49 protein-coding genes and 1 pseudogene (1 of these 50 cut by a window edge) are annotated in these 57,434 nt (G+C 61.6%); 17 read left to right on the forward strand and 33 right to left on the reverse strand.

The window, feature by feature from the left end; translation table 11 throughout:
• Together GSM73_RS27125 and GSM73_RS08905 are read right to left on the reverse strand one after the other, a co-directional pair.
• A partial coding sequence (locus GSM73_RS27125) for a proton-conducting transporter membrane subunit (RefSeq protein WP_306110011.1) occupies nt 1–1,329 on the reverse strand: 1,329 nt, incomplete at its 3' end.
• A 181-nt stretch (nt 1,330–1,510) separates the two neighbouring features.
• Entirely contained in the window at nt 1,511–2,536 is a 1,026-nt protein-coding gene (locus GSM73_RS08905) for a DMT family transporter (RefSeq protein ID WP_047225722.1), read from the reverse strand.
• On the opposite strand from GSM73_RS08905, the gene GSM73_RS08910 reads away from it, so the two are divergent.
• The gene (locus tag GSM73_RS08910; protein WP_047225723.1) at nt 2,531–3,094 is read left to right on the forward strand and encodes a helix-turn-helix domain-containing protein; all 564 of its coding nucleotides are present in this window, start codon (nt 2,531–2,533) and stop codon (nt 3,092–3,094) included. The two genes, GSM73_RS08905 and GSM73_RS08910, sit on opposite strands and share 6 nt — an antisense overlap.
• 15 nt (nt 3,095–3,109) lie before the next feature.
• On the forward strand, nt 3,110–4,549 hold the full coding sequence (locus tag GSM73_RS08915) for an FAD/NAD(P)-binding protein (RefSeq protein ID WP_160892224.1): 1,440 nt from the start codon (nt 3,110–3,112) through the stop codon (nt 4,547–4,549).
• Between the two features lie 157 nt (nt 4,550–4,706).
• Here the strand turns inward: GSM73_RS08915 and GSM73_RS08920 are convergent, their stop codons facing one another.
• From GSM73_RS08920 to GSM73_RS08930, 3 genes are all read right to left on the reverse strand, one after another.
• On the reverse strand, nt 4,707–5,819 hold the full coding sequence (locus GSM73_RS08920; protein WP_160892226.1) for a Gfo/Idh/MocA family protein: 1,113 nt from the start codon (nt 5,817–5,819) through the stop codon (nt 4,707–4,709).
• Between the two features lie 216 nt (nt 5,820–6,035).
• Nucleotides 6,036–6,803: an SDR family oxidoreductase gene (locus tag GSM73_RS08925; protein WP_047225726.1), complete on the reverse strand. Its 768-nt coding sequence runs from the start codon at nt 6,801–6,803 to the stop codon at nt 6,036–6,038.
• Nucleotides 6,804–6,827: 24 nt separating this feature from the next.
• The gene (locus tag GSM73_RS08930) at nt 6,828–7,895 is read right to left on the reverse strand and encodes a phosphotransferase family protein (protein WP_047225727.1); all 1,068 of its coding nucleotides are present in this window, start codon (nt 7,893–7,895) and stop codon (nt 6,828–6,830) included.
• Between the two features lie 180 nt (nt 7,896–8,075).
• Between GSM73_RS08930 and GSM73_RS08935 the strand changes: the two genes are divergently transcribed.
• Nucleotides 8,076–8,471 (forward strand): DUF4280 domain-containing protein, encoded by a 396-nt coding sequence (locus GSM73_RS08935; protein ID WP_047225728.1) that lies wholly within the window; start codon nt 8,076–8,078, stop codon nt 8,469–8,471.
• A gap of 144 nt (nt 8,472–8,615) precedes the next feature.
• Here GSM73_RS08935 and GSM73_RS08940 read toward each other — a convergent pair whose 3' ends face one another.
• From GSM73_RS08940 to tssB, 10 genes are all read right to left on the reverse strand, one after another.
• Nucleotides 8,616–9,158, reverse strand: coding sequence for a toxin-antitoxin system YwqK family antitoxin (locus GSM73_RS08940; RefSeq protein ID WP_047225729.1), 543 nt, complete (start codon nt 9,156–9,158; stop codon nt 8,616–8,618).
• Nucleotides 9,159–9,171: 13 nt separating this feature from the next.
• Nucleotides 9,172–11,181, reverse strand: a complete 2,010-nt coding sequence (tssI, locus tag GSM73_RS08945) for a type VI secretion system tip protein VgrG (RefSeq protein WP_160892228.1) — start codon at nt 11,179–11,181, stop codon at nt 9,172–9,174.
• Nucleotides 11,182–11,199: 18 nt separating this feature from the next.
• A complete protein-coding gene (locus GSM73_RS08950; protein ID WP_047225731.1) occupies nt 11,200–11,643 on the reverse strand; it encodes a hypothetical protein in 444 nt (147 codons plus the stop codon).
• 55 nt (nt 11,644–11,698) lie between these two features.
• On the reverse strand, nt 11,699–14,242 hold the full coding sequence (tssH, locus tag GSM73_RS08955) for a type VI secretion system ATPase TssH (RefSeq protein ID WP_160892230.1): 2,544 nt from the start codon (nt 14,240–14,242) through the stop codon (nt 11,699–11,701).
• A 1-nt stretch (nt 14,243) separates the two neighbouring features.
• A complete protein-coding gene (gene tssG / locus GSM73_RS08960; protein WP_160892232.1) occupies nt 14,244–15,269 on the reverse strand; it encodes a type VI secretion system baseplate subunit TssG in 1,026 nt (341 codons plus the stop codon).
• Nucleotides 15,233–17,023: a type VI secretion system baseplate subunit TssF gene (tssF, locus tag GSM73_RS08965; protein WP_160892234.1), complete on the reverse strand. Its 1,791-nt coding sequence runs from the start codon at nt 17,021–17,023 to the stop codon at nt 15,233–15,235. Before tssF ends, tssG begins: the two co-directional genes overlap by 37 nt.
• Nucleotides 17,007–17,450 carry a type VI secretion system baseplate subunit TssE gene (gene tssE, locus GSM73_RS08970; RefSeq protein ID WP_047225735.1) on the reverse strand — a complete coding sequence of 148 codons (444 nt, stop codon included), beginning with the start codon at nt 17,448–17,450 and terminating at the stop codon, nt 17,007–17,009. The genes tssF and tssE overlap by 17 nt, the downstream gene beginning before the upstream one ends.
• Before the next feature lie 13 nt (nt 17,451–17,463).
• Nucleotides 17,464–17,961, reverse strand: a complete 498-nt coding sequence (locus GSM73_RS08975; protein ID WP_047225736.1) for an Hcp family type VI secretion system effector — start codon at nt 17,959–17,961, stop codon at nt 17,464–17,466.
• Between the two features lie 204 nt (nt 17,962–18,165).
• Entirely contained in the window at nt 18,166–19,647 is a 1,482-nt protein-coding gene (gene tssC, locus GSM73_RS08980; protein ID WP_047225737.1) for a type VI secretion system contractile sheath large subunit, read from the reverse strand.
• Between the two features lie 30 nt (nt 19,648–19,677).
• Nucleotides 19,678–20,235 (reverse strand): type VI secretion system contractile sheath small subunit, encoded by a 558-nt coding sequence (gene tssB, locus GSM73_RS08985; RefSeq protein WP_047225738.1) that lies wholly within the window; start codon nt 20,233–20,235, stop codon nt 19,678–19,680.
• 223 nt (nt 20,236–20,458) lie between these two features.
• Here tssB and GSM73_RS08990 point away from each other — a divergent pair, with 223 nt between their 5' ends.
• The 5 genes from GSM73_RS08990 to tssA are packed head-to-tail and all read left to right on the forward strand — an operon-like array spanning nt 20,459 to nt 27,987.
• On the forward strand, nt 20,459–20,920 hold the full coding sequence (locus tag GSM73_RS08990; protein ID WP_160892236.1) for a type VI secretion protein: 462 nt from the start codon (nt 20,459–20,461) through the stop codon (nt 20,918–20,920).
• 52 nt (nt 20,921–20,972) lie between these two features.
• The gene (tssK, locus tag GSM73_RS08995; RefSeq protein ID WP_139049925.1) at nt 20,973–22,304 is read left to right on the forward strand and encodes a type VI secretion system baseplate subunit TssK; all 1,332 of its coding nucleotides are present in this window, start codon (nt 20,973–20,975) and stop codon (nt 22,302–22,304) included.
• A gap of 18 nt (nt 22,305–22,322) precedes the next feature.
• Nucleotides 22,323–23,084: a DotU family type IV/VI secretion system protein gene (locus tag GSM73_RS09000; protein WP_160892238.1), complete on the forward strand. Its 762-nt coding sequence runs from the start codon at nt 22,323–22,325 to the stop codon at nt 23,082–23,084.
• Entirely contained in the window at nt 23,081–26,902 is a 3,822-nt protein-coding gene (locus tag GSM73_RS09005) for a type VI secretion protein IcmF/TssM N-terminal domain-containing protein (protein ID WP_160892240.1), read from the forward strand. Before GSM73_RS09000 ends, GSM73_RS09005 begins: the two co-directional genes overlap by 4 nt.
• Entirely contained in the window at nt 26,899–27,987 is a 1,089-nt protein-coding gene (gene tssA / locus GSM73_RS09010; protein WP_160892242.1) for a type VI secretion system protein TssA, read from the forward strand. Before GSM73_RS09005 ends, tssA begins: the two co-directional genes overlap by 4 nt.
• Here the strand turns inward: tssA and GSM73_RS09015 are convergent.
• A complete protein-coding gene (locus GSM73_RS09015; protein ID WP_160892244.1) occupies nt 27,984–28,937 on the reverse strand; it encodes a 2-hydroxyacid dehydrogenase in 954 nt (317 codons plus the stop codon). The two genes, tssA and GSM73_RS09015, sit on opposite strands and share 4 nt — an antisense overlap.
• Before the next feature lie 402 nt (nt 28,938–29,339).
• Here GSM73_RS09015 and GSM73_RS09020 point away from each other — a divergent pair, with 402 nt between their 5' ends.
• Nucleotides 29,340–30,620: a serine/threonine transporter gene (locus GSM73_RS09020; protein ID WP_160892246.1), complete on the forward strand. Its 1,281-nt coding sequence runs from the start codon at nt 29,340–29,342 to the stop codon at nt 30,618–30,620.
• A 256-nt stretch (nt 30,621–30,876) separates the two neighbouring features.
• Here GSM73_RS09020 and acnB read toward each other — a convergent pair whose 3' ends face one another.
• Nucleotides 30,877–33,477 carry a bifunctional aconitate hydratase 2/2-methylisocitrate dehydratase gene (gene acnB, locus GSM73_RS09025; RefSeq protein ID WP_047225746.1) on the reverse strand — a complete coding sequence of 867 codons (2,601 nt, stop codon included), beginning with the start codon at nt 33,475–33,477 and terminating at the stop codon, nt 30,877–30,879.
• Nucleotides 33,478–33,885: 408 nt separating this feature from the next.
• Between acnB and GSM73_RS09030 the strand changes: the two genes are divergently transcribed.
• Nucleotides 33,886–34,356, forward strand: a complete 471-nt coding sequence (locus GSM73_RS09030) for a DUF1289 domain-containing protein (protein ID WP_047225747.1) — start codon at nt 33,886–33,888, stop codon at nt 34,354–34,356.
• Between the two features lie 27 nt (nt 34,357–34,383).
• Here the strand turns inward: GSM73_RS09030 and GSM73_RS09035 are convergent, their stop codons facing one another.
• The gene (locus tag GSM73_RS09035) at nt 34,384–35,247 is read right to left on the reverse strand and encodes a universal stress protein (protein ID WP_047225748.1); all 864 of its coding nucleotides are present in this window, start codon (nt 35,245–35,247) and stop codon (nt 34,384–34,386) included.
• Nucleotides 35,248–35,406: 159 nt separating this feature from the next.
• Here GSM73_RS09035 and GSM73_RS09040 point away from each other — a divergent pair, with 159 nt between their 5' ends.
• Nucleotides 35,407–36,012: a tRNA-(ms[2]io[6]A)-hydroxylase gene (locus tag GSM73_RS09040; protein ID WP_076384407.1), complete on the forward strand. Its 606-nt coding sequence runs from the start codon at nt 35,407–35,409 to the stop codon at nt 36,010–36,012.
• Between the two features lie 135 nt (nt 36,013–36,147).
• Here the strand turns inward: GSM73_RS09040 and GSM73_RS09045 are convergent, their stop codons facing one another.
• From GSM73_RS09045 to GSM73_RS09060, 4 genes are all read right to left on the reverse strand, one after another.
• Complete coding sequence (locus tag GSM73_RS09045; RefSeq protein WP_160892248.1) at nt 36,148–36,636, reverse strand: GFA family protein; 489 nt, start codon at nt 36,634–36,636, stop codon at nt 36,148–36,150.
• 191 nt (nt 36,637–36,827) lie between these two features.
• Nucleotides 36,828–37,445, reverse strand: a complete 618-nt coding sequence (locus GSM73_RS09050; protein WP_160892250.1) for a DNA-3-methyladenine glycosylase — start codon at nt 37,443–37,445, stop codon at nt 36,828–36,830.
• Between the two features lie 23 nt (nt 37,446–37,468).
• Nucleotides 37,469–38,551, reverse strand: a complete 1,083-nt coding sequence (locus tag GSM73_RS09055; RefSeq protein ID WP_047225752.1) for a bifunctional transcriptional activator/DNA repair enzyme AdaA — start codon at nt 38,549–38,551, stop codon at nt 37,469–37,471.
• Between the two features lie 66 nt (nt 38,552–38,617).
• A complete protein-coding gene (locus GSM73_RS09060) occupies nt 38,618–40,072 on the reverse strand; it encodes a TrkH family potassium uptake protein (protein WP_076384415.1) in 1,455 nt (484 codons plus the stop codon).
• Nucleotides 40,073–40,275: 203 nt separating this feature from the next.
• On the opposite strand from GSM73_RS09060, the gene GSM73_RS09065 reads away from it, so the two are divergent.
• Entirely contained in the window at nt 40,276–40,863 is a 588-nt protein-coding gene (locus GSM73_RS09065) for a LysE family translocator (protein WP_047225755.1), read from the forward strand.
• A 28-nt stretch (nt 40,864–40,891) separates the two neighbouring features.
• Here GSM73_RS09065 and GSM73_RS09070 read toward each other — a convergent pair whose 3' ends face one another.
• Entirely contained in the window at nt 40,892–41,716 is an 825-nt protein-coding gene (locus tag GSM73_RS09070) for an AraC family transcriptional regulator (protein WP_107322353.1), read from the reverse strand.
• Between the two features lie 137 nt (nt 41,717–41,853).
• Here GSM73_RS09070 and GSM73_RS09075 point away from each other — a divergent pair.
• Nucleotides 41,854–42,474 (forward strand): annotated as a pseudogene (locus GSM73_RS09075) (GAF domain-containing protein); the annotation flags it as partial.
• Between the two features lie 94 nt (nt 42,475–42,568).
• Here the strand turns inward: GSM73_RS09075 and fabI are convergent.
• The 8 genes from fabI to gloB all read right to left on the reverse strand — a co-directional run bounded on the left by fabI (nt 42,569) and on the right by gloB (nt 53,235).
• Nucleotides 42,569–43,363 carry an enoyl-ACP reductase FabI gene (fabI, locus tag GSM73_RS09080; RefSeq protein ID WP_003202751.1) on the reverse strand — a complete coding sequence of 265 codons (795 nt, stop codon included), beginning with the start codon at nt 43,361–43,363 and terminating at the stop codon, nt 42,569–42,571.
• Nucleotides 43,364–43,382: 19 nt separating this feature from the next.
• Nucleotides 43,383–44,993: an ABC transporter ATP-binding protein gene (locus tag GSM73_RS09085; protein ID WP_076384417.1), complete on the reverse strand. Its 1,611-nt coding sequence runs from the start codon at nt 44,991–44,993 to the stop codon at nt 43,383–43,385.
• 1 nt (nt 44,994) lies between these two features.
• A complete protein-coding gene (locus GSM73_RS09090; RefSeq protein ID WP_047225759.1) occupies nt 44,995–46,014 on the reverse strand; it encodes an ABC transporter permease in 1,020 nt (339 codons plus the stop codon).
• 1 nt (nt 46,015) lies between these two features.
• Nucleotides 46,016–47,089, reverse strand: coding sequence for a microcin C ABC transporter permease YejB (locus GSM73_RS09095; RefSeq protein ID WP_047225760.1), 1,074 nt, complete (start codon nt 47,087–47,089; stop codon nt 46,016–46,018).
• Between the two features lie 3 nt (nt 47,090–47,092).
• Complete coding sequence (locus tag GSM73_RS09100) at nt 47,093–48,946, reverse strand: extracellular solute-binding protein (protein ID WP_047225761.1); 1,854 nt, start codon at nt 48,944–48,946, stop codon at nt 47,093–47,095.
• Nucleotides 48,943–50,775: an extracellular solute-binding protein gene (locus GSM73_RS09105; RefSeq protein ID WP_218575655.1), complete on the reverse strand. Its 1,833-nt coding sequence runs from the start codon at nt 50,773–50,775 to the stop codon at nt 48,943–48,945. The genes GSM73_RS09100 and GSM73_RS09105 overlap by 4 nt, the downstream gene beginning before the upstream one ends.
• Nucleotides 50,776–50,937: 162 nt before the next feature.
• On the reverse strand, nt 50,938–52,368 hold the full coding sequence (locus GSM73_RS09110) for a lytic transglycosylase domain-containing protein (protein ID WP_160892252.1): 1,431 nt from the start codon (nt 52,366–52,368) through the stop codon (nt 50,938–50,940).
• Nucleotides 52,369–52,467: 99 nt separating this feature from the next.
• Nucleotides 52,468–53,235, reverse strand: coding sequence for a hydroxyacylglutathione hydrolase (gene gloB, locus GSM73_RS09115; RefSeq protein ID WP_160892254.1), 768 nt, complete (start codon nt 53,233–53,235; stop codon nt 52,468–52,470).
• Between the two features lie 65 nt (nt 53,236–53,300).
• Here gloB and GSM73_RS09120 point away from each other — a divergent pair, with 65 nt between their 5' ends.
• The 4 genes from GSM73_RS09120 to GSM73_RS09135 all read left to right on the forward strand — a co-directional run bounded on the left by GSM73_RS09120 (nt 53,301) and on the right by GSM73_RS09135 (nt 56,409).
• The gene (locus GSM73_RS09120) at nt 53,301–54,059 is read left to right on the forward strand and encodes a class I SAM-dependent methyltransferase (protein ID WP_047225765.1); all 759 of its coding nucleotides are present in this window, start codon (nt 53,301–53,303) and stop codon (nt 54,057–54,059) included.
• A gap of 89 nt (nt 54,060–54,148) precedes the next feature.
• Nucleotides 54,149–54,601 (forward strand): ribonuclease HI, encoded by a 453-nt coding sequence (gene rnhA, locus GSM73_RS09125; RefSeq protein ID WP_047225766.1) that lies wholly within the window; start codon nt 54,149–54,151, stop codon nt 54,599–54,601.
• A gap of 159 nt (nt 54,602–54,760) precedes the next feature.
• The gene (dnaQ, locus tag GSM73_RS09130) at nt 54,761–55,522 is read left to right on the forward strand and encodes a DNA polymerase III subunit epsilon (protein WP_047225767.1); all 762 of its coding nucleotides are present in this window, start codon (nt 54,761–54,763) and stop codon (nt 55,520–55,522) included.
• A 272-nt stretch (nt 55,523–55,794) separates the two neighbouring features.
• Nucleotides 55,795–56,409 carry a GNAT family N-acetyltransferase gene (locus GSM73_RS09135; RefSeq protein ID WP_047225768.1) on the forward strand — a complete coding sequence of 205 codons (615 nt, stop codon included), beginning with the start codon at nt 55,795–55,797 and terminating at the stop codon, nt 56,407–56,409.
• Here GSM73_RS09135 and GSM73_RS09140 read toward each other — a convergent pair.
• Nucleotides 56,375–57,268 (reverse strand): LysR substrate-binding domain-containing protein, encoded by an 894-nt coding sequence (locus tag GSM73_RS09140; protein WP_047225769.1) that lies wholly within the window; start codon nt 57,266–57,268, stop codon nt 56,375–56,377. The two genes, GSM73_RS09135 and GSM73_RS09140, sit on opposite strands and share 35 nt — an antisense overlap.
• A gap of 86 nt (nt 57,269–57,354) precedes the next feature.
• Nucleotides 57,355–57,434: the 3' end of a hypothetical protein gene (locus GSM73_RS09145; protein WP_047225770.1), read on the reverse strand. 184 nt of this gene lie beyond the right edge of the window; 80 of the gene's 264 nt are visible here — the last part of the coding sequence; the start codon falls outside the window, past its right edge; its stop codon occupies nt 57,355–57,357.

The following is a 57,434-nucleotide window of genomic DNA, read 5'->3' on the forward strand; positions in this document are numbered from 1 at the left end:
GGGCAGGTCGGTGGCCGGGGGGCCGAAGAACACGTCCACGGTAAAGCGCAGGGAGTAGGCGACGCTGAAGGTCCCGGCAATGGTGGCAATGATGGGTAGCGCCAGCTCTACCCAGGCCGTGGCGGAGATGAATACGGTTTCGGCGAAAAACATTTCCTTGGACAGGAACCCGTTGAGCAGCGGCACTCCGGCCATCGCCGCGCTGGCGACCATGGCCAGGGTGGCGGTGAACGGTATCAGCCGCACCAGGCCGCTGAGCCTTCGAATATCGCGGGTGCCGCTTTCGTGGTCGATGATCCCGGCGGCCATGAACAGCGAGGCTTTGAAGGTGGCGTGGTTAAGAATATGAAACACCGCCGCCACCGCCGCCAGCGGACTGTTGAGGCCCAGCAGCAGGGTGATCAACCCCAGATGGCTGATGGTGGAGTAGGCCAGCAGGCCCTTGAGATCGTTCTGAAACATCGCGCAGTAGGCGCCCAGCAACAACGTACAGGCCCCGGCGCCGCCGACGATGTAGAACCATTGTTCACTGCCCGACAGCGACGGCCACAACCGCGCCAGCAGGAATACGCCGGCCTTGACCATGGTGGCCGAATGCAGATACGCCGATACCGGAGTGGGCGCGGCCATGGCATGGGGAAGCCAGAAGTGGAAAGGGAACTGCGCGCTTTTGCTCAACGCGCCGATCAGGATCAACGGCAGCAGGATGGGGTAGAGAGCGTGGTCACGGATCAGGTTGCCGGCAGCCAGGACCTTGTCCAGGTCATAGCTGCCCACCACATGGCCGAGGATCATCACGCCGGCCAACAGGCACAGCCCGCCGGCCCCGGTCACCATCAAGGCCATGTAGGCACCGCGTCGGGCATCGGCGCGGTGATGCCAATAGCCGATCAGCAGGAATGAGAACAGGCTGGTCAGTTCCCAGAAAAACACCATCTGGATCAGGTTGCCGGAAATCACCAGGCCAAGCATGGCGCCCATGAAGGCGAGGAAAAACGCAAAGAAACGCGGTACCGGATCGTCCGGCGACATGTAGTAGCGGGCATACAGCGACACCAGTGTGCCGATGCCCAGCACCAGCATCGCGAACAGCCAGGCGAAACCGTCCAGGCGCAGCACGACATTCAGGCCCAGGCTCGGTAGCCAGAAATACTCCTCACGAATCACACCGCCGTCGGCGATCTGCGGGTACAGCAAAGCCACCTGAACGGTGCCGACCAAGGCCACGAGGCCTGCCAGCAAGGATTCGGCGTTACGGGCGTTATGCGGCAGCAGCGCCGCGACACAGCTGCCGATGAAGGGCAAAAGCAATAGAACTATCAGTGACATAGGCTTCTATTCGGCGGGAGTTTGTCAGGGATCATACGTGGTGAGCGTCCGATCACCAACCGCCAGCCTGTCGCAGAATCCTACAAGGCCGGTGGAGTTTTCCTATTTTGCGTGGGGTAGGAGCCGCCGAAGACGGCGATCTTCCTAGAGGCAAAACTTCTCGAAAGGTTTTTCGATTGCCTCAGCGTTCGCGCTCGAGCACCTCATCCGCCTCGTTGACAATTTTGCCGCGGGTTTTCAGTTCACTGACGATCACCGCCGCCACGATCAACACCGCACCTACCAGCGCAATCGCCGGCAACCGCTCGCCGGCCAGGCGCCCGGCAATACCGGCCCACACCGGCTCGCCGGCATAGATCAGCGTGGCGCGGGTGGGCGAGACGCTTTTCTGCGCCCAGTTCATCGCCACCTGGATCGCCGCGCTGGCCGCCCCCAGGCCCACGGCGCTGATCAGCAATAGCCAGGAAAAGTCCGGAATTCTTTCCTGGGTGGGCACGACCATCAAAAATGCCAGCACCGCCGTGCTTGCCAGTTGCACCACGGTTACCCGGCGCACATCGACCTGGCCGGCGTAGGCACTGATCAGGATGATTTCGGCGGCAATGGCGATGGCGCTGATCAGCGTGGCGATTTCACCGGGGCTGAAATTCAACGATGCCCCGGCCGGGCCCGACACCAGCATCAACCCGGTGAAGGCCAGCATGATGCCCAGGCTCGGCATCAAGCCTGGCCGACGGCCCAGCACCAGCCACTGCAACAGCGGCACGAACGGCACGTAAAGTGCGGTGATGAACGCCGATTGGCTGCTGGGAATGGTCTGCAGGCCGACGGTCTGCAAGCCATAGCCGAGCATGATCGCCACGCCGATGAAGCTCCCAGCCTTGAGTTCGAACAGGGTCAGGTCCCGCAGATGCCGCCACGAAAACAGCGCGACAAAGGCAGCAGCGGCGGCAAACCGCAGGCCCACGAAAAACATCGGCCCGCTGACCGTCATGGCGTGTTGCACCAGCAAGAAAGTCCCGCCCCAGATCATGGTGATCAGCACCAGCACGCATTCGGCCTTGCTGAACCTTGAGAAACGGGAGGAAGCTTGAGGGGAGTTCACCGATGCCATGACCTTGCGCGCCACTTGAGGCGGACGCACAATGCGCCCGAAGAAGGTGGGCAGTATAATGCGCAACCCCAGCAGATGAGCAATATAGTGCACAAAGAAAACGGCCAGCGGGCATCCGTCCTGCAACACGTCAGCCAGAACGTCCGCCGCCTGCGGCACGCCGCGCAGCTCAGTCAGACAACCCTGGCCGAACTGTCAGGGGTCAGCCGGCGCATGTTGGTGGCCATCGAGGCCGGCGAAAAGAACGTCAGCCTGACCACCCTTGACCGTGTCGCCGAAGCCCTCGACGTGGCCTTTAGCGACTTGATTCAGGCCCCCGATGCCCGCGACCCGAGTCGCATCAACGAACTGGCCTGGGCCGGTACCATCCCCGGCAGCAAAGCCGTGCTGCTGGCCAAGGCCACCGCCAGTCGCGAAGTCGAACTTTGGGAATGGCGCCTGGAGCCCGGTGAGCATTACCCATCCGAACCTGATGCCGATGGCTGGAGCGAGCAGCTCTATGTGTTCGAAGGCTGCCTGACCCTGACGCTGGGCAGCGCAGAGCACCAGATAGGCGCCGGTGAGTTTTTCATGTTTGCCAGCAACCAGCCCCATGCCTATCGCAATGAGGGTCCGGTGGCGACAAGATTCGTACGCAACGTGGTGATTTGATTCCTGGAGAGCGACATGCATACAGCGCTGGATCGACCTGGCAGCAGCATCACCCGCGAGGCCGATGTCCTGATCATCGGCGGTGGTCTGAGCGGAGCCATGCTGGCGGCGCAGCTACTGCGCCTGCCTGGCCGGCGCAACGTGCTGATCGTCGAGCCGCGCAGCGAGTTGGGCCGGGGCGAGGCCTACAGCGCCGTGGAGCTGGGCCACACCTTGAACGGCAACGCCGCGCGGATGAGCGTCGATCCAGACAACGCCGATGACTTGACTCAATGGCTCGCCGAATTCATCGAAGCCGGTGGTTGGCCCGAGTCGGATCAACAGCATGTGCCGGTCAGCGAGCTGTTCCCGCCCCGGGGAATCTTTGGTTTATATGTGCAGCAGCGCCTGGCGGAAGCCCGGGCGCTGGGGGCCCGTAATGGCTCTGTGGCGGAGCATGTGCGCGGGGAGGCCGTGGATCTGCAGGTCGCCGGTGATGCCGTGCTGCTTACGCTTGACGATGGCCAGACGTTGCGCGGACGTTTCGCGGTGCTCGCCACCGGCATGTTCCCGGCGGCGCGGACCCCGCAGACCGAATCCAGCGGCTTGAATGCCGCCGCGCTGGACCCTTGGGATGTAGCGGCGATGCGTCGGCTCGATCCGCAATCCATGGTGTTGATCATTGGCTCAGGGCTGACGATGGTGGATGCCGTGGTGTCCCTCGAGCAGGCCGGGCATCGCGGACCTATCGAAGTGTTTTCCCGCCATGGCCTGCTGCCCCATGTGCGTCGACAACCGCCTGAGTGGGTGGACTTTCTCGCCGCCGATCACAGCCTCCGCTCGCCACGCCAATTAATGCGCGCTCTGCGTGAGCAATGCCGTCAGGCCCAGGCCGAAGGCATCGACTGGCAGGCCCCTCTGGACACGGTGCGTGCGCACATCGGGCGCTTGTGGAGCCAGGCCAGCGATGTGCAGCGCCGGCAATTCGTGCGGCATGTACGACCCTGGTGGGAGAGCCATCATCATCGTTCGCCGCCTTTGAGCGCTGAGCTGGTGGCGCGGTTGCACGAGGAAGGGCGGTTGCGGATCCAGGCAGCGTCGTTCAAGGGGCTGGCGCCGTCTGCCGAGGGAGCGGTGAACATCCGCATTCGCCGAAGGGGCGAGGCAAACCTGACGGTGGTGCAGGGCGCTGCGCTGATCAACTCCAGTGGCATTGAATACGATTGGCGCCGGGTTGCACGACCGTTGCCCCAACAACTGCTGGCTCGCGGATTGGTCCAGCCCGGCCCGCTGGCCCTGGGCATCGCCGCCCGTCCCGATGGCGCGGTGCTGGATGCCCAGGGCGAGCCTGCCAGTCGTCTGTTCGCCATGGGGCCACCGTTGCGCGGGATGTGGTGGGAAAGCACCGCCGTGACCGATGTGGCGAGCCAGGCCAAGGCGCTGGCGGCACGGTTGGTTCAGTTGCAATCAACCTGAACATTGTCCCCCGTGGCGAGGGGATTTATCCCCGCTGGGGTGCGAAGCGCCCCTAAAGCTGACGCCTCGGTGTATCAGGCAGATTTTTTGGGGCCGCTGCGCGACCCAGCGGGGATAAATCCCCTCGCCACAAAGGGCGGCACAAATCGGCAGTGTGTCAGCCAGTCACGGTCACCCAGCGCTGTTCCCTCGCCGCCAGGCGAATCGCCGCCGCCAGCCGCTCCACTTCCCAGGCTTCTGCAAAATCGGTCCCGTCGCCGCCTTGGCCGGCGAGGGCCATGATCAGTTCCTGGACTTCCAGGGTCTTCAATTCGTTGTACCCCAACTGATGCCCGGCCGCTGGGCTGAACGCGGCATAGCCCGGCAGATCCGGGCCGGCCAGCAGACATTGGAAGCCCCCTTGGCCGACGCGGCACAGGCGCAGTTCATTCAGCCGTTCCTGATCGAACGCCAAGGTGCCGAGCGTGCCGCTGATCTCAAAACTCAGGTGATTCTTGTAGCCGTGCTTGAGCCAACTGCTGCTGACCGTGCCTCGGGCGCCGCTGGTGAAGCGCAGCAGGGCGTGGACCTGGTCATCCACGGCGATGGTGCGCTGCTCAGTGTTGCCGGCACTGGCGGGGCGTTGGCTGTGTACGGTCTGGCTGTCGGCACACACGGCCTCGACATCGCCCAATAAATGACGGGCCATGGCCAGCAAGTGACTGCCCAGGTCCGCCAATGCGCCGCCAGCGTGGGCGGCTTCGCAGCGCCATGACCACGGTGAGGTCGGATCGGCCATGAAGTCTTCGCTGAACTCCCCCTGGAAACTGATGATCTGCCCCAGTTCCCCGCGCCGGATCATGTCACGCGCCCGTTGAATGACTGGATTGTGCTGGTAGTTGTAGCCGACCCGCGTGACCACGCCGGCCGCCTTGGCTGCCCGTTGCATCTGGTCGGCCTGTTCCAGCGACACGGCCAGGGGCTTTTCACAATAAACCGGCTTGCCCGCTGCCAGCGCAGCCATGGCCATCGGGAAGTGCAAATGGTTGGGCGTGGTGATGGCGATCAGGCCGACCTTCGGGTCGTCGATCAGTTGTTGCCAGTCGCTGTGGGCCGTCTCGAACCCCCAGCTCTGGGCGCACTGCCGGGCACGCTGGGGATCGGCATCGGCCAGCGCCGCCAGTGTCAGGTTCAGGGGGAGGTCGAACACCGCTTTGGCATTGTGAAACGCCAAGGCATGGGCACGGCCCATGAAGCCAGTGCCAATCAGACCGATGCCGAGTTCGCGCATGAGAAAGAGCCCTTTGAGTTTTTATTTTCAGAAGGGCTCTTTATGGAATAAATATTCGCACATTGCAAATGTTGGAATAAATATTCTTTTGTTGGCGCTCACTGCACCAACCCCCTGTGGGAGCGAGCCTGCTCGCGATAGCGGTGGAACAGTGACATCAATGCTGGCTGATCCAACGTCATCGCGAGCAGGCTCGCTCCCACAGGGGAAACATCATCAGGAGAGGAACCCCCCATCCACATTCAGCGCCACACCCGTGGTATAGCTGGACGCATCACTGGCCAGGTACAGCACCGCGCCGGCCATTTCGCTTGGATCGGCCACGCGCTTGAGCGGGATCTGCGCCAGGGCGGTTTTCAGGATCGCGTCGTTCTTGACCAGCGCCGAGGCGAACTTGGTGTCGGTCAGGCCCGGCAGCAAGGCATTGCAGCGGATGCCGAATTGCGCGCATTCCTTGGCGAACACCTTGGTCATGTTGATGACCGCGGCCTTGGTCACCGAGTAGATGCCCTGGAAGATCCCCGGCGAGATGCCATTGATCGACGCCACGTTGATGATGCTGCCGCCACCGTTTTCGCGCATCAGCTTGCCGGCTTCGACCGACATGAAGAAATAGCCGCGAATGTTCACGTCGACGGTTTTCTGGAATGCCCCCAGGTCAGTGTCCAGCACGTTGCAGAACTGCGGGTTGGTGGCGGCGTTGTTCACCAGGATGTCCAGGCGCCCGAACTGCTCGCGGATACCGGCAAATACCTGGCTGATCTGTTCCATTTCACCGATGTGGCAGGCGATGGCGGTCGCTTTGCCGCCAGCGGCGATGATGGCATCGGCCACGTGCTGGCAACCCTCGAGTTTGCGGCTCGAGACAATCACATGGGCGCCTTGCTGGGCCAGCAGTTTGGCGATGGCCTCACCGATGCCGCGGCTGGCGCCGGAAACGAAAGCGATTTTACCGTCGAGGTCGAACAACTGAGTCTTGGACATGCTGTTTCCTTGTTATAGATGCGCTCAGAGCGTGGATTTGCTGATGACCTGCAGGCTCATCTGCTCCAGCAGTTTGTTCATCTGAACGAACTGCGCGAAGCGTTTGTCCTGGGTCTGGCCATGGAAGAAGCGGTAGTAGATCTGTTGGACGATGCCGGCCAGACGGAACAGGCCGTAGGTGTAATAGAAGTCGAAATTGTCGATGCGGATCCCGGAGCGTTCGGCGTAGTAATCGACGAACTCGCGACGGGTCAGCATGCCCGGTGCATGGCTGGGCTGGCGGCGCATCAGTTGTACCGGGGCCGGATCGCCGGCTTCGATCCAGTAGGCGAGGCTGTTGCCCAGGTCCATCAGCGGGTCGCCAATGGTGGTCAGTTCCCAGTCCAGCACGCCGATGATCTGCATCGGGTTTTCTGGGTCGAGGATCACGTTGTCGAAGCGGTAGTCGTTGTGCACGATGCTGGAGGTGGGGTGGTCGGCAGGCATCTTCTCGTTGAGCCAAGCCTTGACCACCTCCCATTTCGGCGCGTCCGGGGTCAGGGCTTTTTCGTAACGGTCGCTCCAGCCACGGATCTGCCGGGCCACGTAGCCTTCGGGCTTGCCCAGGTCGGCCAGGCCGCAGGCCTTGTAGTCAACCTGATGCAGTTCGACGAGGCGGTCGATGAAGCTCTTGCACAGGACTTCGGTACGGGCAGCGTCAAAACCCAGTTCCGGCGGCAGGTCGGAGCGCAGGATGATGCCCTTGACCCGCTCCATCACGTAGAACTCGGCGCCCATCACCGACTCGTCGGTGCAGTGCACGTAAGCCTTCGGGCAATAGGGGAAACCTTCGCGCAACTGATTGAGGATGCGGAACTCACGGCCCATGTCGTGGGCGGACTTGGCTTTATGGCCGAACGGCGGACGTCGCAGGACGAATTCCTGTTCAGGGTATTCCAGCAGGTAAGTCAGGTTCGAAGCACCACCGGGAAACTGGCTGATCTGCGGCGTACCGGACAGGCCTGGAATGTGGGCCTTGAGGTACGGGTCGATCAGACTGGCATCGAGTTCTTCACCGTCGCGGACACGGGTGGACTGATCAGTAAACGCCATGCTTATCCCTTCTGCTTATTTTGGAGGCCATCGATCATTGGCTAATCTAATGGCAGGTGAGAGGCGTCACAAGCTCGCCAAGGTCTTATAGGTTAGCGTGTTGCAGGATAATCAGCGGGCCTGATGCCGGGTGGATGAGCTATGGTTTCAGCGTCTGTCGCTTTTCAGGGAGCCATCGCGATGGGATGCCCGCAAGTCTGTGGCACTGCAACCTTGCAGTGCAGTTTCGGCGCCGCCCCGGCGGTGCTCAATGTGCTGCCGGTCAATCGGCTGCTGACCGGCGGGATGCCAGCGGCGAATATCATGGATCACATCCCCCTGGTGAACATCACCACCTTCGGCATGTGTCAAAGCCTGGCTAACCCGACCGTCGCCGCTGCGACTGCCGCGGCATTGGGCGTGCTGACACCCATGCCGTGCATTCCTGCCACCGCTACGCCCTGGATCCCCGGCGGCCCGCCGACCTTGCTGCTGGGCAACATGCCGGCCATCGATGCCAACAGCACCCTGATGTGTACCTGGGCCGGGGTGATCAAGATCGTCGTGCCGGGGCAGGTGCAGATGCTCATTCCTTGATTGGTTCGGACCTACAGGTAGGGATGATTTCCTGTGGGAGCGAGCCTGCTCGCGATAGCGGTGGGTCAGTTGGTGGAGATGTTGGCTGTACCACCGTCATCGCGAGCAGGCTCGCTCCCACATGGGTAAGGGGAAAGATAATAATTATGCTTGCGCCGGATCACTCCAGCGCCTGAACCACCAGCGCACCCTGGAAATCGGCTTGCCCTCGGCGTCCAGTGGTCGGCCGTCTTCGGCATAAGCGTGTGCCGGTTCCAGCAGTTGGCCGTTGAGGTAGCGGGCCTCGACGGCGGGGTTGCCATTGGGGTGCATGCGTCGATAACGACCGTCACGCACACCGTCACGATAGAACTCGGACTCGGCCAGTTGCCCATCGGGGAAATAGTTGTTCGCTTCACCGTGCAGCAACCCCCGCCGATAAGTGGCCTGGCGCTGCAGCCCGCCTTCGGCGGCGTAGAAGCTTGCCACGCCCTGCAGTTTGCCTTTGACGAAGGGCAACACCGCCGAGACTTTACCGTTGGGGTGATACAGCGTGCTGGTGCCTTGCAGCTCACCTTGCTGATAGTTGAGTTTCGCTTGCCGGCGCTGGGCCTCCTCAATCTGCAGCGGGCCGTCGAGGTGGCCGTCGACCAGTTGCCCGCTCAGGTGACTGTCGCCACGCTCCACGTCGAGTTTTTTCGAGGTCATTGGCACGCTCCCGTCAGTTGACCTTCACCAAGCCGCCCTTGATGGTCAGCATGCCGCCGCCGTCCACGGTCTGTTCGGCGGCGGCCTTGTTCACCAGGCTGATGCCGGCGTCGTTGGTCAGGGTGGTGCCGGCCTTGTTTTCCAATGACGTACCGGCCTGGTTGCTCAGGGCGGTTCCAGCCTTTTGGCTGATGGACGTGCTGGCCTGCGCCGCCAGGTCGGCACCGCTCTTGATCGCGAAACTGCCGCCGCTTTGCAGGGTCAGGGTGCCACTGACCTTGATGGTCAGGTTGCCGTCCACCGTCAGTTCATAGTTACCGGTGACCTTGTGCGCGTAGTTGCCCCCGGTGCTGTGGTTCTGGTCCGAACCCACGGTCACGGTGCGAGTGTCCTTCACATCGAGGCTGTCGCTGCCGGTCTGGATGGTCACGCTGCGTTTGCCCTTTTCCAGGGTGACGGTTTCGTCGCCTTCCTTGACCGTGCGGGTGCGCGCGTTCTGCACCGTGAGGGTTTCATCGTGACCGACCGTGGCGGTGGTGTCGTTGAGCACGTTGATGTTGAAGTCTTTCTGGGCCTGGAGAAACACCTCCTCGGCGTCCTTCTTGTCCTCGAAGCGCAATTCGTTGAAACCGCCGCCGCCCTTGGACGAGTTGGTCTTGATCCCGGACTGGGTCTGGTTGGCCGGCAGCGCGTAGGGCAGGGCGTTGTCGCCGTTGTAGACACAACCGGTCACCAGCGGCCGGTCGGGGTCGCCGTCGATGAAGGTGACGATGACCTCCTGGCCGATGCGCGGCACGAACTGCATGCCAAACCCCTTGCCGCTCCAGGGCAAAACCACCCGAACCCAGCAGGATGAACTCTCGTCGTTCTTGCCGGTGCGGTCCCAGGGGAACTGCAACTTGATCCGCCCGTATTCGTCGGTCCAGATTTCTTCACCGGCCTTGCCCACCACCAGTGCCGTCTGGGTGTGCATGCGTGGTTTTTGCGTGGTGCGGGGCGGTCGATAAGTCGTGGCCTTGGGAATCGCCTCGAAGCGGTTTCGGTAGCTATCGTGGCTGGCTTCGTGGCTGACCGAGGTCACCACCCAATCGATATTCAGCGTCGGGTCTTCATGGCCGGCGAGGGTGAACCAATACCCCGGCACCAGCCAACGGCAGTCGCTTTCGCCGACAAACCGCTTCTCCTGACTGCGCAGGCCATCCACCCGTTGTTTGGTCAACGCATCGCCCTGGCCCTTGGCGTCATAGCCGCCCGGATGCTCGTATATCGAACTCGGCCCGGCGACGGCTTCGGCCTGGCTGTAGAGCGAAGTCTTTGGCGTGGTGAATTGGTAGTCGGTTGCCTGGTAGACCCCGGCCACCGCTTGCAGGCACACCTGGCCTGAGCGGATGCCATGCAGTTCCCGATCACCTATTTTCTGCCCGAGATAATTCACCGTCGGGCCATTGGGGATCGGCAAGAACGCATCATTGTTGTCAGCCAGCACCAGCGTGTGCGTGCCTTGCTCGTGGCTGAAAAACCAGAAAATCCCATCTTCTTCCATCAAGCGCGAAACAAAGGCCAGATCGGTTTCGCCGTATTGCACGCAGTATTCGCGTGGTGTGTAGCTGCCGGTGAGTTTGAGCTGGAAATCGGTGAAACCATGGGCCTTGAAAATCGTGGTGACGATGTCCGAGGTGGCGAGGTTCTGAAACACCCGATTGTTGCTCGCCAGGGTCAGCCACCAAAGCCACGGGCGCAATAAAAGTTGATAGCGTTCGGCGGTGGCGTCGGCGGGGAGCTGGCGGATCTCCGCGACCAGAAAATCCAGCGGGCGCAACAAGGCGTCCTTGTGCAGCGTCATGGTGACATGGCTGGCGACAGCGCTGGTGAGGGTCAGCGAAGGGCCGTCGTTGATGCCGTTGAGGATGTGCGAGCCCAACGCATTGAGGCTCTCTTCGCCGGACAGCGATTCCGGATACAGCGCCGACAGCGTGGCCGCGGTGAGGGAGAGGGTGGTGTTGCTGTCGGTGGAGCGGGGCATTGATTGTCCTCAGCGCCTTTAAATATCGTCAGGAAATCCTTCGACCGGGCCTGCCCATAAACACGACTCAACCGGGAAAGGAACATTGTCCAGTTGATTGGTATTGACCCCAATGCGTTGAGCGCAAATTTTGTCAGGCTCGCCAACTTTTTTAATCTTGATGAATCCGCTATTTACGTAATCATCCACTTTCTTCATCTGTTTTGGTTTTATCCATGCGAGGTTGAAATACAAAACATAGACTTCTGACAGTTTGCTAATGCCGAGTTTCTCTTTTTTCTCTCGTATTTCAGACGGCGGTATGGTCGTTAAATAGAAACCTTCTTCATGCTGCTTTTTGAACCAGGCCCACTTTTGAGGTTGATTCATCGTGCATTTCCACTCCCGGACGGCAGGGGTGCCGATTTGATTATCAGTGATGGATTTGGCCGCTGACTGGGTGGTGTAGTGATAGAACTTCATAAGGGCTCCGGTCCAACTCAGAAAGTCTTAACAGGCGATGAACCACGACGGTTTGTCACTCCAACACCCACTCCGCCAACTTCCCCGTCACCTGGGTCATCAACACATTCTCCACATCCCTTGCTCCTGCCGCGCTGCACTTGGCCAACACGGCCTTGACGATCCCTGCGTCGAACTCGAACTGCTTGCCGGTCGCGGCCTTATACCGCCCACGCAGTTTCTCCAGCTTGGCCAGGACAATGGCTTCCAGCGTCGCCTCATCCAGCGGCCGATACGCCACCACCGTCATGCGCGCCAGGAATGCGGGGCGAAATGCTTGCAGCAAGACTTTATGCAAGGCTTCGTTGAAGGCGTCGCCGCCCAGTTGCGCGGCTGGCGTGTCCAGGAGCAGTTCGGCGCCGACGTTGCTGGTGGCGAGCATCACCGTGTTCTTGAAGTCCACCACCAGGCCGGTGCCGTCTTCCATCAGGCCTTTGTCGAAGACGTTGTAGAAGGCCTCGAGCACATCCGGGTGGGCCTTTTCGATTTCATCCAGCAACACCACCGAGTAGGGTTTGCGCCGCACCGCTTCGGTGAGCACACCGCCGCTGCCGTAGCCGACATAGCCGGGCGGGGCGCCCTTGAGCTGGCTGACGGTGTGGGCTTCCTGGTATTCCGAAAGGTTGATGCTGATCAGGTTACGTTCGCCGCCATAAAGGGCATCGGCCAGGGCGTAGGCGGTTTCGGTCTTGCCCACGCCGGTGGGGCCCACCAGCAGGAATACGCCGACCGGTTTCTGTGGATCGGTCAGGCCGGCGCGGTAGGCTTGCAGGCGCTGGGCGATGGTGTTCAACGCGGTGTCCTGGCCCATCACCCGCAGGCCCATGCGCTGACCGAGGGTGCGCACGGCGTGGGCTTCGTCGGCGAGCATCTTGCCTACCGGGATGCCGGTCCAGCCGGCGATCACGGCGGCGACGGTCTTGCTGTCCACCTGTTCGGGTACCAGCGGATCGTCCTGGCGAATGGCATCCAGGCCGGCCTCCAGACGCAGCAGTTCGGCAGCCAGGTGGTCGATGCGGTTATCGATCTCGGTGTCGGGCTTTTCACCGTCGGCGCGCTCGCTCAAGGCCAGCAGCTCGCGGCGGGTGTCGAGCAGTTCGCGCACCGCTTCGCGCTCTTCACCCCAGCGGGTCTCCAGCTCGCGGATGGCCTGCACGTTGCCGCTCGACTCGGTTTCCAGCAGGGTGATGCGCTCGCGGTGATCCAGTCCGGTGGCCTGTTCACGGCGCAAGCGTTCGACTTCGTCCTTGAGGCTGTTCTGGCGATGGCGCAGGCTTTCCAGAGGCGGTGGCACATCGTGTTGGCCGAGGGCGACCCGCGCGCAGGCGGTGTCGAGCACGCTGATGGCTTTGTCCGGCAACTGTCGCCCGGAAATGTAGCGGTGGGACAGTTTCACCGCCTCCTGAATGGCCGCATCCAGCACGTGTACGCCGTGATGTTGTTCCAGTTTGGTCGCTACGCCACGGAGCATTTCCACGGCGGTGAGTTCGTCCGGTTCTTCGACCTGCACCAGTTGGAAGCGGCGGGCCAGGGCCGGGTCTTTCTCGAAGTATTTTTTGTATTCCAGCCAGGTGGTGGCGGCCAGGGTGCGCAGTTCACCCCGGGCCAGGGCCGGTTTGAGCAGGTTGGCCGCGTCGCTGCCACCTTCAGCGCCGCCGGCACCGATCAGGGTATGGGCTTCGTCGATAAACAGGATGATCGGTTTTTCAGCGCTGCGTACAGCGTCAATCACGCCTTTGAGACGCTGTTCGAACTCGCCCTTGACGCCCGCGCCGGCCTGCAACAGGCCCAGATCCAGCACGCGCAATGTGACCTCCTGCAACGACGGTGGCACGTCGCCTGCGGCGATGCGCAGGGCCAGTCCCTCCACCACCGCGGTCTTGCCGACGCCCGGCGCGCCCACCAGGATCGGGTTGTTCTGCCGACGTCTGAGCAGGATATCGATGCACTGACGAATCTCACCGTCGCGTCCGACGATGGGATCGATGCGTCCGTCCCGAGCGTCGGCGGTCAGGTCCTGGGTGTATTGGTCGAGCACCGGGTCCTGTTTCGGTGGTGCCTCACCGGGTTTTACCGGGCGCACGCCGCCGACATGTTCCCGCGAGCTTTCGGTCCATTCCAACAGATGGGCGCGCAAGGCCTCCCGGGGAATGCGCAGCAGCGACGAGGCACTGTTGAGCAACAGGCTGCGACGCTCATCACGGTCCAGCAGTGCCAGCAACAACAAGCCGGAACGAATGCTGTCCAGGCCCAGCACGCTGGCTTGCACCACGGCGTCCTCCAGCAGGCCGATGGTTTGCGTCGACAGGGCCGGCGTGCGGGTACTGCCGGATTTGAACAGCTCCAGGGCCTTGTTGATTTCTGCCGCCACCGCGTCGCGCTCCAGGCCAAAGCGCGGCAACAGACAGGCGAAGTCACCGCCTTCGATGTCCAGCAGTTCCAGCAGCAGGTGCTCGATTTCCACATAGTGATGGCTGCGTTGCAGGCAGCGTTGCGCGGCGCGTTCCAGGGCGCGACGGTTGTCCGGGTTGAGGCGTCCGATCAGGCTGGCCAGTTCCATTTCAGGCGATCTCCGGCTGACGAAGGCGAGTTTCGATCCGTTGTACGGCAAGGTTCGGCTGGCGTTGCAGGCCACCGTTCCAGCTCAATCGTGGCGGCGCCTGGCGAACCAGTTGCAGTGGCCCGGCGCCACGGATCAGCAGCACCAGGGTGCAATCCAGATCGGGACCGAAGTACAAGGCGTAAAGGCTGGCGAGTAACGGATGGGTCTCGCCGGTGGGCAGCAATGCATTGGCCTGAACCGCGGTCAGCGGGCCGAGGGTCAGGCGCACGCCGGCATGTTCGTCCCAGACCCGAGTGCCGGCGACCGCGCTGTGGCCCAAGCGCAAGTTGCGCCCGCCGGGCTGCAAGCGGCTGCGGCTGGCGGGAGGAATTTCGCGCCAGCCACCTTTGTAGGCGGTCAGTTCCACCGGCAGCCCGAACTGTTCGCGCACGATGGCTGCAAACCCGGCCAAGGAGCGCCGGCCATCGGCGTACAGTGCGGTACACGCCAGCACGCCCGCATCGGGTGCGGCCTGGCGTTCTTGCAACGCCTTGGGCAGCAGGCCGGTCAATGCACGCAATTGCGCCTGCACGGCAGACGCCGCCGGTGCGGTAAAACCCAGGGCGATGCGGTGTTTGCGCATCACTTTGTAGAGCAGGCTGAGCAGACGATGCTGGAACAGGTCGAGAAACTCCGCCGGCGCATGATCGCGCGCCCGTGCCCGTTGTTGCAGCCATTCCTGATAGGCGTAGGGCAAGGGGCCGTCGGGGCCGCCGAGGCCAAAGATCGGCGTGGTCAGGATGGGTGCCGTGCCGGGCTCTTGCTTCAGGCTTTCGACTTCACTGGCGGCGAACAGCGGTGTCAGCGGTCCCCGCAGGCGCAGGGCTTCGGCGTGGGGCGCGGTGCCGCTGCCCAGGGTTTCGGCCTGGGGCTGTTCGCGCTCCAGCACCAGCAATGCCTGAAGCCATTCGAAACGATGCGGGTCGCGCCGCAAACGTTCGCTCAGGTTCAGAGCGTCATGGGTTTGCCGGCTTGGGGTTGCCATGTTTTCACCTCCCTGTCCGATTGAACCAGCACGGTGCGCACGAAACGATTGGCGGTGGCATAGAGGGAAAAGAACTGCGCCAGCACCCCGGAGAACAGCACGGCACTGCTGCCGACGAAGTGTTGCGGGTCCAGTTGCAGGCTTACTTGCAACCCGTTGCGCCACCCGCGCCAGGCGTCTTCGCCGACATGGGCGATGACCCGGTCACAGGCCAGTTCCAGCACCCCGGCGATCTGTCGCCGGGCGCTGGCCTCGTCCCGCAGATTGTGCAATTCGAGAATTTCCCGCAGCGCGTCGAGAGCCTGGGGACCTTCCACCAGCGACAGGTGGTTGAGGGTCAATTGCGACACCAGTCTCCAGCGCGATTCGCCATCCAGGCGTGGCAGGCTCTGCGGGCTGGGCGGGTTGCGCAGGCGAGCCCAGGCCACCGGCCCGGGACGCTCAAAACCCAGCGCGGTGCCGGACGGCAGGCTCTGGGCCAGATGGCGGTTGGTGCACAGCAACTCGGCGGTGAGGCTGTAGTCCCGCGTGTCAGCCAGCGGGTCGAACTGAGTGTCCACCAGGCTGACCATCAAATCGGTGCCCAGGCGATTGGGGCTCATGCCGCTGACTCGCCGCGCATGCCAGTAATAGGCCTGGTCGTTGCCGTGCTGGCTGCCGTAATAGGCCGGCACTTTGCGCACCCCCTGGCTCGACGTCGCGCGCATGCCGCGGATGCTGTGGATCTCGACGCTGTTCTCTCGATGACTGTCGGCCACCAGGCGGTATTCGCTGCGGGTGCCGTCCGGGCGTAGCGGCTCGGACGTCCTGGGGAACAGGTTGATCACTGGCGCGCAGCCCAGGGCGATGTCGCTGGCCTGGAGCGGAAGGCGGCTGACGGGGGCACGGTCGAACACGATGTACAGGTACAACGCTTGGCTGTCGCTGGACGCTCCGGCCAGTGGCAGGTCGAAAAAGCCGAATTTGTCGGGGAAGGCAAAGTACTCCGCCAGCAGGCGCATGCCGGGATGCACCCCGTCCTCGTCCGGCAGCAAGGCTTGATCACTGGCGAAACCGACGATCTCAGGCAGGCCGGTCAGGGGTTCCGGCACGCTGCCCGGTGGGCCGGCCAGGACCTTCACGGCATGGGCGCCGAGCAGGTCATACAGCCAGGCGTTGATCATTGGTGAGGCTGCCAGGTGCACCCGCAGAGAATCGATCCCCAGCGTCGACCATTGGCTTTCCCCCAGGCAACGCAGGTTCAGGCGCAAGGCGGAACGCGCCTGCACCACCCCCGTCAGCGCCTGAGCCTCATCGCTGCCCAGCAGCAACGCTTCACTGACTTCGACCGGCCACAGGCGCACGGCGGCCGTGGTGCGAAAATGAATGCTCTGCCCCTTGTCGGTGGTGACGAACAAGGGCGTGTCCCGGGGCAGGGGGTAGCCTTCATTGAGGTTGCCTTTGCTCGGGTCGGGCTCGAACTGCACGATGGCGCAGGACGGCAGAGGACGCAGGGCCAGAGGGTAAAGCTGTTCGAGCAAGGCATCGCTGAACTCGGCGTAGTCGTCGTCCAGTCTTCGCTGCAAGCGGGCGGCCAGCAGTGCGAAGCCCTCCAGCAGTCGCTCGACATGCGGGTCCGGGCATTCGCCGGGAGACAGCTCCAGACGCCTGGCGACCTTGGGGTAACGTTCGGCGAACAGGCTTCCGGCATGCCGCAGCCAGGTCAGTTCACGCTGGTAATAATCGAGCAGTTGCGGGTCAATCGAGTCGCTCATGTCGTACCTCAAGGCCGTCGCCGGCGGGCTCGATGACAAATGCCACGGGCCATGAGTGCTGGTCGCCGCGCAACTCGCCCAATAGCCGTATGTTCAGTTGCTGGGGATGACCCGGCACAGGGTTGACCTGGACCTCGCCCAATCGCAGGCGCGGCTCGAAGTGGTTGATGGCCTGACGGATCTCGCGGGTCAGTTGGCGACGGTCATCGCTGCGCTGCTGTTGTAGCGCCGTCCAGTCAGCGATGCCGTAATCCAGAATGCTCGGCGGCTCGGTCAGCGCCTTCGGGCCGCGTCGGGTGTTGAACAGGCGCAGCAGTTCGGCATGAACCGAGTCCTGCAGCGCCTGCCGGTCGAACGCCCGCTCAGGGTCTTGCGCCGGGCTGGCCAGGCGTTCGAACAGGGGAGGGCGAAGCCCGAAGCCAGCCATGGGCGCGGCTTCCTTACTTGGTCATCTTGTTGGCCGCCAGGTCCCACGTCGTGCCCGCCGTGCCTTCCTTGGTGCCATCGTCTTTCTGCGCGGTGAGTTCCCATTTGATCTTGGTGAAGTTCAGCGACAGGGTTTCCACCGGTTTGCCGCCTGTACCGCCACTGACGCTGACGTTGGACAGCACGACGTTGGTCAGGGTGTAGACGATGAACGGCATGATCTGACCGCTGCCTTCGGCAGCGTTGCGACCGATGGTGATGATGGCTTCGGGGATCGGTTTACCGGCGCAGCAATATTCGTTGAGGGTGGGGGTAGAACTGTCGACGAATTTGGTCAGGGTGAATTCGCCGATGTGGGGCCTGCCGGACGTACGTTCCGAGTTGCTGACGTCATTGGTGACTTGCATCGCCACGTTGTGGCTGTAGGACATGACTTCGATTTTGTCCGTGAAACCCTCAAGCAGGCTGTCGCCCTTGATGTCGCCGCCGAGGTCGAGAATGATCGCATCCATTGTGTGGAACTCCTGAATAAGACGAGATGGGGGGGCCAATACCGTTAAAAACGAACGCCGAACCTGTGGCGAGGGGATTTATCCCCGCTGGGGCGCGAAGCGGCCCTAAATCTGACCACCCTAAGTGGACCGCTTAGGGGGCTGCTGCGCAGCCCAGCGGGGATAAATCCCCTCGCACAAGCTCCTCGCCAGAGGTTTCGGCCGTCAGGCCGCTACCGGCGGCGGCAGGGTCGCCACCAGGCGGATCGAAGCAGTCAGCTCCTCCAACTGGAAGTGCGGCCGCAGGAACACCGTGGCCTTGTAGGCCCCTGGCTTGCCCGCCACCTCCGTGACGTCCACCCGCGCTTCGCGCAACGGGTACTGCGCCTTGATCTCTTGCGGCGCGTTGTCGTTGATCAGCACGTAATCGGCGATCCAGTTATTGAGGTAGGTCTGCACGTTGTCGCGGGTCATGAAGCTGCCGACTTTGTCGCGCATGATGACCTTCAGGTAATGGGCGAAACGCGAGGCGGCGAGCACATACGGCAACATCGCCGAGATTCGCGCGTTGGCGTTGGCCTCGTTGGTGTTGTAGAGCTTGGCCTTGTTGGTGGTCTGGCCGCCGAAGAACACTGCCACGTCACTGTTTTTCTTGTGGCACAGGGAAATGAAGCCCAGGTCGTTGAGTTCTTTTTCGCGCCGGTCGGTGATCGCCACTTCGGTCGGGCATTTGAGTGACAGGTCCCCGGAGCTGGTGCGGAAGGTATGGGCCGGCAGGCCTGCTACCGCGCCACCGCCTTCGGCCCCGCGAATCGCTGCGCACCAGCCATATTTGGCGAAGGCTTCGGTGATGCGTTGCGACAGTGCCCAGGCGGCGTTGCCCCACAGGTATTTGCTGTGGTCGGTGCCGTTGACGTCCTCGACGTAGTTGATGCCTTCCACCGGCAGTGTGTCCGGGCCGTAGGGCAGGCGCAGCAGAAAGTGCGGCAGCACCAGGGACACGTAGCGCGAGTCTTCGCTTTCGCGGAACGAGCGCCACTTGATCAACTCCTGGCTTTCGAAAATCTTCGACAGGTCTCGGGGTACGGCCAGCTCGGTGAAGCTGGTCATGTCGAACAATCGGGGGCTGGCGGCGGCAATGAACGGCGCGTGCGCGGCGGCGGCGACGTTCGACAGCTTTTCCAGCAGGCCGATGTCCTGGGGGTGGCGACCAAACGTGTAGTCGCCCACCAGCAGGCTGAACGGATGCCCGCCGAAGGTGCCGTATTCTTCCTCGTAGATCTTCTTGAACAGCGCGCTCTGGTCAAACTCGACGGCTTTTTCCAGATCGTTCTGCAGTTCTTTCTGGGTCACGTTGAGCAAGCGCAGTTTAAGCCGCGTGCTGGTTTCAGTGTTTTGCACCAGCAGATGCAGGCCGCGCCAGGAGGCTTCGAGTTTTTGCAGTTCCGGGTGGTGCAGCACTTCATTGAGCTGGGCGCTGATCAACTGATCGATCTGGCTGATGCGGTCGTTGATCATGGCCACGGTGTCCTTGTCGATGGCCATGCCTTCGTCGAGGACCTGGGTGGCGAATTCGGCCAGCATGTCGCGGGCGTAGTCCTGCTGGCTGTCGTCGTGGGCCATGCGGCCTTCGGCGATGATCTTGTCCAGCAGGGACAGGGTCTGGGTCGTGCTCTCGCTGGTTTGAGCGCTGGATGAAGCAGGCATGGCTTTATCTCCCTTGAGTGATGAGCGCGATCAGGCCTGTGGTTCGGCCGGGGCTGGGTCATCGTTGGCGGCTTCGGTCGGCAGGTCTTGCGCATCCTGAGGGCGGGCTGACTTGATCTCTTGCAGGCCTTCGGTGTTGGCGATCACGTCGCGCAGCAGCTTGTCCAGGTCGTCGTTGCCATCAAGCTTGGTCAGCAGGTCCCGCAGCCGCTGGCGGGCTTCGAACAGTCGGCGCAGGGGCGTGACCTGCTCCACAACCTTGACCGGGTCGAAGTCGTCGATGTGACGGAAGTTGAGTTCGATGTTGAGCTTGCTGTCGTCACCGCTGAGGGTGTTATTCACCTGGAGCGTGGCGCGAGGGGAGATGGAGGCCAGTACCTCGTTGAAATTGTCGCGATCGATTTCGGTGAAGCGCCGCTCGTTGAGCTTGGGCAGCGGGTCCAGTGGTTTGCCCGAGAGGTCGGCCAGAATGCCGACCACCAGTGGCAATTCTTTCTTTTCGATGGCATTGCCGATTTCCACGTCATAGGTGATCTGGACGCGGGGAGGACGGACTCTGTCGAGCTTGTGCTGGGTACTTTCTGCCATGGCGGCCGACTCCGATGCATGTAGGGAGCAATGCATCGGGGGGCCCGCTCATCGCATTCCCTTGCTGATCCGCAGGTTGCAAATGGAGGGCAGTAGACCTGTCATTCCCTTGACGAACCTGGTGCATTCGACTGTGTGGGTCGAACTACCCAAGACGCTAGAACAGGTCTATAAAAATGCAAGCAAAAACAATTTTTGACCGCTGAGAAAAGGAAGATTCATTTTGCGTGTTCTTTTTTCCGGATTTTTTTTGAGCGTCGCGCTCACCGGTTGTTCGCTGTTTGCTCCCAGTGTCGACCTCGACAGTTTGACCCTGGACGTCGCGCCCCGAGCCAATGACGACACACCCATCGCAGTGGATTTTGTCGCCGTGAACGACCCGGATCTGCTCAAGCAGCTTTCGGGAATCAGCGCACGCCAGTGGTTTGCCGAGCGCGAACAGTTCCAGCGCGACTATCGTCAACTCATGTCGGTGTGGGGGCTGGAGCTGGTGCCGGGGCAATTCATCGACCGCCAACCCTTCCCTCTGGAGGGCAGGCGCGCCGCTGGACTTTTGGTCTTCGCCAGCTATAACACTCCCGGAGCCCACCGGCTTCGGCTGGACGATCAGCGTAAGGCCTGGCTGAAGTTCGAAAGTCGTGAGATGACCCTGGTGAACGATGGCCAACTTGCCAGTCAGCCTTGAGTGACCGCGGGCCGCCCAGGGGCGGCGTCATTGGGATGTCGAAGGGAGTCGTATGAGTCTGTTACCTGACGCGGTTTGCTGGCACGAGGGCATGCAGTTGCTGCCCCAGCACTTCCAATTGCAAGGCCTGCGCGCCGAAGCCCTGGCCGCGCATTTTGCCGGCGCCTGCAACCCCTGGTTCTGGGGTGTCAGCCAGCTTGAGGTCGACCCTTCGGCTCTCAGTGCCGGCCAGGTCCGGCTGTTGCAGCTGCAGGGCACCTTGCCGGACGGGTTGCCGGTCAACGTGCAGGCCGGGGTCGGGCCGACCCTGGAGCTGGACATCACCGAAGCGGTGAACAAGACCGACGACGCGACGGTGACCGTGTACCTGGCCATCAGTCCGCTCTGGCGCGCCGGGCAATTACTGCCGCTCAAGGGCCGGCTGCAATCGGTAGTGGGTGACGCCTTGCCGGACCTCACCAGCGGCGAGTTCCCCGAGTCCATCACGGTGTGGCGGCCGAACCCTCGGCTGTGCACACAACTGAGCAAGGCCGACTCGATCTGCCTGCCGCTGTTGCGCATCCGCAAGGAGGGCGGCGGTTTCCTGCGGGTGGCCTACACACCGCCGACGCCGATCCTGTTGCCGGAATCAATTCTTGGTCGGCGAGTGGCCGGGCTGTGTGCCAGGGCTCGGGAGAAATGCCTGTTCCTGGCCGGGCGCCTGCGTCAGGCCCAAGCGGCCGGTAACCAGGACGATGCCATGGAGATTCGCCGTCAATTGACTGCGTTGTGGGCGCGTTTGCCGGAAGTCGAAGGCGCGCTGAACACTCGGGTGGCGACACCCCAGGCCTTGCATGGTCTGCTGTTGGGGCTGGCCGGCAGCTGGGCGGCGCTCGATCCGCTGGCCGGTGTCCCGGCCTTTGCGCCATTGGATTTTCTTGAGTTGCAACGCGGCTATGAGCCGCTGCTGGACTGGCTGGAAAACACCCTGGAGCTGGTCCGCGCCGGTTATCGCAGCCTGGCCTTCGAGCGCGATGACCAGGTGTTCTCGATCCAGTTGCCCGACGACCAGCCGAACCAGCGCCTGGTGATCGGCCTGCGTATGCCCAACGGCGCCAGTGAGCAAGCCGCGGCCGAGTGGTTGCGCGGGGCGATCATCGCGTCGGCGCCGCACATCCCGTTGTTGAGTCGCCAACGCATGAGCGGTCTGCCCCATCAGGCCATGAGCCGCAACGAACAGGTGGCCTACAGCGTGGGTGACGACACCCGGTTGTTCGTGGTGGCCGCCAGCGGGCAATGGTTCGATGGGCAATTGCCGTTGCACATCGTAGCGCCGGCCTCGCATCAGGCCAGCAGTCCGTGGCAAGTGGTGTTGTTTGTGGCGCAAGCCGGTGAAAGCGCCTGATCGTAAAAGGGGAGTCGTATGCCTGACGGAAGTGGCGGGGCGGTTCGGAGTCTGCATGAGGCACCGCTGAGCAGTGCGTTTCGTCAGGCTTGGCTGAAGTGGTCCCAGGACTGGCAGGACCTGCCCAAGGACAGCGACCCCGCGGTATTGGTCAGCCGGGTGGTGGAGTTTTCCGGTCGAAGCGCCCAGCGGTTGTGGCGGGTGGCCTTTGCCACCGTGGGCGATGCGGCCACCGAGCAGGTCAAGGCATTGGTCTACGCCTTCGTGGCGCTGGTGGACGAGACCTTGCTGTTCACCCCATGGCCGGGACAACTGGCCTGGCAGCAGCATCCCCTCGAGTCGCGCATGTACTCCAGCCGTCAGGCCGGCGAACGGTTGCCGGCTGCCATCAAGAAACTGCTCGATGAGCAGATGCCCGGCACCCGGGACCTGGCCAACGTGTACCTGCAGTGTCTGATTCTCGGTTTTCAGGGCCGATTGCGGGGCGAGCCCGGTCAGGTCCAGCACGAAAAATGGCGGGTGGCGCTGTTCACGTTCGCCTGGCAGCACGAGCCCGATTATGTCGATGTCAGCCAGCGCCTGGCGATGTCTGCGGCGGCCACACCGATACGTGTCCCGGCTCAACAGTCGTTGCCGGACGGTTTGCGCCTGGGCCTGGTGATCCTGGCGATGGTGTTGCTGCTGACCGGGTTGGGGCAGGTGTTCTGGCGTGACATCCAATCAGAGCTTGAACCGGTGCTGCAACTGAACGAGTCGGTGGTTCAGGAGCAGGACTCATGAGCCTCTTGAGCATCGTCGCCCTGGTGTTGCTCGCCATTGTCGCGGTGCTGCTGATTGCGGCGGCGATCTGGTGGCTGCGCACCCAGGGCGGCGCGGCTATCCGCAGCTTCTATGGCGCGGTGCGCCACATGGAGCAGGAGCAAGGCACTCGGGACCGCTATCAGATGCCCTGGTTGTTGATGCTGGGCAACGAGGCCGATGGCGCGCAGTTGTGCGCCCAGTGGCGTTTGCAGCCGACAGACAAGGCGGCGTGGTTCGGCCGCTGGTGGTCGGATGCCGAAGGCGCGGTGCTGGTGGTGCCCCAGGCGCTGTTTTTGCCCGATGAGGGCATGAACATGCAGCGGGGCAACTGGTGGCGCCTGTTGGGATTGATTCTGCGCCTGCGCAGCAGACGGCCGCTGGATGCGGTGATCTGGACTGTGCCGTTCGGCAAGCTCGATGACATCGAGCAGACGACCGAGCTGAGTCTCAAGGTCCGGCGCTGTTTCATCGACCTCTTGCAACGGTTCGGTCTGAGCTTGCCGGTGTACGTGGTGATCACCGGGATGGAAGAACTGCCGGGGTTCCAGGAACTGGTCAGCGCCTTGCCCGCCCAGGCGCGGGAATCGACGCTGGGCTGGTCGTCGCCATATTCGCCCGAGGCGGCGTGGCAATCGCAATGGAGCGATCAGGCGCTGGATCAGGTCAACGCCGCATTGTCCCAGTCGATCATCGAAATCGGCGCGCTGTCGGGGCAGTTGAGCAGCGATCTGTATGGGTTGCCGGAGCGTTTCGAAGGGTTGCGGCGCGCCATGCAGCTGCTGCTGGAACCGGTTTTCCAGGGCAACGCGCAAGGCGAGGCACCGCGCTTTCGTGGCGTGTATTTCACCGCCAGCCAGGCGCCGGCCGTCACCGGCGATGGGTTGACCGCCAGCGACAGCGTTTTGCGCCAGACGGTGTTCGCTCGGCAATTGTGGTCGCGCCGGCTGGTGGCCGAGCGGGGCCTGGCCCAGCCGGTGCCACGCCTGCTGCGCTTGCGCCAGCGCTGGCATCGGCTGGGCGGTGGGGTGGCGCTGGTGGTCGGCGTGGTCTGGCTGGGGAGCATGGTCTGGGTCTGGCACGATTCGGTCGAGCAAGCCGAGGGCTTGTCGCGGTTGGTCCTCAGCGCGCACAAAAACCATGTCGTGGTCGACCCCGACAAGCCGCAATTGGAGCCGACTCGGCACAACGTGCAGAACTACTGGAACGTGCTGGAAAAAGCCCCGCGCTGGCGTTTCGTCTCGGTGGTGTTTCCGACTTCCTGGTTCTCCGCCGTGGACGTACAACTGGACAACGGCTTGCGCATGACCGCCCGCCATCATTGGATATTGCCGCTGCGTGACCTGCTGGTCTCGGACCTCGAACAACTCAAGGGCATCCGCAATACCGAGCGGCGCGGCAACGTGGAAAGCGAAGATCCGGCGCAATGGCAAAGTTACGTGAAAGCCAAGGACCTGGTTGAGCGTGCGGTGCGCCTGGAACAGCACAACCAGATGTTCAGCCAGGCGGTGAACAACCCCAAGGCACCGTTGGACGAGCTGGTGCAACTGAGCAACAACGCCCTGTCGTTGAACCTCAACACCGGGACCTTGAGCCGGGCGCGTTTTTACAATCGGGTGCTGTTCGATGCCCAGAATAGCGATTTGAAAGGCCTGGACCTGAACGCCGCGCGCCCGGTGATTGCCGATAACTTCATGGGCCTGATGCAGCGCTGGCTGGATCATTACTTTCTGGCGGACAACTTCGTGCGTCAGGCCGGTTACCTGAAGCTGCATCTACAACGGCTTGAGGCCGGCGGCGGCAACTCCTTGAGCGAACTCGAAGAGCTGATGGCGTTGGTCGATGACCTGCAAAGGCTCGTCAGCCTGACCAACTCGGCCTGGGGCCGCGGTAAGGGGCAGGACCTGGTGCCCGGTTACACCCAGTTGATGGACAAGGTGGGCCACAGCACGCTGCTGGGGCCGGATCTTGAGCAGGATCTGCAGAGCCAGGCGGCAAAATTGCAGCAGAGCTTTCGCGACCAGTGGATCGTCCAGACCGGTTCCAGGGACAATCTGTTGGTCCAGCAGGGCAGCGGTTTGCTGGTGTTGCAGGAGCATGTCACGGCGCTGGACGGCGCGGTACAAGCGCTGTTCAAGCGTGACTTCGTGGCATTGGCCATGCAGAAGGCGCCGTCGGACAGTAACGCCGACTCGATGGGCCGGGGTGACAGCGACGATTTCAGCGTTGCCTTGAACTACTTCGCCAGCTACCAGAGCTACGCCAATGAAGAACTGCCGCGCATCCCGCCGGATTATCGTGGGGCGCTGATGGAGGCTGCTGAAAGCGCGGCGGCGCGGGCCATGTGGCTGAGTCTGGATGACAGCGAGCAACCGCTACCGGGCATGAGTTTCAATGTGCAGACCTCCCAGGCCGTTGCCCTGCAAAAAGCTTTCATGGATGTGAAGCGCAGCGATCTGGCGATTCGTTTTCAGCGCCTGCTCAACCGCCGCGCGTTGGCGCAGATCCAGAGCGGCCTGAACGAAATCGACGCCCAGCCACTGTTCACCCAACGTGCCGATGTCCAGCGTTGGGACGGCTCGAAGAACTTCGGCTTGCAGTTGTACGGCGCCACTGATCCTCAGGACTTGAAGCTGAACCTCAACCAGCAGTTCGGCGCCATGCTACAGATCGCCGAGCATCGTATGCCTGCGCTGGAATGGCTGATTGTCCAGCAGGACAACCTGTCGGCCCTGGAGCATGATCAGGTCGCCCGGTTCATGGCGCTCAACGACGAACTGCTCAAATACAAGAACCAGAACCCGGCCAGTGCGGCTGCCCAACTGGAGCAATTGGTAAGCCGCGATTTCATCGAAATGGACACCACGTCCTGCGCGCAAATACTGCAAACGTCCAGCCTGCCCGGCGGACGTGGCGACCTGGCCGTGCGCACCGTTACGCTGCAACAAAGTGCCTTGCAGCGCTGCCTGTATCTACAACAGAACCAGGCGGCGACCGCCTGGAATGACCTGGCCAATTATTTCAATCAGTACCTGGCCGGGCGCTTTCCGTTTTCCCAGGACGTGCGGGCCAGCGATGCCGACCCGGCGCGGGTCCAGCGCCTGCTGGAGCTGATCGACACGCGGCTGCCTCAGGCACAGGCCGGACTGGCGTTGAGCCGGACGCCGGAGCGATTGGCGGCGGAGGATTTTCTCAACCGTTTGAAACAGGCCGGTGCCTGGCTCGGGCCGCTGTTCGTGCGGGACAAGAGTGGCTTGCTCGGCGTGGAAATGGACGTGCGCTGGCGAACCGATCGCGAGCAGGAACGCGGCGCGGATCAGGTGATCGCCTGGGGGCTGAACGCCGGCAACCAACAGATCAGTTACCCAGGTGAAACCGGGCAGAACCTGCGCTGGATGGTCGGGCAACCGGTGAGTTTGACCCTGCGCTGGGCCCGTAACGGTTACCAGCGTCCGGCCAACGACCCCTTGCAACCCGACCTGGTGGTGCGCGATCTGGAAGCCGGCTGGGAGTATCAGGGGCCGTGGGCGTTGCTGCGCCTGATGCGCTCACTGGTGTCGAGCCAGCGCCAGCCGAACGCCGACTACACCGACTTCCCGCTGACCCTGCAACTGCCCGTGACGGCCCAGACCCAGGCGACCACGGCGCAACAGACCCAGATGTTCCTGCGTTTGTCGCTGATGAGCCAGGGTTCGAAGCTGCCGCTGTCGATTGCGCCGCTGCCGACCCAGGCCCCCCGTTCACCTTTCATGGCGACCTCATCGAGCACCGCCATCGCAACCCGCGAGGAGGGCTTGTGAGTTTGCCGATATCCCCTTTGCCCGAACTCATCCCCCGGTTGCTTGAGCCGATCAGCGCCGAATCGCCCTGTGGCCAGGATCTGCGCTACGAGCCGGAGTTCGACCAGTTGCGCGAGTTGCGCCGGGAGGACGACACCAGCCTGCCCACAGGTGTGTGGCAATCGTCGATCAAGCGTGCCCAATGGCCGGAACTGGAAAGACTCGCCACTGCGTTGCTGCTCGAGCGCAGCAAGGATTTGATGATCAGCGCGTGGCTGGGGGAGGCCTGGTTACACCTGACCGGGCTGGAAGGACTGCCGGGCAGCCTGGCGTTGGTGGCGGGTCTGTGTGAGCGTTACCCCGAGCAACTGTATCCCCGGGCCGATGACGGTGACCCGTCGTGGCGGGTCATTCCGCTGGAGTGGCTGGCCCGTCGCTACAGCGAAGTGTTACTGACACGGGTGCCCTTGTTCGATGGCCGGGACCCTGATTTCGACGGTTTCTGCCTGGCCGACTGGCAACGCTTGCAGCGCCAGCAGGTGTTGGTCAACGACAGTAAAAACGCCAAGGCCTCGGCGGAAGCGGCGCGCAACGACCAGAAAAAACTCAGCGAACTGATTCGCACCACGCCATTGTCGTTCTGGCTGCATCGCCAGGGCAGCCTGATGCTGAGCCTGCAGCACCTGCAACGGCTCGAAGCCTGGAGTGATGCCTACCTGGGCGATCAGGCCCCAGGCTATTCCTCCCTGCAGGACGTGATACAGGCCTTGCTGACATTGATAGAGGAGTTCATTGCGATGAACCCACAGCAACCCACCGTCGTGCCGGCGCAAGCACCACCGCCGGTGACGCCGCAAACCGCCCCAGCGCAGGTGGGCGCCGCGGCAACCCTGGCTTTTCAGGAGCCGGCCAGCCGCGAGGAAGCCTATCGCCAGTTGCTGGTCATCGCCGGCTACCTGGCTCGCACCGAACCCCACAGTCCGGTGCCCTATTTGATCCGGCGCGGCGTGGAGTGGGGCAACAAACCGTTGAACGAGCTGCTGGGCGAACTGATCAGTGCCGATGCCGAATCCCGGCGCGTGTGGACGCTATTGGGCGTTCTCTAACGCTCCTCGTCGGGCAAGCGCACCGGCGTCAGTACCGGTTTGCCGGAAAAGAACGCGGTCAGGTTCTGGCCCACCAACTCCACCATAGCGCGGGTGGCTTCCGGCGACAGGCCTGCCACGTGGGGTGTGAGGACGACGTTGGGCAGGTTCTTCAGCGCCTGCGGCACTTCGGGCTCGTGATCGAACACATCCAGGGCCGCTCCGGCAATTCGCCGTTGTTCCAGGGCGCTGATCAGATCGGCGGTGGAAACCACGCTGGCCCTGGCGACGTTCACCAGAAATCCTTTTGGACCGAGCGCATCCAGGCTCTGCTTGTTTATCAACTGCCGGGTATCCAGGCCGCCTGGCGTGGCGACGATCAGGAAGTCCGAGACCCGCGCCAGTTCCGTGGGCGTGGCGCAGAAGGTGTAGGGCACGTCGTTGCGTACCCGGCGATTGTGATAGCTGACACTCATGTCAAAGCCCAGGGCGGCCCGTTTGGCGATCGCCATGCCCACCGCGCCAAGGCCCAACACGCCCAGCCGCTTACCGGCCAGGGAAGGGCGCGCGCTCCTCGGCCATTCGCCCCGTCGCAGGGCGGCATCGCAATGGGGGATATCGCGCACCAACGCCAGCAACAGCGCCATGGCATGGTCGGCTACCGACGACGCATTGACCCCGGCGCCATTGGTCACCACGATGCCGCGCTGATGGGCGGCCTGCAGGTCCACCTGCTCGTAGCCGGCGCCGATCACGCAGATGATTTTCAGGTTGGGCAGGGCGGCAATTTCCTCGGCCGTCAAACCCAGGGGACCGCGGGTCAGAACCGCGCTGAACCGTTCTCCATGTTCGTAAATCGCCGTCTTGCGCTCGGCAGGCGTTGGCGCCAACTCCAAGTGATAGCCCTGACGCTCAAGAATCGGCAGGTATTCGTTGACGGTTTCAACCAGTACAAGAACGGTTGCGGTCATGCTGTGCTCCTGTGGGCAATAGGACTGACGAAAAACCTGTGGGAGCGAGCCTGCTCGCGATAGCGGTGTCTCAGGAAATACCATGGCTGGCTGTTCCATCGCTATCGCGAGCAGGCTCGCTCCCACAGGGTTTTGTGCATTATGGCTTATCCTGCGCTGGTAACTGTTTCATCTGTTCTGAGTGTAGGAGTTGGCGCAAAAAGGCGATAGGTCGGCGGCTTCATTCCCCGGCGTTATTTGCCGCAGATGCACCGTCCTCACAACCGCTCCTCAGCTAAGTCTTTGCTTCTGCTCGTTAATCCCGGACAATCGCGCCCCTGTTTCGGCCAGGGCGCTGCCTGTCGGGGTTTTCCGACTCGTCCTGGTCGGGTGCATGTGACCGGAATGCGGAGATCCGACCGGATGAATGATCAGGCCACTAGCGTCGAAGAACGCTTTGAAACGACAGCCCCAGCTACGCTCAGCCAGTGGGGGCGGCATGACACTACTTGGATGTTGGGCCTGTTTGGCACCGCTATCGGTGCAGGTACTTTGTTTTTGCCCATCAACGCCGGCCTCGGCGGTTTCTGGCCGTTGTTGATCCTGGCGTTGCTAGCCTTTCCCATGACGTTCTACGCCCACCGGGGGCTGACCCGTTTCGTGTTGTCCGGCCGTGAAGGCGCGGACATCACTGACGTGGTGGAGGAGCATTTCGGTATCAAGGCCGGTGCACTGATCACGTTGCTGTACTTCTTTGCAATTTTCCCGATCCTGCTGATCTACAGCGTGGCGCTGACCAATACGGTGGGCAGCTTCCTGGAGCATCAACTGCATATCCAGCCGCCACCTCGGGTGGTGCTGTCGCTGGTGTTGATTCTGGGTTTGCTGGCAGTGGTGCGATGCGGGGAGCAGGCGATCGTCAAGGCCATGAGCCTGATGGTCTATCCGTTTATCGTAGCGTTGCTGTTCCTGGCGGTGTTTCTGATCCCGCACTGGAACGGTGGCATCCTGACCACAGCGTCCACGCTGCCTGAACCTTCGGCGCTGCTGCATACCTTGTGGCTGGCGATTCCGGTGATGGTGTTCTCGTTCAACCACTCGCCGATCATCTCGGCGTTTGCGGTGGATCAGAAGCGTCGCCATGGCGATAACGCCGAAGTGCGCAGCTCGCAGATCCTCTCGCGCGCCCATGTGCTGATGGTGGTGATGGTGCTGTTCTTTGTGTTCAGTTGTGTTTTGACGCTTTCCCCGTCGCAACTGGCCGAGGCCAAGGCGCAGAATCTGTCGATCCTGTCGTACCTGGCCAACCACTTCAGCAATCCGACCATCGCTTTTGCCGCGCCATTGATTGCGTTCGTGGCGATCTCCAAGTCCTTCCTGGGGCATTACATTGGCGCCAGCGAAGGCCTCAAGGGCCTGATCGTCAAGAGCGGTCGACGTCCGGCGGCAAAGACCCTGAACCGTCTGACCGCAGCGTTCATGCTGGTAGTGTGCTGGATCGTCGCCACCCTTAACCCGAGCATCCTGGGCATGATCGAAACCCTGGGCGGCCCGGTAATCGCGGCGATCCTGTTCCTGATGCCGATGTACGCCATCCAAAAGGTCCCGGCCATGGCCCGTTACCGCGGCCAGGCGTCCAATGTGTTCGTGACGCTGGTAGGGGTGGTGGCAATTACCGCGCTGGTCTATTCCCTGACATCCTGACCGGATTCCCTGTGGGAGCGAGCGCGCTCGCGAAAGCGGTGGGTCAGCTTGCATTGATGTTGGATGTGCTGCCGTCTTCGCGAGCAGGCTCGCTCCCACATGGAGTCTTGGGTGTTCATAGATTCGTCATTCACCACAAGTCTCTGTGGGAGCGAGCCTGCTCGCGATGGCGTCAGTTCAGGTTGCATCGAAAACAGGCATAAAAAAACGCCGCCCCTCGCAAGAAGGGCGGCGTTTTTAGTCGAGCGTTGAAGCCTTAGGCTTGAACGACCGGGATGTTGGCATTGGCAGCCGCTTCACGGAACTCGGCGATCTGGTCGAAGCTCAGGTAGCGGTACACGTCCGCTGCCATGCTGTCGATCTTGCCGGCGTATTCCATGTACTCCTCGACGGTCGGCAGGCGACCCAGGATAGACGCCACGGATGCCAGTTCGGCCGAAGCCAGGTAGACATTCGCGCCGTCGCCCAGACGGTTCGGGAAGTTACGGGTCGAAGTCGATACCACAGTGGAGTTCGGTTCCACGCGTGCCTGGTTACCCATGCACAGCGAGCAGCCTGGCATTTCCATCCGTGCACCGGCCTTGCCGTAGATGCCGTAGTAGCCTTCTTCGGTGAGCTGGTGAGCGTCCATCTTGGTCGGCGGCGAGAGCCACAGACGGGTTGGCAACTGACCCTTGACCTGTTCCAGCAACTTACCGGCAGCGCGGAAGTGGCCGATGTTGGTCATGCACGAACCGATGAACACTTCGTCGATCTTCTGCCCAGCGACGCTGGAGAGCAGGCGGGCATCGTCCGGGTCGTTCGGCGCGCAGAGCACAGGCTCCTTGACGTCGGCCAGGTCGATCTCGATGACTTCGGCGTATTCGGCGTCCTTGTCGGCTTCCAGCAGTTCCGGGTTGGCCAGCCAGGCTTCCATCGCCTGGGCACGACGCTCCAGGGTGCGGGCATCGCCGTAGCCTTCGCCGATCATCCAGCGCAGCAGGGTGATGTTCGATTGCAGGTATTCGGCAATCGATTCCTTGGACAGCTTGATGGTGCAACCGGCAGCCGAACGTTCGGCCGAGGCGTCGGACAGTTCGAACGCTTGCTCGACGGTCAGGGTTTCCAGGCCTTCGATTTCCAGGATGCGGCCGGAGAAGGCGTTCTTCTTGCCTTTCTTCTCGACGGTCAACAGACCTTTCTGGATCGCGTAGTAAGGGATGGCGTGAACCAGGTCACGCAGGGTGACGCCTGGTTGCAGCTTGCCCTTGAAGCGAACCAGGATCGATTCCGGCATGTCCAGCGGCATGACGCCAGTGGCGGCGGCGAACGCCACCAGGCCAGAACCGGCCGGGAACGAGATACCGATCGGGAAACGGGTGTGGGAGTCGCCACCGGTGCCGACGGTGTCCGGCAGCAGCATGCGGTTCAGCCAGCTGTGGATGATGCCGTCGCCCGGACGCAGGGACACGCCGCCACGGGTCATGATGAAGTCAGGCAGGGTGTGGTGGGTGGTCACGTCGATCGGCTTTGGATAGGCCGCGGTGTGGCAGAAGGACTGCATCACCAGATCGGTCGAGAAGCCCAGGCACGCCAGGTCTTTCAATTCGTCGCGGGTCATCGGGCCAGTGGTGTCCTGGGAACCCACGGTGGTCATCTTCGGCTCGCAGTAGGTGCCCGGACGAACGCCGGTCACGCCGCAGGCCTTGCCGACCATTTTCTGCGCCAGGGTGAAACCCTTGGTGCTTTCGGCCGGGGCTTCCGGCTTCTTGAACAGGTCCGAAGCGGGCAGGCCCAGCTCGGCACGTGCCTTCTCGGTCAGGCCGCGACCGATGATCAGCGGGATACGGCCGCCGGCACGCACTTCGTCCAACAGGACCGGGGTCTTCATTTCGAAGGTGGCCAGGACTTCATCAGTGCCGTGCTTGCAGACTTTGCCAGCATGCGGGTACAGGTCGATCACGTCGCCCATGTGCATGTTGGACACATCGAATTCGATCGGCAGGGCGCCGGCGTCTTCCATGGTGTTGTAGAAAATCGGGGCGATCTTGCTGCCGAAGCAGAAACCACCGGCGCGCTTGTTCGGCACGTAAGGCACGTCGTCACCGAAGAACCACAGCACCGAGTTGGTGGCTGATTTACGTGACGAACCGGTACCGACCACGTCACCGACGTAGGCGATCGGGAAGCCCTGGCCGCGCATCTCTTCGATCTGCTTCATCGGGCCGGTCTTGCCTTGTTCATCCGGCACGATACCGTCACGGGCCATTTTCAGCATGGCCAGGGCGTGCAGTGGGATGTCCGGGCGGGACCAGGCGTCAGGAGCCGGGGAGAGGTCGTCGGTGTTGGTTTCGCCGGTAACCTTGAACACCCGAAGGCTGATCTTGTCGGCCAGCACGGGGCGGTTCTTGAACCACTCGCCGTCGGCCCAGGATTGCAGCACGCCCTTGGCGTGAACGTTGCCATTGCGGGCTTTTTCAGCCACGTCGTGGAAGGCATCGAACATCAGCAGTGTGTGCTTGAGTTCTTCGGCGGCTACGGGCGCCAGTTCGGCGTCGTCCAGCAGGTCCACCAGGGTCACGATGTTGTAGCCGCCCTGCATGGTGCCGAGCAGTTCAACGGCGCGCTTCTTGTCCAGCAGAGGGGATTGGGCTTCGCCTTTGGCCAGGGCGGACAGGAAACCGGCCTTCACGTAGGCGGCTTCGTCGACTCCAGGCGGAACGCGATTGGTGATCAGGTCAACGAGGAAAGCTTCTTCGCCAGCCGGAGGATTCTTCAGCAGCTCGATCAGGCCTGCGGTTTGTTCGGCGTTAAGCGGCTGGGGAACGATACCCAGTGCTGCACGCTCTTCGATATGTTTGCGGTAGGCTTCAAGCACAGTTATTACCCTCATCAGTGGTCCCAAATGGGTGTCCGGGACGCTCATCCAGAAACCCACGGTACTCATGCGCGTCGGAGGCTTTTTGAGCCACCACGCCAGAGTTTCCGCGAGTTCCTCACAGAAGCTGCTTTCAAAGTTTTACGCCTGCAGAACGGGGAGCTGATGAGGGTTGGCGTTGGGCTTTCCCCGCTGGAAAGACCCTCGGCCAACACCGCTCTGAAGGAACGACTGTGCTCGTGACGCTTTGAAAACAGCTTCTAACGGACATTGGCGCCTTAAAAGGCTGGCTGATTCTACGGCAAAAAAAAAATAAACGTAAGTTGGCCCCTGAAGTTTGAGGGGTGATCAATCTTAGACAAAGGGCTAACATGCCGGCCTGTCCTGCTTTTGCGTGTGTTTTTCCTTATGCCCAACCAGCTCATCAAGACCCCCTGCGTCGGCCTTTGCTCCACTGTCTACGGTGACCTGGTGTGCCGTGGCTGCAAGCGGTTCCACCATGAAGTGATTCATTGGAACGGCTATAACGAGGACGAAAAACGCGCGGTGTGGATGCGGCTTGAGCAGTTGCTGGTCCAGGTGATGGTGGCCAAACTGGAGGTTTTTGATCCTGCGCTGCTGCGCCAGCAACTGGAAACACGCAAGATTCGTTTTGTGCCGCACCAGTCGGAATATTGCTGGGCTTATCAATTGATCGCCCGTGGCGCGCGGGTGATCAACAACCTGGAAGCCTACGGCATGGTGCTGATGCCCGAATTTCGCGACTGGGACCTGCCGGACCTGCGCGACGCCATTGATCGGGAATTCTTCCTGCTGTCCGAAGCCCATTACCAGCGCTACATCGCGCCGGGCTTCCTGAAGGATGCCATTGGCGGCTGAAGGAGATGGCTTTTGTGGCGGGGGGTGTCAGTCCTTGACCGCCAGCTCCACCAGATGATCCTCGACCTCCTGCGGTTTGAGCACCAGCACGTCGCTTTCCAGCGTGTCGAGCACCGCTTCGGCGGTATTGCCGATCAAGACCCCTGACAACCCGGAACGCGCCACGGTGCCGATCACTGTCACCGCTGCCTGCAGCTTGCGTGCCATGTATGGAATCAGGACGTCCGCCGGACCTTCTTCGATGTGCAGGTGTTGGTCGTCGATGTCGAACTCAGCCTGGAACGCCCGGCATTGTTCGCGGTATTTGGCCTCGATGGTTTCCTTGAGCTGGAACGTCGGATCGGCGGAGGACAGCATCGGTGTGGGATGGGCGCTGATCACGTGCAGGTGCGCCTTGGCCAGGATGGCAATGTCGTAGCCGTGATCGATGATGGTGGAGTGCAGGTGGCGGTGCTCGCCGTCGGCATTGCCCACGTCGACGGCGGCCAAGATCACTTTGTCTTTCCAGGAACCGGCGGTTTTCACCAGCAGCACTGGAGTCGGGCAATGGCGCAGCAATTTCCAGTCCGCCGGGGTGAGCAGGGCTTTTTTCAGCGGGCTGTCGGGAAAGTGTTGCTTGATCACCAGGCCGCAACCTTCGGCCTGCTGTACGTCGATGATGGTTTCGTACAGGCTTTCGTTCCAGGCCTGTTCGGTGGTGACACTGTAGCCGTCGGCCAGCAACGCGGCCTTCAGCACGCTGAGCATGCCGGCATGGTCATGCTTCTTGTCACACACCAGCAGATGCAGGTGGGCCTGGGTGACACCGGCAATCAGCTTGGCGCGCTTGAGCGCGAGGCTTTCCGAATGTTCGGGGTCGATGACCACCAGAATGCTGCGAATGGCTTGCATGATCGGCGTCTCCAGCAATAAAAAGGCATGGCGTTGCTCAACTATAGTTGTTGTATGGCAGTCGTCGACTTGATGCATATCAACGGCGGTGGCTGGTGGTCTGGAGGCAGGCCGGTATAATCGGCGCCCTTCGCTCGACTCTCTTTTTCCGTGAGCCCCATGATCCTTCCCGAAATTCATGAATTCCTTGGTTGCCGCACTCCCGATGCCTGGGTCCAGGCGGCGCTGGCCGACCAGGAGACGCTGCTGATCGACCACAAGAACTGCGAATTCAAGGCCGCCAGCACCGCCCTGAGCCTGATCGCCAAGTACCACTCCCACGTTGACCTGATCAACCTGATGTCACGTCTGGCCCGGGAAGAACTGGTGCATCACGAACAGGTGATGCGCCTGATGAAAAAACGCAAGGTCGGCTTGCGCCAGCTCTCTGCCGGGCGTTACGCCTCGGGGCTGCGCAAAGTGGTCCGCAGCCACGAACCGGTCAAACTGGTGGACACTTTGGTGGTCGGCGCTTTCATCGAGGCCCGCAGTTGCGAGCGTTTCGAGGCCCTGGTGCCGCACCTGGACGAAGAATTGGGCAAGTTCTATTTCGGTTTGCTCAAAAGCGAAGCCCGGCATTTCCAGGGCTACCTGAAACTGGCCTACCAGTATGGCGACGCCAAGGACATCGCCCAGGTGATCGACAAGGTTCGTGACGCCGAGCAGGCGCTGATTGAATCGCCGGATGTGGAGTTTCGCTTCCACAGTGGTGTGCCTGCGGTATAGGGCTGTTTGCCCTGACGCCATCGCGAGCAGGCTCGCTCCCACATTTGATCTTCAGTGAACACAAGTAATGAGTACACCGAAAATCCCTGTGGGAGCGAGCCTGCTCGCGATGAGGCCTCACGCAGCTCTACATCCTTAATCGCTCAAACCCAGGCGCTCATGCCATTGGGCAATGGACTCCTGGGGATAGATCTCGAACTGCTGATCGCCGGCGTGCGCCTCGACTTCCACCCACGGCGCCTTGGAGCCCAGCATCAGATGGGTGTGCTCAGGCGGTACCGGCAACGGCGTGTCGATGGCAGAGGCGAACGGGTGGATCAGCTCAGGCCATTCGGGGCTGAACAGCCACAAGCCTGAACCGCAAAGGGAACAGAAATGCCGTTCGGCGCTGCTGCGGTGGGCGCGTTTATCCCCGTCATTCCTGAGCCGCGCATGATAGATCGAGATGTGCTTGCGACCGCGTACCTTCAAGCTCCGGGCATCGCCCCCCAGGTTTATCGCAAAGCCGCCTCCACCCTGGGTCTTGCGACAGATCGAGCAGTAGCAGCGCTGATAAGGGTAGGGGTGGGCGCTGTCGAGGCTGAACGACACCGCGCCGCAATGGCAGGATCCTTCGAGCTGCATGAGAACCTCCGGTTGGCAATTGGGAAGTGGCTCAGGACAGCCTAGACGGTCGGCATTTTTTGACAGCTGAATTCAGGCCGGCCATGCGGCAGCCATCGCGAGCAGGCTCGCTCCCACATTTGATCTTCAGTGAACACAAACACCGAAATCCCTGTGGGAGCGAGCCTGCTCGCGATGAACGATGACGCGCTCTAGCGACCGGGCACCCGCCACAAATACCACGCCGCCACCGTCCGATGTGGGCTCCACGCCTGTCCAATCCCAACCATCTGTTTGCGCGTCGGTTGGACGTCCAAACCCTTGAGCCGCCGATACCCCTCACGCACTCCAAAGTCATCCGCCGGCAGGATGTCGGGTCGCTCCAGGCTGTAGATCAGCAGCATCTCCACGGTCCAGCGTCCGACGCCGCGCAGGGTGATCAAGCGTTCGATCAAGGCCTCATCATCCATGGCCAGCGCCGCGGGGTAGTCCGGCACCACCTCGTCCAGCGTCGCTTGAGCGATGCCCTGTATGGTCGCGATCTTGCTGGCGGAAAATCCGCAGTCGCGCATCTGTTGGAAGTCAGTCGCCAGGATCTGCTCAGGCCTGGGGAATATCGCTCCCGGAAACAGCCGCAGAAAGCGACCGAGAATCGCATCGCCGGCTTTAGCATGCAATTGTTGATAGGCAATCGCCCGGACGAGTGCTTCATACGGGTCGCGGGCCGGTTTGGGTTGCAGCAGACAAGGGCCGATCATCTCGACATGACGGCGCCAGTCTTCGTCGAGGCTTGCCAGAAAGGTGCTCGCATCGTGGTACGGGACAGGCATCAGGTGTTCACTCGGCAGGCAGATCAGAATGCCAGTGGCAGGGACACCTGCACCGCAGCTTTTTCCAGCCGCAACAGAAAAGCCTTGCGTGGCTGCCCGCCACCATAGCCGGTCAACGAGCCATCCGCACCGATCACCCGGTGGCAGGGGATGACGATGGCCAGGCGATTCTGGCCGTTGGCCAGTCCCACCGCACGGCTGGCACCAGGACTGCCGAGGGCAGTGGCGATGTTGCCGTAGCTACGGGTTTCGCCGTAGGGGATTTTTTCCAGTTCAGCCCAGACCCGGACGGCGAAGGCGCTGCCGGGCATATGCAGCGGCACGCTGAACGAGGTGAGCTTCCCAGCGAAATAGTCGGCCAGTTCGGTTTCGATCTGTTGCAAGTGGGGATTGTGCCCCGGGGCGACGGTATAGCCGTAGCGTTGTTGCAACTCTTCGATTTCCCGGGTCAGGGCCGGGCGGTCGAGGAACTCCAGCAACACCAGGCCGCGCCGTTCGGCCATGGCCAGCATCGGCCCCAGTGGCGTTGTCAGGCGGGTGAACAGCAGGGGTTCGCTGTGGGCGGCGCGGCCCGGTGTGATGTGGAAAGACTTCACGAAGGCGTCACGAAATCCGCTCAGGGACTCGTAGCCTGAGTCAAAGGCCGCATTGTCGATGGAAATCCCTTCTTTGATGCCCCCCAGGGCGATGCCCAGCCGTCGAGTGCGCAGGTACGCATGGAAGGTCATGCCGAAATGCTGCTTGAACCAGCGCCGCAGCTTCAGCGGTTCAATGCCTTGTTCCAGCAACAAGGCATCGGTCCAGCGCAGGTCGGGTTCGGCGTCCACCGCCTTGAGCAGCGCCTGGATCCAGGCCGGCGCGATGGCGGCGGCATCCAGCGGCTTGCAACGCAGACAGGCTCGATATCCGGCCGACATGGCTTCGTCAGCGTGGGCGAAGAATTCGACGTTTTCCGGCTTCGGCTTGCGCGCCGTGCAGCTGGGGCGACAGAAGATGCCGGTGGTCTTGACCGCCGTGAAGAACACCCCCTCGTAGGCGGTGTCTCGTTCGAGCATGGCGCGGACCATCTCGGCATGGGGTGGGAGCAGCGAGTCGTGTAGGTTCATGGGAGGAGCATAGAGCCAGGCCCGGGATGGCTCCACCGGAAAATCGACAGTGAATTTTCATCCGCCTCAATACTTCCAGAACACCGGCGTGAACAACACCAGCACGGTCAGAATCTCCAGACGACCCAGCAGCATGCCAATGGTCAGCAGCCATTTGGCCGCATCCGGCAAGGTGGAGAAGTTGCCGGCCGGTCCGATGATCGAGCCCAGCCCTGGCCCGACGTTGCACACGGCCGTGGCGGCACCGGTGAGGGCCGTCGTCCAGTCCAGGCCGATCAGCGCAAGCCCAAGGGCGATAGCGCCGATGGTAATGGTGAAGAAAAAAGAAAACGTCAGCAGCGAACGGACGATCTCTTCGTCAATGGGGTGCTTGTTGTATTTTTTCTGAATCACCGCCCGCGGATGGATCAGTTGTTTCAAACTGCCCATCAGTAAGGCGCCGGCCACCTGAAAACGAAAAATCTTCAGCCCGCCGGAGGTGGATCCCGAACAACCGCCGACAAACGTCAGGTAAAAAAATAGCAGCAGGGCAAAGCTGCCCCATAGCGAGTAGTCACCCAGCGCCACACCGGTGGTGGTGACCACCGAAGTCACGTTGACGGCTACGATGCGCACCGCGTCCAGCCAGGCGTAGTCGCTGTTCAGGCTCAGCCAGGTGCCCACCACGAGCCAGGTAATGACCAGGAATCCGAGGAATCCACGGACCTGATGATCCCTCAGCAACGCTCGTTTGTTCCCGCGCAACGTGGCGACATACAAGGTGAAGGGCAGTGCGCCGGCGATCATGATAATCACCGAGATCCAGTGGATGGCCGGTTGAGACCAGTTGGCCAAGGACGAATCCGAAGTGGAGAACCCTCCGGTGGAAATCATGGTCATCGCATGGTTGATCGCTTCGAAAGGTGTCATGCCCGCCAGCCACAAGGCCAGGGCGGCCAGGGCACTCAAGCCTAAGTAGAGCCACAGGATGTAGGTCGCCGCCACATGGGAGCGCGGTGTGACTTTCTCCGACCAGTCCGATGATTCGGTCTGGAACAGTCGCATGCCGCCGACCCGCAACAGCGGCAGGATGGCCACCGCCATGCCGATGAAGCCGATCCCTCCGAGCCACTGCAACATCGAGCGCCAGATCAGCAGGCCCGGGGAGGCATTGTCCAAGCCGGTGAGGATGGTCGAGCCGGTGGTGGTGATGCCGGACATCGTCTCGAAGAATGCGTCGGTGTAGCTGATGTGCTGGATAAATACCATCGGCAAGGCGGCGAAGGTGCAGACAACCACCCAACTGGCAGTGGTCAGCAGGTACATGTCCCGCGGACGCAGTTGTATGTGCTCTGGCCGACCACGTGCTACCAGCAAGATGCCGCAGACAGAGGTGATCAGGCTCGACCACAAGAACGCCGAGAGGTCATCGTTTCGCTCGTACACCATCAGCGTGAGAAGCGGGATTGCCATGCTCGCGGCCAGGGTGATCAGGAAAATGCCGAGGATGAATCCGATAAACCGCACAGCCGCAAGGGACATAAAACACGCCTGAAAGAATGAGCCGCCCAGTATCGATTTCGTTGACCGGACGCTGCGTAAAGTTTGCGTAAAAAAAAAGCCCGAAACAGCACCTGTTCGCACGGCGCGCGGTGAGTCGTCGTCATTGGGCAGTTTTGTTCAATACCGCCAGTGGCGTGCAATTTACCTTGAACGCCACCTCACGGACATGAAGAAGGTATGCAATGAGTCTGATTATTTCCATGGCTGCGTTTGCACTGGTCGCGTCCATCACTCCCGGGCCGGTGAATATTGTAGCCCTCAGTTCCGGGGCGCGATTCGGCTTTCGTGCCACCTTGCGTCACGTGGCCGGGGCCACCCTGGGGTTTGTCTTGCTGCTGGTGTTGATGGGGCTGGGGTTGCACGAAGTGCTGCAGCGCTGGCCCGGCCTCACGCGAGTGGTGCAACTGGGGGGCGTGGGTTTTCTGTTGTTCATGGCCTGGAAACTGGCGATGGACAACGGGCAGCTGGGCGCCGGAGACGAGGAGCGGGCGCCGTCGATGTTTTACGGCGCGTTGATGCAGTGGCTCAACCCCAAGGCGTGGCTGGCCTGTGTGGCCGGGATGGGAGCATTCGTGGCCGATGGTGAGGCGCGGTTGGTGTGGCAGTTTGCGGCTATCTACCTGGTGATCTGTTATCTCTCGGTAGGCTGCTGGGCCTATGCCGGCAGTTTTCTGCGGGTCTGGCTGGGCAACCCGGCGACCATGCGCCTGTTCAATCGGACGATGGCGGCGTTGCTGGTGGTCAGTGCGGTGTATTTGTTGTTGCCTTGAGCCATCCCCGCGAAAGCAGGATCGGGTATCAACCGCGATATTGGCCCGGGGTGGCGGCCAGGTGTTGTTTGAAGGCGCGCTGGAAATGCGCCTGGTCGGCAAACCCGCTGTCCAGTGCGACATCGGCAATCAGCTTGCCTTCGCGTAACTGCCGACGGGCGAACTGGATCCGACGATTGACCAGGAAAGCATGGGGCGTCATGCCGTAATGGCGCTTGAAGGCCCGGCTCAGGTACGACGGCGAAAGTTGTGCGGCGGCGCAGATGTCTTCAAGTTTCAAGGCCTCGCTGCAATGGTCATGGATAAACTGCGCCGCTCGCATCAATCCCGGGTGGCTGCCACGGTCCGGGCGCCCGGCTGGGTTGAGCCGGTGTTGCAGGTCGATGAAAAACGCTTCGGCGGCGGCGTGTTTGCGGGCGATGTCGATCCGCTCATCCACCAGTTGGCCGTACAAACCCTGTAAGGCGGCAAACAGCTCGATGTCGCGGCTGTGGGTGGTGGCGAAGCCCTGAAAACCCAGGGTCTCGTCAAAGCCGATTCGGCGCTGCAAGTCCGTCAGCCACTGGGTGTCGACGTACAGCATTACATACGACCATGGCTGATCATTGATCGGGTTGCACGCATGGACATCGCCGGGGTTCATCAATACGACCGTACCGCTCTCTACCTGGAAATTCGATTGCTCATGAAGGTAGGTGCTGCGCCCGGCCGTGATAGCCCCGATGGAAAAGTGGTCATGGGAATGACGCGAATAGCAGACCTTGCGTCCATCGGTGATGCCCCGGGCTTCGATGAAGGGCAGCGCTGCATCACGCCAGAAACGTGGGGCGGCATCATGGGGGGCGGGCTTCATCGGTCGGCGTCCTCGTCTTGAACCTGTGTCGCAGTGTATTAGGCCCTGTCGATAAATGCCTGTTTGATTTGACGCATTGGTTTGAAGGGGAGTGGGCCTGGGCTAGACTTCAACAAGCCCTCTCGATGGAGTTCCCGATGCCTGCGCCAGGTAAACCGGATAACGAAGCCGTTCGCCTCAAGAATCTGCACTCGCTCAAGCTGCTCGACACCGCGCCCGAGGAGCGCTTCGACCGCCTGACTCGCCTTGCCCGGCGTTTGTTCGATGTGCCCATTGCGCTGGTGTCGCTGGTGGATGCCAACCGTCAGTGGTTCAAGTCCAACGCGGGCCTGGACGCCAGTGAGTCCGGACGCGACGTTTCATTTTGTGCACACGCCATTTTGCAGGATCAGATTCTGGAGGTTTGCGACGCGGAGCAGGACGAGCGGTTTCGCGACAACCCGTTTGTCACCGATAAACCCGGCATTCGTTTCTACGCCGGGCAGCCGTTGGCACTGGATGACGGCAGCAAGCTTGGAACCCTGTGCTTGCTGGACACCAAGCCGCGCAAGCTCAATGACGAAGAACGCGAACTGCTGCGCGACTTGGCCAGCATGGCCGAGCAGGAAATGATTGCTGTGCAGATGGCGAGCATGGACGAACTGACCTTGCTGTCCAATCGACGTGGTTTCAAGACGTTGGCCCAGCATGCGCTGAGCGTTTGCGAGCGCCTGTCGCGTCCGGCAACACTGCTGTTCTTCGACCTCAACGAATTCAAGCTGACCCGCCGCCATGACCAGAGCGGAATAAAAAACGCCGCTTGTCCCTTTTCAGGACAAGCGGCGTTTTTACGCAGCGGATGTGACGTGAAGATTACTCTTCGATGTTACCCATGGCGGTGGTGTTGAAGCCGCCGTCCACGTACATGATTTCACCGCTGATGCCCGAGGCCAGGTCCGAGCACAGGAAGGCGCCGGCGTTGCCGACTTCCTCGATGGTGACGTTGCGACGCAGCGGGGTCTGCGCTTCGTTGGCGGCCAGCATTTTGCGGAAGTTCTTGATGCCGGAAGCGGCGAGGGTACGGATTGGACCGGCCGATACGCAGTTGACGCGGGTGCCATCCGGGCCCAGGGAGCCGGCCAGGTAACGCACGCCTGCTTCCAGGGAAGCCTTGGCCATACCCATCACGTTGTAGTTCGGCATGGTGCGCTCGGCGCCCAGGTACGACAGGGTCAGCAAGCTGCCGTTGCGGCCTTTCATCATTTCACGACCGGCTTTGGCCAGGGCCACAAAGCTGTAGGCGCTGATGTCGTGGGCAATGCGGAAGCCTTCGCGGGTGGTGGCTTCGGTGAAGTCGCCGTCCAGTTGATCGCCCGGGGCGAAGCCCACGGAGTGCACGATGCAGTCCAGGCCGTCCCACTTCTTGCTCAGTTCTTCGAAAACCTTGGCGATTTCTTCATCGCTGGCCACGTCGCACGGGAAGCACAGCTCAGGGCTCGAGCCCCAGCCTTGTGCGAACTCTTCGACGCGACCCTTGAGTTTGTCGTTCTGATAAGTGAAGGCAAGCTCAGCGCCCTCGCGATGCATGGCGGCGGCGATGCCGGATGCGATGGACAGCTTGCTGGCGACACCGACGATCAGTACGCGCTTACCGGCGAGAAAACCCATGTGTTGCTCCTCTTTCAGGTTATTCGGCAGTTGTTGGGGCCAGGAAAGCGGCCTCCAGCAACTGCTGTGTATAGGGGTGTTGCGGCGCGGCGAATATGCTGCGGGCATCACCTTGTTCGACCACTTGGCCATGCTTGACCACCATCAACTGGTGGCTCAGCGCTTTGACGACAGCCAGGTCATGGCTGATAAACAGGTACGTCAGGTTGTACTTGGTTTGCAGCGACCGCAACAGCTCCACCACCTGGCGTTGCACGGTACGGTCCAGGGCCGACGTCGGTTCATCCAGCAGAATCAACGCCGGCTTGAGCACCAGGGCCCGGGCAATGGCGATACGCTGCCGCTGCCCTCCGGAAAATTCATGGGGGTAGCGGTTCCGAGTCTCCGGATCCAGGCCTACCTCCTTCAATGCCGCGATTATCGCTTGTTCCTGCTCGGCTGCGGTGCCGATCTTGTGGATCCGCAGGCCTTCGCCGACGATCTGGCTTACACACATCCGTGGGCTCAGGCTGCCGAACGGGTCCTGAAACACCACTTGCATCTCCCGGCGCAGTGGCCGGACCTGTTGCTGCGACAGGCAGTCCAGCTGCTTGCCTTCAAAGCGGATCCCCCCCTGGCTGCCGATCAACCGCAAGATCGCCAGCCCCAGGGTGGACTTGCCGGAGCCGCTTTCGCCAACGATACCCAGGGTCTGGCCCTGGGGCAGGCTGAAGCGGATACCGTCCACGGCCTTGATGTAGTCCACCGTGCGTTTGAACAGGCCTTTCTTGATCGGGAACCAGACTTTCAGGTCCTCGACCTGCAACAGCGGCGGGCCGACCACGTTGGTCGCCGGGTTGCCGCTGGGCTCGGCGGCCAGCAGTTCCCGAGTGTACGGATGCTGCGGCGCGCGGAACAGCTCTTCGCACGATGCCTGTTCGACGATGCAACCGCGCTGCATGACACATACGCGATGAGCAATTCTTCGCACCAGGTTCAAATCGTGGCTGATCAACAGCAGCGACATACCCAGCCGCGCCTGCAAATCCTTGAGCAATTCGAGGATTTTCAGCTGGACGGTGACGTCCAGTGCCGTGGTCGGTTCGTCGGCAATCAGCAGCTCTGGTTCGTTGGCCAGGGCCATGGCGATCATCACTCGCTGGCGCTGGCCACCGGACAGTTCGTGGGGCAGGGCCTTGAGGCGCTTGTGCGGCTCGGGGATGCCCACCAGTTCCAGCAACTCCAAGGTGCGACGGGTAGCGACCTTACCGGACAGCCCCTTGTGAATGCCCAGCACTTCATTGATCTGCTTCTCGATGCAATGCAGCGGATTGAGGGACGTCATCGGCTCCTGAAAGATCATCGCGATCCGGTTACCCCGGATGTGGCGGATAGTCTTTTCTTTCAACCCGAGCAAATCCTGGCCGGCGTACTGGATGGTCCCGCTTGGATGGTGGGCCAACGGGTAGGGCAGCAACCGCAGGATTGAGTGGGCGGTCACCGACTTGCCTGAGCCGCTTTCGCCGACCAGGGCCATGGTTTCGCCACGCTTGATGTCAAAACTGACGCCTTCGACCACCCGTTGCCGACGTTCGCCGACGATGAACTCCACGGCCAAGTCGCGCACTTCGATCAGATTGTCCTGATTCATTTCACTTCCTCGGATCGAAGGCATCGCGAGCGGACTCGCCGATGAACACCAGCAGGCTCAGCATGATCGCCAGCACGGCGAACGCGCTGATGCCCAGCCAAGGCGCCTGCAGGTTGGATTTGCCTTGGGCCACCAGTTCACCCAGGGACGGAGCGCCCGGAGGCAAGCCAAACCCGAGGAAATCCAGGGCCGTGAGGGTGCCGATGGCCCCGGTGAGAATGAACGGCATGAACGTCATGGTCGAGACCATGGCGTTGGGCAGGATGTGGCGGAACATGATCGCGCCGTTCTGCATGCCTAATGCCCGCGCGGCACGCACGTATTCCAGGTTGCGCCCGCGCAGGAACTCGGCGCGGACCACGTCCACCAGGCTCATCCAGGAGAACAGCAGCATGATGCCCAGCAACCACCAGAAGTTCGGCTGCACGAAGCTGGCCAGGATGATCAACAGGTAAAGCACCGGCAGCCCCGACCAGATCTCCAGGAAACGCTGGCCGGCCAGGTCGACCCATCCGCCGTAAAAGCCCTGCAAGGCACCGGCGATCACGCCAATGATCGAGCTGAGGAGGGTCAGTGTCAGAGCGAACAGCACCGAAACACGGAAACCATAGATCACCCGGGCCAGCACATCGCGGCCCTGGTCGTCAGTGCCCAGCCAGTTGACCGAGGAGGGCGGTGCCGGGGCGGGGACCTTCAGGTCGTAATTGATGCTCTGGTAGCTGAACGGGATCGGTGCCCACAGTACCCACGCGTCCTTGGCGGCCAGCAGTTCGCGGATGTACGGGCTCTTGTAGTTGGCTTCCAGCGGAAATTCGCCGCCGAACGTGGTTTCCGGGTAGCGCTTGAGTGCCGGGAAGTACCAGCCGTCGTCGTAGTGCACCACCAGCGGCTTGTCATTGGCGATCAACTCGGCGCCCAGGCTGAGCCCGAACAGGATCAGGAACAGCCACAGCGACCACCAGCCACGCTTGTTGGCCTTGAACAGTTCGAAACGACGGCGATTGAGGGGGGACAGGTTCATCTCAATGCTCCCGGCTTTCGAAGTCGATGCGTGGATCGACAAAGGTGTAGGTCAGGTCACCGATCAATTTCACCACCAGCCCCAGCAGGGTGAAGATGAACAGGGTGCCGAAGACCACCGGGTAGTCACGGTTGATTGCCGCCTCGAAACTCATCAAACCGAGGCCATCAAGGGAAAAAATAACCTCTACCAGCAACGAGCCGGTGAAGAAGATTCCGATGAACGCCGAAGGGAAGCCGGCAATCACCAGCAGCATGGCGTTGCGGAACACATGACCATAGAGCACCCGATTGCGGGTCAGGCCCTTGGCCTTGGCGGTGACCACGTACTGCTTGTTGATTTCATCGAGGAAGCTGTTCTTGGTCAGCAGGGTCATGGTGGCAAAGTTGCCGATCACCAGGGCCGTAACGGGCAAGGCCAGGTGCCAGAAATAGTCGAGGATCTTGCCGCCCATGCTCAGTTCGTCGAAATCGTTGGACGTCAGCCCCCGTAGCGGGAACCAGTTGAAATAGCTGCCGCCGGCAAACACCACGATCAGCAGGATGGCGAACAGGAACGCCGGGATGGCATAGCCGACGATGATCGCCGAACTCGTCCAGACGTCGAAATGACTGCCATGCCGCGTCGCCTTGGCGATCCCCAGCGGGATCGACACCAGGTACATGATCAGCGTACTCCACAGCCCTAGCGAGATGGAGACCGGCATTTTTTCCTTGATCAGGTCGATGACCTTGGCGTCTCGGAAAAAACTGTCACCGAAATCCAGGCGAGCGTAATTCTTGATCATGATCCACAGGCGTTCCGGCGCCGACTTGTCGAAGCCGTACATGCGCTCGATTTCCTTGACCAGCGCCGGGTCCAGCCCCTGGGCGCCGCGATAGGCGGAGCCGGCCACCGACACTTCGGCACCGCCACCGGCAATGCGGCTGGTGGCGCCTTCGAAACCTTCGAGTTTGGCGATCATCTGCTCCACCGGCCCGCCGGGCGCGGCCTGGATGATCACGAAGTTGATCAGCAGGATGCCAAACAGGGTCGGGATGATGAGCAATAGACGCCGAAAGATATAAGCCAGCATCGGTTACTCCACACTCGCCGGGGCGACGATTTTTTGCTCGATGACCTGTTTTTCCACCTCGATGGAAGGCTTGACCTCTGGCTTGACCCACCATGTGGTGGTGCCGATGTCGTAGGTCGGGGTGATTTTTGGATGGCCGATGTGGTTCCAGTAGGCTACGCGCCAGGTCTTGATGTGCCAGTTAGGGATCACGTAGTAGCCCCATTGCAACACCCGGTCCAGCGCCCGGGCGTGGGCCACCAGGCTCTTGCGTGAGTCGGCGTTGATCAGTTGCTCCACCAGTTGGTCGACGGCGGGGTCCTTCAGGCCCATGGTGTTGCGACTGCCGGGATTATCGGCGGCGGCCGACATCCAGAACTCGCGTTGTTCGTTACCCGGCGAGCTGGACTGCGGGAAGCTGCCCACGATCAGGTCGAAATCCCGCGAGCGCACGCGATTGATGTATTGGGACACGTCGACCCGGCGGATCACCAGTTCGATGCCCAGGTCACTGAGGTTACGCTTGAACGGCAGCAGCACCCGCTCGAATTCGGTCTGGGCCAGCAGGAACTCCAGCACCACGGGTTTGCCCTGGGCATCGACCATCTTGTCGTCGACGATGCGCCAGCCGGCCTCTTGCAGCAATTGATAGGCCTTGCGCTGCTGGTCACGAATCATGCCGCTGCCGTCGCATACCGAAGGCTGGAAGGCCTGGGTGAACACCTGCTCGGGGATCTTGCCACGCAACGGCTCGAGGATCTTCAGCTCGTCTTCGCCGGGCAGGCCGGTGGCGGCCATCTCCGAGTTTTCGAAATAACTGCGGGTGCGGGCGTAGGCACCGTGGAACAGTTGTTTGTTGGTCCATTCGAAGTCCAGCAGCAGGCTCAAGGCCTTGCGCACCCGCACGTCCTGGAAGACCGGGCGGCGCAGGTTGTAGACAAAGCCCTGCATGCCGGTGGGGTTGCCGTTGGGGATCTGTTCCTTGATCAGCCGGCCTTCGGTCACGGCCGGGATGTTGTAGGCGTTGGCCCAGTTCTTGGCAGCCATTTCCAGCCAGAAATCGAACTGCCCGGCCTTCAGTGCCTCGACCGCCACGGTGTTGTCGCGATAGTAGTCGGTGGTCAGCACGTCGAAGTTGTAGAAGCCGCGGTTGACCGGCAGGTCCTTGCCCCAATAGTCCTTCACGCGTTCATAGCGAATCGAGCGGCCAGCCTTCACTTCGGCGACCTTATACGGGCCGCTGCCGAGGGGGATCTCCAGGTTGCCCTTGTTGAATTCGCGCCCGGCCCACCAATGCTTGGGCAATACCGGCAGTTGGCCGAGGATCAGCGGCAATTCGCGGTTATTGGTGTGCTTGAACTTGAACAGCACCTTGAGCGGTTCTTCGGCGATGACTTCGGCCACGTCGTTGTAATAACCGCGGAACATCGGGGCGCCGTCCTTGGTCAAGGTCTGGAAGCTGAACACCACGTCCTCGGCGCGTACGGGATGGCCGTCGTTGAAGCGGGCTTCGGGCCGCAGGTAGAAGCGCACCCAGGCATTGTCCGGGGCCTTCTCGATTTTTTCGGCGATCAGGCCATATTCGGTGAAGGGTTCGTCCAGGCCTTGTTTGGCCAGGGTGTCGTAGATCAGGCCGATGTCATCGGCGGGGACGCCCTTGCTGATAAAAGGGTTGAGGCTGTCGAAGCCACCAAACCCGCCCTGACGAAAAATCCCGCCCTTGGGGGCGTCAGGGTTCACATAATCGAAATGCTTGAAGTCGGCCGGGTATTTCGGCGGCTCGTTGTACAAGGTCAAGGCGTGCTGCGGTGCGGCACAGGCCAGTCCGGCGAACAACAGGCCGCTGGCCTGCAGGAGCAGGGCGCGTAAAGGCTTCATTGATCTTTCTCCGAAGATTTCAGCCACCATGCGCTCAAACCCAGGGTGTAGGGCGGCGTAGTGACAAAGGCAAACCGGTTACGGTAGGCCAGGCGATGATAATTGAGATACCAGTTAGGGATGCAGTAGTGCTGCCACAGCAGCACACGGTCCAGGGCTTTGCCGGCGGCGACCTGTTCGTCACGGGTGCGGGCAGACAGGAGCTTTTCCAGCAGGTGATCGACCACCGGGTTGTTGATGCCGGCGTAGTTCTTGCTGCCCTTGACCCCCGCCTGGCTGGAATGGAAGTACTGCCATTGCTCAAGACCCGGGCTGAGGGTTTGCCCCAGGGTCAGCAGGATCATGTCGAAGTCGAACTGGTCCAGACGCTGCTTGTATTGAGCGCGATCCACCGTACGCAGGCGGGCCTGGATGCCGATGCTGGCGAGGTTTTCCACGTAGGGCTGCAGGATGCGCTCCAGGTTCGGGTTCACCAGCAGGATCTCGAAGCGCAGGGGCTGGCTGTCGGCGTTGAGCAGGCGCTGGCCGTGGATGGTCCACCCGGCTTCCTTCAACAATCCCAGGGCTTTGCGCAGGGTTTCCCGGGGGATGCCCCGCCCGTCGGTCTGGGGCAGGCTGAAGGGTTGGGTGAACAATGGGGGCGGTAGTTGTTCCCGATACGGCTTGAGCAGCAGCCATTCGTGGCCCACCGGAAGACCGCTGGCGGAGAATTCACTGTTGGGGTAATAGCTGAGGGTGCGCTTGTAGGCACCGCTGAACAGCGTGCGGTTGGTCCACTCGAAGTCGAACATCAGCCCCAGGGCTTCACGAACCTTGACTTGGGCGAACGTGCTGCGCCGGGTATTCATGAACAGACCCTGGGTCTGGGTCGGGATCTGGTGGGCAATCTGCGCCTTGATCACCTCGCCGCGATTGACCGCCGGGAACCGGTAGCCGTTGGCCCAGTTTTTGGCCTGGTGTTCAATGTAGATGTCGAACTCCCCGGCCTTGAAGGCTTCGAAAGCCACCTCACTGTCGCGGTAGAACTCCACGTCCATCCGGTCATAGTTGTATTTGCCGCGATTGACCGGCAGGTCCTTGCCCCAGTAATTCTTGACCCGCTCAAACACCAACTGGCGACCAGGCTGCACTTTGGTAATCCGGTAAGGGCCGCTGCCCAAGGGCGGTTCGAAGGTGGTGGCCTTGAAGTCGCGGTCTTTCCAGTAATGCTGGGGCAGCACCGGCAACTCACCCAGGCGCAGGATCAGCAGCGGGTTGCCCGTACGCTTGAACACAAAGCGGATTTTCAGCGGGTTGAGGATGTCGACCCGTAGCACTTCCTGAAGGTTGGTGCGGTACTGCGGATGACCTTCCTTGAGCAGCTTTCTGTAGGAGAACGCCACGTCATAGGCGGTAATCGGCACGCCGTCGTGAAAACGGGCTTCGGGTCTGAGGTTGAACACCACCCAACTGCGGTCTTCGCTGTATTCCACCGAACGGGCGATCAGGCCATAGCTCGACGTCGGCTCGTCGCCGGACGGCGCATACTGACCGGTGCCAACCATCAGCGGTTCGTTCAGCTCGTTGATGCCGTATTGCAAGAAGTTGGGCGTCGAAACTGGGCTGCTGCCCTTGAAAGTATAGGGATTGAGCGTATCGAAGGTGCCAAATGCCATGACCCGCAAGATACCGCCCTTGGGCGCTTGCGGGTTGACCCAGTCGAAGTGGGTGAATCTGGCCGGGTACTTGAGCGTGCCGAACTGCGCATAACCATGGCTTTCGCTAATGGTTGCGCCGGCGGGAGAGCTCAAGGCCAGGCTGATCAGGAGCAGGAGGAGGGGACGTATCAAGTCTGAGATCCGATCCAGGCGGCTTGGGCTTTATGGCCCGTACAGTAACAGCTTGTATCGGCAGGAAAAAGGCGGGAGCCGAAAGCTTCAGGGATTACCCGAAACCGTGGCGAGGGAGCTTGCTCCCGCTGGGCTGCGAAGCAGCCCTCTCTTCAGTCAGGCTTAGTGCGGAGAGTAAACCGTCAGCATTTGCCCAGGCTTCAGTGCCTTGCCTACCCGTGGATTCCAGCGCTTGAGGTGCTGCATTTCCACGTTGAAGCGTTTGGCGACCACGTACAGCGAGTCGCCTTGCTTGACCTTGTACTGGGTTTGTTTCTTTTTATTCTTGCTGCTGGCAGCGACTACCGTGTTGACGCGTTTGCGGGTGTCTTGCATGACCAGGGTCTGGCCGATCTTGAGTTTGTTGCCGCTCAATCTGTTCCAGCGTTGCAAGTCTTTGATCTGAACGTTGTTGGCCTTGGCGATCAGCCCCAGGTTATCGCCACGCTTGACGCGATAGGTGCGCTTGGCGCCCGCCACCGTGCTTTCTTCGGCTGAGTCAAAAACCGGTTGGAGCGATCGTTTGCTGATCAGTTCTTCCGGACGCATGGTGGACAGGCTGGCGGTCAACAACTGGGCCTTGGACGTGGGCACCAGCAGGTGCTGCGGGCCATCGATGGTGGTGCGCTGCTTGAAAGCCGGGTTGAGCTGGAACAGCTCGTCTTCGTCGATGTCAGCCACCGCCGCGACTTTGGACAGGTCCATGCGCTGGTTGATCTCGACGACCTGGAAGTACGGTTCGTTGGCGATCGGGTTGAGGTTGACGCCGTAGGCCTCGGGAGAAAGCACGACCTGGGACAATGCCAGCAACTTCGGCACATAGGCCTGGGTTTCGCTGGGCAGCGGCAGGTTCCAGTAATCGGTGGGCAGGCCAAGTTTTTCGTTGCGCTCGATGGCGCGGCTGACCGTTCCCTCGCCTGCGTTGTAGGCAGCCAGCGCCAACAGCCAGTCGCCGTTGAACATGTCGTGCAGGCGCGTCAGGTAATCCATCGCGGCCGTGGTAGAGGCCGTGATGTCGCGACGCCCATCATAGAAGCGGGTCTGGCGCAGGTTGAAGTAGCGCCCCGTGGACGGGATGAACTGCCACAGGCCCACCGCATGGGCCCGGGAATAAGCCATGGGGTTGTAGGCGCTTTCGATCACCGGCAGCAGCGCCAGCTCCAGGGGCATGTTGCGTTCTTCAAGGCGTTCGACGATGTAATGAATGTACAGGCTGCCGCGTTCGCCGGCGTTTTCCAGAAAGGATGGATTGCTGGCGAACCACAGGCGTTGCTGCTCGATACGCGGGTTGACGCCGGCGGTTTCCTGCAGCTGGAAGCCCTGGCGCATACGCTCCCAGACGTCCTGAGGCACTTGAGGGACGGGTTTTTCAGTGAGCCAGATGGGCTTCTGTTTGGCGCGAGCGGCGATGTTCGGCGTGTGCGCCACATCGCTCTGCGGCACCTGGCTCGTGCTCTGGCAGCCCGCCAGGGTGGCGGACACAGCCACTGCGACAGCTTGAGCCAAGCGGGTCAATGTGTCTGACTTGACGGACTTACGTATAGATGACGACATTGGCTGGAAGTAAGTTCCGGGCAAAAATGTCGGCCGATTCTAGGAAGCGCACCCCAACAGGTCAACCTTTCAGAATTTTTGTATCAAACGCCAGCGGCCTTAGAACTTATCTTTCCACGCCCTCAAGGCCGCAAAAACCTCACTCGGCGTCTGGTTACGCTGGCCATTCCGTTCGTCTGCTTTTTGTTTAACGGATGTTTCAGCGGTACGCAGGAACGGATTGGTGAGCTTTTCAAGTGCCAGGGTCGAGGGCAGGGTCATGACGCCGGCGTTGCGTTGCTGGCTGACTTTTTCCAGGCGCGCGGCAACGTCCGGGTTGCCCGGCTCTACCGCAGCGGCGAATCTAAGATTGCTGAGGGTGTATTCATGGGTACAGTAGACCAGCGTATCCTCAGGCAGAGAGGCCAGGCGGCTGAGGGACTGATGCATTTGTGCAGGCGTGCCTTCGAAGAGTCGCCCACAACCGGCGGCAAACAGGGTGTCGCCACAGAACAGCAAGCCATGATGGTAATACGCGATATGCCCCAGGGTGTGGCCGGGTACGGCGTAGACATCGAAGTCCCAGCCGAGGACGCTGAGCTGGTCGTTGTCCTGCAGCGCCACGTCCCGCGCCGGGATGTTTTCACTGGCCGGGCCGTAGACGGTGGCGTGTGTCGCGTTTTTCAGTGCCTGGACGCCGCCGACATGGTCGTGATGATGGTGGGTGATCAGGATGTCGCTCAGGACCCAGCCTGGATGGGCGTCGAGCCAGGCCTGCACCGGCGTGGCGTCGCCGGGGTCGACGACGGCGCAGCGTTGAGTGGCGTGGTCCTGTAACAACCAGATGTAGTTATCGGTGAACGCGGGCAGGGCACTGATCTGTATCATCGCGGAATTCGCCAAGCAGAAAACAAAGGCGCATCTTAGAACTTCCTGACGCGTTGGAGAATGCAATGACCGATGAAGCGTTCGCTCAGGCTGATCCCGACTGGCTTGCGTTGATCAGCGCCGCTCGTGAGTGGCTGTCCGGCCCTGTCGGGCAATTTTTGCTGGAAGAGGAGCGGCGCATGCTCGAAGACGAGCTGGGCCGGTTCTTTGGTGGCTATCTGGTGCACTACGGGCCTTCGGCGCAGACCCCGCCGTCGGCGCCGCAGGTTCAGCGTAATGTACGCCTGGGGGCACCATTGCCTGGCGTGGAGATCGTTTGCGAAGAGCAGGCCTGGCCGTTGAGCGAGCATGCCGCCGATGTGGTGGTGATGCAGCACGGGCTGGATTTCTGTCTCTCCCCGCACGGGCTGCTGCGCGAAGCCGCCAGCAGCGTCCGTCCTGGCGGGCATCTGCTGATCATTGGCATCAATCCCTGGAGCAGTTGGGGGTTGCGTCACGTGTTCGCTCACGATGCTTTGCGTCAGGCTCGCTGCATCTCGGCGTCAAGGGTCGGTGACTGGCTCAACCTGCTGGGCTTCGCGCTGGAGAAACGCCGCTTCGGATGCTATCGTCCGCCGCTTGCGTCGCCCAAGTGGCAGGCCCGTCTGGCCGGCTGGGAGCGCAAGGCCGGTGAGTGGCAACTGTCCGGCGGCGGCTTCTATTTATTGGTGGCGCGCAAGATTGCGGTCGGGCTGCGCCCGGTTCGTCAGGCGCGACGCGAGCCGATGGGTAAGCTGATTCCCTTGCCGATGGCCAAGGTCAATCGTCGCCACATCGAGCCTTAACCCTTTTCTGATGGTCTGGCGGCATTTCGGTTGCGGGCGTTGTCGTTCCCGTCCGGCAGGCCTTTGCATTTTTTTCTGGATGGATTGGCATGAGCGATAGTGTAGAACTCTTCACTGACGGCGCCTGCAAGGGCAATCCCGGCCCGGGTGGCTGGGGGGCGCTGCTGGTATGCAAGGGTGTCGAGAAGGAACTCTGGGGCGGTGAAACCAATACCACCAACAACCGCATGGAGCTGATGGGCGCTATTCGGGGTCTGGAAGAGCTTAAGCGGCCTTGCGACGTATTGCTGGTGACCGACTCGCAATATGTGATGAAAGGCATCAATGAGTGGATGGCCAACTGGAAGAAGCGTGGCTGGAAAACCGCTGCGAAAGAGCCGGTGAAGAACGCCGATCTGTGGAAGCTGCTCGACGAGCAGGTCAACCGTCACAACGTCACCTGGAAATGGGTGCGCGGTCATATCGGCCATCACGGAAACGAACGGGCCGACCAGTTGGCCAACCGTGGGGTGGATGAGGTGCGGGGTTTCAAGCAGGCCTGATACGAGTGGTGTCGGGGCCTGAACAGGATGATCTGTGGCGAGTGGACTTTGCTCCCACAGCTTCGCTCCCATAAGCCAGGTTTCAGGTAAGTCCCCTCGTTACCGGAGCGTGTTAACATCGCCGCTTTTGCAAGCATGCCCGTTGAGAGCTGAACACTGATGGCCAACAGATCTGTTGTACTGGATACCGAAACCACCGGCATGCCGGTGACCGATGGTCACCGGATTATCGAAATCGGCTGTGTCGAGCTGATCGGCCGACGCCTGACCGGTCGCCATTTCCATGTTTACCTGCAACCGGACCGCGAAAGTGATGAAGGCGCCATCGGCGTCCACGGCATCACCAACGAGTTCCTGGTGGGCAAGCCGCGCTTCGCTGAAGTGGCCGATGAGTTCTTCGAGTTCATCCAGGGTGCGCAGCTGATCATCCATAACGCGGCGTTCGACGTTGGCTTCATCAACAACGAATTTGCCCTGATGGGGCAGCACGACCGGGCCGATATCACCCGGCACTGCACCATCCTCGATACCCTGATGATGGCTCGGGAACGGCACCCGGGGCAGCGCAACAGCCTCGATGCCTTGTGCAAGCGCTACGGCGTCGACAACTCCGGTCGTGAACTGCACGGCGCCTTGCTCGACTCGGAGATTCTCGCCGACGTCTACCTGACCATGACGGGGGGCCAGACCAGCCTGTCCCTGGCCGGCAACGCCTCCGATGGCAATGGCACGGGTGAGGGTTCAGGTAACCAGGCAACGGAAATCCGTCGTTTGCCCGCTGACCGCACGCCAGGCCGGATCCTTCGCGCCAGCGAAAACGACCTGGCCGAACATGCCGCGCGTCTGGAAGCTATCGCCAAATCTGCCGGTGCTCCGGCACTGTGGACGCAACTGGTCGAATCCCAGGCCGCGGCGAACTGATCTTGCGCCACGGTCGTACTCTTTGTGGGAGCGAGCCTGCTCGCGATGCAGGCGGCTCGGTCTGTCTGTTGGACCATGGAGATCCCATCGCGAGCAGGCTCGTTCCCACAAGGGCAGTCTTCATTCATTTCTCGCCACAATCGCCAGTACCTTCTAACCTGAGGTAACGGGCAGGCTACGGATACCCGCTTGATGTATGAAGTTTCGAGAGGCAAGGGCAATGGATGGCAGAGCGCCGTTGGTTGTCTCAAGGAATGAGGACTTTTCCCAGTATGCAGCCGGTCATGAATCCCAAGCACCCCGGCCTGTCGGTGCGTGTCGTCGATGACGGCTTTGCCGCCTACATCTGGGGCAGCGACTTCAGTTTCGAGGTCAGCGCCTATGGGACGGCGCAGGTGGGTCGGCCGGTGAGCCAATGGCCAGTGACGCCCATTGCCCCTTATCGTAAATGCTATGGCATCGATCCTGAGGAATTCAGCAGTTTCCGGGACGCTCCGGACAGCGAGATCTTCATGGCTTACCTCGATGACCAACCGGTAGGGCATCTGGTGGTAAGTACCAACTGGAACGGTTTTGCCCACATCGATGAGCTTGCCGTGCATGCCCCGGCCCGTCGCCACGGTGTGGCCAGGGCATTGCTGGACGTCGCTCATTTCTGGAGCCGCAAGAAAAAACTGCCGGGCATCATGCTCGAAACCCAGAACAACAATCTGGGCGCGTGCCGGCTCTATGAGCGTTGCGGTTACGTGCTGGGCGGGATCGATCACCTGCGCTATCGCGGCATTGACCGTCATACCGCCGAGGTGGCGTTGTTCTGGTACCGGTTGTTCGACGATCCACTGGGCATGGCGATCAGTGGCCCAACAGCGCCTCGGCTTGTTCCGTAATCAGTTCCAGCAGCGACTGGAGGGTGGGAGAGGTCGCCGTGCCATTCAGACTCAGCGCATACAGGCAGATGGGAATGGCGGGCGATACCGGGCATACGTCCAGCCCGCCGTCCTTGGCACCTGAAGCGGTGAAGGGGTCGACGATGGCAAGCCCTTCACCAGCCTCGACCATGGCGCGCATCATCTGATGGGTCTGTACGCGGATCTGGATGACCGGCGCGGGGCGTAGCGCCGCCAGCTTATGGTCGAACGCAGGGCTCAGCGGGTCGTGGCCATCCAGGCCCACCAGCGACTGGCCGGCCAGATCCTGAACCGAAATGTATTTTTGCCGCGGTTGCAGCCAGCCGTGGGGCGCCAGCAATTGCAGTTTGCCCTGGGCGATCATCTGGCACTGGATGTCGGAGTGTTCGGGGTCGTGCAGACTAAGGCCCAAGTCACTGTCGCGCAGCAGAAGGCTCTGAACAATGTCTCGGGTCGGTTGGCTGAGTAGGGTGCAAGGGGCGTCCGGATGGCGTCGACGCAGGGCAGCGATACTTTGAGGCAGTAACTGCTGGGCCAGCGGTGGGGTGCAAATGATGCGCAGGGGCGGCGCCTGATAGTGTTTCAGGCTGCTGGCCAGGCGTTGCACCGGTTCGAGGGTGTCATACACGCGGGTGATGCCGTCGCGCAACTCAAGGGCTTCGCGAGTCGCCTGCAATCGCCCGCGCACACTGGCAAACAGCATGAAACCCAACTGCAGCTCGGCATCGCGCAGCGTCGCCTCCACCTCTGCCACCGGTAATTGCAGCCATTCAGCCGCCGTGCCGAGGTGGCCGGTCTGCAACAGCGCCTGGATCACTTCGATGTGGCGTAAACGCATGCAAGCAGTCCATGTTGGGCGGGAGAGCCATTGAGTGGCTGAATCCTAACCCAAGTCCGGGCATGACTTCTGCTCATAACAACAGGTTATGAGGCAATTAGCGTTTCAGCGGGCGTTTGAGCGGGCGGTAGCGTTTCCGGTTCGCGGGTTAATTCAATCTGGGACT

The sequence above is a fragment of the Pseudomonas sp. PICF6 genome, from assembly GCF_009831705.1.
In the GTDB taxonomy this organism is placed as follows: domain Bacteria; phylum Pseudomonadota; class Gammaproteobacteria; order Pseudomonadales; family Pseudomonadaceae; genus Aquipseudomonas; species Aquipseudomonas rhizophila.

Coding starts and splice junctions, on each gene's coding strand:
- GSM73_RS08915 (WP_160892224.1), top strand. CDS start 3,110: ATGCATACAGCGCTGGATCGACCTGGCAGCAGCATCACCCGCGAGGCC.
- GSM73_RS08920 (WP_160892226.1), bottom strand. CDS start 5,819: ATGCGCGAACTCGGCATCGGTCTGATTGGCACTGGCTTCATGGGCCGT.
- GSM73_RS08925 (WP_047225726.1), bottom strand. CDS start 6,803: ATGTCCAAGACTCAGTTGTTCGACCTCGACGGTAAAATCGCTTTCGTT.
- GSM73_RS08930 (WP_047225727.1), bottom strand. CDS start 7,895: ATGGCGTTTACTGATCAGTCCACCCGTGTCCGCGACGGTGAAGAACTC.
- GSM73_RS08935 (WP_047225728.1), top strand. CDS start 8,076: ATGGGATGCCCGCAAGTCTGTGGCACTGCAACCTTGCAGTGCAGTTTC.
- GSM73_RS08940 (WP_047225729.1), bottom strand. CDS start 9,158: ATGACCTCGAAAAAACTCGACGTGGAGCGTGGCGACAGTCACCTGAGC.
- tssI (WP_160892228.1), bottom strand. CDS start 11,181: ATGCCCCGCTCCACCGACAGCAACACCACCCTCTCCCTCACCGCGGCC.
- GSM73_RS08950 (WP_047225731.1), bottom strand. CDS start 11,643: ATGAAGTTCTATCACTACACCACCCAGTCAGCGGCCAAATCCATCACT.
- tssH (WP_160892230.1), bottom strand. CDS start 14,242: ATGGAACTGGCCAGCCTGATCGGACGCCTCAACCCGGACAACCGTCGC.
- tssG (WP_160892232.1), bottom strand. CDS start 15,269: ATGGCAACCCCAAGCCGGCAAACCCATGACGCTCTGAACCTGAGCGAA.
- tssF (WP_160892234.1), bottom strand. CDS start 17,023: ATGAGCGACTCGATTGACCCGCAACTGCTCGATTATTACCAGCGTGAA.
- tssE (WP_047225735.1), bottom strand. CDS start 17,450: ATGGCTGGCTTCGGGCTTCGCCCTCCCCTGTTCGAACGCCTGGCCAGC.
- GSM73_RS08975 (WP_047225736.1), bottom strand. CDS start 17,961: ATGGATGCGATCATTCTCGACCTCGGCGGCGACATCAAGGGCGACAGC.
- tssC (WP_047225737.1), bottom strand. CDS start 19,647: ATGCCTGCTTCATCCAGCGCTCAAACCAGCGAGAGCACGACCCAGACC.
- tssB (WP_047225738.1), bottom strand. CDS start 20,235: ATGGCAGAAAGTACCCAGCACAAGCTCGACAGAGTCCGTCCTCCCCGC.
- tssK (WP_139049925.1), top strand. CDS start 20,973: ATGAGTCTGTTACCTGACGCGGTTTGCTGGCACGAGGGCATGCAGTTG.
- GSM73_RS09000 (WP_160892238.1), top strand. CDS start 22,323: ATGCCTGACGGAAGTGGCGGGGCGGTTCGGAGTCTGCATGAGGCACCG.
- GSM73_RS09005 (WP_160892240.1), top strand. CDS start 23,081: ATGAGCCTCTTGAGCATCGTCGCCCTGGTGTTGCTCGCCATTGTCGCG.
- GSM73_RS09015 (WP_160892244.1), bottom strand. CDS start 28,937: ATGACCGCAACCGTTCTTGTACTGGTTGAAACCGTCAACGAATACCTG.
- GSM73_RS09020 (WP_160892246.1), top strand. CDS start 29,340: ATGAATGATCAGGCCACTAGCGTCGAAGAACGCTTTGAAACGACAGCC.
- GSM73_RS09030 (WP_047225747.1), top strand. CDS start 33,886: ATGCCCAACCAGCTCATCAAGACCCCCTGCGTCGGCCTTTGCTCCACT.
- GSM73_RS09035 (WP_047225748.1), bottom strand. CDS start 35,247: ATGCAAGCCATTCGCAGCATTCTGGTGGTCATCGACCCCGAACATTCG.
- GSM73_RS09040 (WP_076384407.1), top strand. CDS start 35,407: ATGATCCTTCCCGAAATTCATGAATTCCTTGGTTGCCGCACTCCCGAT.
- GSM73_RS09045 (WP_160892248.1), bottom strand. CDS start 36,636: ATGCAGCTCGAAGGATCCTGCCATTGCGGCGCGGTGTCGTTCAGCCTC.
- GSM73_RS09050 (WP_160892250.1), bottom strand. CDS start 37,445: ATGCCTGTCCCGTACCACGATGCGAGCACCTTTCTGGCAAGCCTCGAC.
- GSM73_RS09055 (WP_047225752.1), bottom strand. CDS start 38,551: ATGAACCTACACGACTCGCTGCTCCCACCCCATGCCGAGATGGTCCGC.
- GSM73_RS09060 (WP_076384415.1), bottom strand. CDS start 40,072: ATGTCCCTTGCGGCTGTGCGGTTTATCGGATTCATCCTCGGCATTTTC.
- GSM73_RS09065 (WP_047225755.1), top strand. CDS start 40,276: ATGAGTCTGATTATTTCCATGGCTGCGTTTGCACTGGTCGCGTCCATC.
- GSM73_RS09070 (WP_107322353.1), bottom strand. CDS start 41,716: ATGAAGCCCGCCCCCCATGATGCCGCCCCACGTTTCTGGCGTGATGCA.
- fabI (WP_003202751.1), bottom strand. CDS start 43,363: ATGGGTTTTCTCGCCGGTAAGCGCGTACTGATCGTCGGTGTCGCCAGC.
- GSM73_RS09085 (WP_076384417.1), bottom strand. CDS start 44,993: ATGAATCAGGACAATCTGATCGAAGTGCGCGACTTGGCCGTGGAGTTC.
- GSM73_RS09090 (WP_047225759.1), bottom strand. CDS start 46,014: ATGAACCTGTCCCCCCTCAATCGCCGTCGTTTCGAACTGTTCAAGGCC.
- GSM73_RS09095 (WP_047225760.1), bottom strand. CDS start 47,089: ATGCTGGCTTATATCTTTCGGCGTCTATTGCTCATCATCCCGACCCTG.
- GSM73_RS09100 (WP_047225761.1), bottom strand. CDS start 48,946: ATGAAGCCTTTACGCGCCCTGCTCCTGCAGGCCAGCGGCCTGTTGTTC.
- GSM73_RS09110 (WP_160892252.1), bottom strand. CDS start 52,368: ATGTCGTCATCTATACGTAAGTCCGTCAAGTCAGACACATTGACCCGC.
- gloB (WP_160892254.1), bottom strand. CDS start 53,235: ATGATACAGATCAGTGCCCTGCCCGCGTTCACCGATAACTACATCTGG.
- GSM73_RS09120 (WP_047225765.1), top strand. CDS start 53,301: ATGACCGATGAAGCGTTCGCTCAGGCTGATCCCGACTGGCTTGCGTTG.
- rnhA (WP_047225766.1), top strand. CDS start 54,149: ATGAGCGATAGTGTAGAACTCTTCACTGACGGCGCCTGCAAGGGCAAT.
- dnaQ (WP_047225767.1), top strand. CDS start 54,761: ATGGCCAACAGATCTGTTGTACTGGATACCGAAACCACCGGCATGCCG.
- GSM73_RS09135 (WP_047225768.1), top strand. CDS start 55,795: ATGCAGCCGGTCATGAATCCCAAGCACCCCGGCCTGTCGGTGCGTGTC.
- GSM73_RS09140 (WP_047225769.1), bottom strand. CDS start 57,268: ATGCGTTTACGCCACATCGAAGTGATCCAGGCGCTGTTGCAGACCGGC.